The sequence below is a fragment of the Gordonia hongkongensis genome, from assembly GCF_023078355.1.
GTDB classification, from domain to species: Bacteria; Actinomycetota; Actinomycetes; order Mycobacteriales; family Mycobacteriaceae; genus Gordonia; species Gordonia hongkongensis.
Map to the genome: position 1 here is coordinate 4,545,152 of NZ_CP095552.1, position 57,671 is coordinate 4,602,822.

The window sequence follows — 57,671 nt, forward strand, 5'->3', positions numbered from 1 at the left end:
GAGGAGTTCCTCACGTAGCTGCGACTTGTTGATCTTGCCGAGGGAATTGCGTGGGATCTGAGCGATCACTTCGATCTGTTCCGGGTATCTGCGTTTGTTCAGGGTGGTCGTCGCCAGGTACTCGTGCAGCGATCCGAGGTCGGGTGGTGCGCTCGAGTCGGACGGGACCACGACGGCACACACACGCTCGCCCGTTTCCTCATCGGGCATACCGATCACCGAGAGGTCGGCGATCGCAGGATGGTCGATCAGGGCCTCCTCGACCTCGCGTGCGGAGATGTTCTCCATCTTGCGGATGATGATGTCTTTGATCCGTCCCGTCACCGCGAGACGGCCCGCCGCGTTCAGGAATCCGAGATCCCCCGTGCGGAAGTACCCCTGCTCGTCGAGCGCGGACGCGTCCAGCGCCGAATCCACATAACCCTTGAAGAGTTGTGGCCCGAGTACTCGTATCTCCCCGACCTCACCGGTCGGCAACCCCGATCCGTCCGGCCCGACGATCCGTACCCGGCCGCCCGAGCCCGGCGTGCCCTCGAAACGCGCGTGTTCGTCGGCGGTGTCGTCGGGGCTCCCCCAGGTGAGGTACGGGCATTCGGTCATCCCGTAGCCGGAGATGATGCCGACGCCCCCCAGATGTTCCGCCGCGGCCCGGCTGAGGTCGACCGGCCGGCCCGAGCCGCCTCCCAGAGTTGCCCGCGCGTTCGGGAACAGCGGCGCGGTACCGCGTTCGTGCGCGATGCGCAGATACTCCGTGGTGAAGGGCAGGCCCGAACCGATGAGCGTCGCGCGCTCGGCTATCAACTGATCCGCATTGTGCTCGGGGACGAATGCCGACGCCGTGATGAGAGTGTGCCCGACCAACAGACTGCTCAGGACGTGGGCGATGCCGCCGACATGGGTGATCGGGATGTACGCCGCACAACGCTCATCGGCCGTGACCTGGACATTCGTGACGAATGTCTTTGCCGCGGAGATCAATCCGGAGTCCGAGTGCTTGACTCCCTTGGGCGCGGCGGTCGTTCCGGACGTGTAGAAGATCCAGCTCACCGCGTCATCGTCACGGTCTGTTCGGGTCGGCAGTTGCGTGGCGTCCCCGCTGATCCATTCGTCTGTCACGACCAGGATCCGAAGCCGCTCGTTTCGACCGGCGATCGCGGACGCCATCGCGGCGTGATCGAACCCGCGGAAGTTGTCGGGCACGATGAGAAGTGAGGCGCCGACCTGCTCGGTGATGAATGCGACCTCACTCTCCCGCAACATCGGGATGATGGGATTCTGCACCGCGCCGATCCGCGCCAGGGCCAACGACAGCGCCATCGCCTCGATGCTGGTCGGCAGTTGCCACGACACCACGTCGCCTGCCTGGACACCCTGCTCGTGGAGCGCGGCCGCGGTGGACTCGGCGAGGTCCACGAGGGCTGAGAAGGTGACCCGGCGGCCGTGCTCGTCAGTTGCGAACTCACGGTTCGGACTCAGGCGAGCACGTTCGATCAGGAGATCCCAGTAGTTGGCAGCCCCCGCGACACCGACGACCGGTGTGCGCTGCGGAGTGGTCACACCGGCCCCTGCGACGTCGAGACCGTATCCTGCGACGCCACCAGGGAACCGGCGACCTCGCGCTTGAGGATCTTGCCTGCGGGCCCGAGGGGGAGTTCGGACCAGAACTCGAAACGTCGCGGCTGTTTGTAACCCGCCAGTTCGGCGCGGCACAGCGCGGTCAGTTCGGTCCTGAGGGCATCCTCGTCGATCGTCCCCTTCGGAACCACGACCGCAACCGGCGTCTCGCCCCACTCCGGATCGGAGACTCCCACCACGGCGACCATGTCCACCGCCGGGTGGTGACCGATCACCCGTTCGATCTCGGCCGGGTAGACGTTGAATCCGCCCGAGATGATCATGTCGGTCTTGCGGCCGGTGACGTGCAGGTAACGCTCGGCGTCGAGGTACCCGAGGTCGCCCGACCACAACCCGGTGCGGCGGAACGTCTGCCTGGTCTGATCCGAGCGATTCCAATAGCCGACGGCATTGGCCTCGCTCACGATCACGATCTCGCCGACCTCACCGGTCGGTAGCTCATTGCCGTCCGCGTCGACGATCCGGATCGAGCACATCGGGGTCTCCTGGCCGCACGACGTCAGGATGCTCGTCTTGCCCGCCACCATGTCGCGATGGTCCTGGGGGGTGAGGATCGTCGCCTGGCCGCCGCATTCGGTCAGGCCGTAGCGCTGCTGCAGGTCACATCCGAGCAGATCCATCGCCCTTTTCGCGAGCCCGGGCGGCACCGGTGCCGAGCCGTAGCTGATGCGGCGCAGGCTCGACATGTCGCGGGCCGCACCCTCTTCCAGTATTCGCAGAGTGCGCTGCAGCATGGTGGGGATGAACGTGGTGAACGTGACGCCACTGCGCTCGATCTCGTCGATGACCGCCTCGGGATCGAATCGCTTGTGGATGATCATGGTCTGCCCCAGATACGTCCACGTCAGGGTGCGCACCATCCCGCCGGCGGTGAAGAAGGGTGTCGTCGCCAGGAAGATGTCGCTGCGGTTGGCCTCGGTCACCAGTGTGGTGTCGACGGCCTGCGCGAGCATGCCACGATGCGTGTTGATGACGCCCTTCGACCGGCCGGTGGTGCCGCTCGTGTACAAGATGAACTGGATGTCGTCCGGGCGCAACGACTTCGGTGTCGGATCGTGGGCGGCGGCCGCCCCCAGCGCCGCCTCGTACTCGTTCCCCACCGTGTCGCCACCGATCTCGAGGACCACCGCCAGGTCGCTCAACTCGGAACCGAAGCGGTCGACCTGATCGGTGTGGACCACCGCCGCGGTGGCACCGGAATCGTCACGCACGTGCGCCAGTTCGTCCGGTGCGAGCCGGATGTTCACCGGGACGGTGACCAGGCCCGCCTTCGCGAACGCGAAGGTGATCTCCGGCCACTCGATACAGTTGCGCGCGATGACGATCACCCGATCGCCCTTGCGGAGCCCGGCGGCCAACATGTGATTGGCCAGCCGGCGGGCCCGCTCGTCCACCTCGGCCCAGGTATGGGTCCGCCCTGATTCGACGATCGCGGGCTTGTTCGGGTATCGGCGCGCGTTGTTCTTCGAGATGTCACCTACAAGCACGTTGCCTCACAGGTACTTCGGCGCGAAGGACTGAGCCTCCGCGAGACTGGGATGGGGAAATGGAGATCCGACGGCGTCAGATCAGGAAGGCGAGAGTGTCGACTGGTCCCCCGGCACTGATCAAGTGGACAGTCTTGCCCGCGAGCTTGAGTCCATCGGGGTGCCGGCGGACCTTGTGGATGACCCTCCCAGCCCACACACGCTGGGTGTGACGATATTCGAACAGGGCGAAATTCGATCCCACCGTGACCGTGTCGTCGGTGGTGTCGAGGACCTCGGAATTGGTCAGCAGACGCCGCATCACCGACGGCGGGGTCTGCGAGTGTCGATTGCCGGTGTTCAACTGTGCTACTCGGCTTTTGATCCGGCGACGGTTGTCATAGATGTACGCCAGGTTGGTTGCCGGGTCGTCGTCGGGGTGCATCGGCACCCAGTACAGCGCGTCGTCGTCCCACAGCAATTCCCACTCCGAGTAGCGTGCCTCGTCGGCCAGCCTGGCCTCGAGGGACAGGAAACTCGCGATCTCCGGGGACGGCGCCGGCAGCGGCTGCAGTGCCGAAGACAGTACGTCGGTCTCGTCGAGTGTGCTCATCGGTTGATCTCCTGTCCCACGACATCTGCCCACTGACGGTAGAAACCGCGCTGAGGTGTCTCGGCGCTCTTGTCGCTGTTGACGATGCCGGTCTCGTCGGTCACATCGGTTTCCAGGCCACGTGACAACCGCAGCCATTCCGGATCCCTGGCCGCCAGTCCCGCTTGATTGCGCATTCCGATCTCGCCGTCGTCGGCGATCAGGAATCCGGCTGGGCCCATGGCGCCCTCGGACCGGCGGAGTGTACGCAGATTGAGTTCATCCTGTCCCGGGATCAGCGCCGCGGTGGTGTACGCGATCGTCTCGTCGGGGCCGATCGGCTCGACGTACATGACGTTCATCTCGGCGAGGAACAGGTTGGGCCAGATCAGGGTGTGCGGCGGTCCGACCACCAACGAATCGTGCGCCTTCTCCTCGCCGTACTTCTTCTCCAGCGCAGCAACGTACTTCGGTAATTTGGTCCGGGGTATCCGGCCGTACCAGATGAACTCCTCGTCCAGCTTTCGATACTCCGCCGAGTAGTCGATCTCGGAATGTCCGTCACCGATGTCGCGGACCACGACGTCGGTCTTGGATGGGATGTGCGAGACCTTCGCGGGTCGAATAGCGTCATAGACCGATGCGTGGGTGAACAATGCGTGATAGCCATCGACGTTGTTCTCCACCACCATCTTCCAGTTGGCGTGGTGCAGATGCTTCATCCAGTTGGCGCGCAGGTCGATCGTCCCGGTCGGCGACAGGTTGAGCAGGCGATCGAAGGCGGCGACGGCACCCCCGAGATGTTCGGTGAGCGATGGACCGTCGGCAGCCAGGGAAGCGAAGATGAACCCGCCGTAACTGTCCACCCTGGGCGCTTCGGCCATCCCGAGCTCGGACCGGACCGCGCGGAATGCCTCGCCGTAGCCCTCTTTCATCGGAACCGCGGTCAGCGAACCCGTGTTGCTGAAGGTCCAGCCGTGGTAGGGGCACCGAAAGGCGTTGGCGTTGCCCTTCTCGGCATTGCACAGCTTGTTCGCCCGGTGCGAGCACCGGTTGAGCAGCACCCGGATCTCTCCGTCCTTGCCGTGCGCGACGACGACCGGCTCGCTGCCGATCCGGCGGGTCAGGTAGTCACCGGGCTCACTGACCTCACTGTCATGGGCAACATAGACCCATCCGGTCCGGAAGATGGTGTCCATCTCGCGCTGGAAGATCTCCGGTGACGTGTAGACAGAACCGTGTACGCGATCGTCCTGGACGATCTTCGACACGTCGAAGTCGTCAGCCGTGCCGTGTTTCGACTCAGCGGTTGTCATCTGGGGCCTCCGTATCGGTGGTGTTCCTGGGCTGCGCGGCCGGGATCGCTACTCCGGCCAAGTTTCTGAAGCCGATGTCGACCACGTCACCGATCTGCGGCGAATCGGCCTGCCAGTCGACCGTTGTCATGATGAGGCGATGTCCGCCCGTGAGTTCGATGTCGACGATCGGATAGGGACCGGTCGTTGCAACCAATCCCGGTTCGAGGCGGTGCATGGTGGTCGACGAGTGCACGACCCCGGTCGGAACTGTTTCGGCCCAGTCGATCCGGCCGGATCCGCAACGGTCGCAGACGTGTTGTTCGAGATCGAGTGGGATCGCGCACCGAGCACAGAACGGGAGCACCAGGACGCCGCGCGCGGCCCCGGCGTAGAGGGGTTCCAACGGGTCACCCGCCACCGCCGGCGCAAGGCTGTCATCGAGCAGCCAGTCATCGACGACGGTCATGCTGCACGTTCCAGGACCAGCGCGGCGTGGTGATCCAGTCGACCACCGATCCCGCCGACGAGTGCTGTTGTCGCATCGGGTACCTGGCGCGCGTCGCCGTCGCCGCGGAGCTGAACGAGTGCCTCGGCCAGCGGGGTCATCCCCTGGAGATAGAACCCGGACAACTGCCCTCCGCCGGTGTTCGTCGGCAGGTTCCCTCCGCGCCCGGTGTGGCCTTCGCGGACGAACTGTCCCGCCGGGGCTCCACGGGTGAGCGCGTACTCTTCCAGCAGAATCAACGTGACGACCGAGAACGGATCGTAGAGCTGGACGGTGTCCACATCGTCGCGCGTCATGCCGGCGGCGTTCAGTGCATCGTCGACACAGCGCCTGCCCCCGCCGAACCAAGACTCGGCCCCGGCCCGCCGATGCCGGATCGGATGGTCGCGCCCGGTTCCGCGGATGTTCACCCGCACAGCGTGTCCGACCGCCGGGTCTGCGCTGACGATGACCGCGACCGCGCCATTGACCGGGCGTGCGCAATCGAGGCGCCGCAGCGGCTCGGAGATCATCGGGCTGTCGAAGTAACCCTGGGCATCGAGGGGGGCGCGGACCACCGCATCCGGGTTGTCCACCGCCCACGCACGCGCTGTGGTCGCCACCGCACAGAGATCTTCCGGTGTACCCGCGTTGACGTGCAACCACCGCTGTGTGAGAAGGGCGTAGGTCGGAACGGACCCGAGGACGCCGCCGGCGCGCTCCAGTCCCCGAGAACCGGAGTGGCCGCCGCTGTGTGCATAGGTCGAGCCGGCGGCCTTTCCGGCGACGAGCGGCGCGTCGGCGAAGACGCACATCACCACTCGCGCGCTGCCGCTCTCCACAGCGAACTGGGCACGCTGGATCATCGCGATCGTGGTGGCCCCCTTGATCTCCACATGCTCGAGCAGGCGGAGGCCGGAGAAACCACCCGAGGACGCGAATCCGACCCCGAGTCGGTCCGGGCGTACACCCTGCGACGAACCGACGAGCAATCCGTCGATGTCGGTGATCTCGATCCCCGCGTCTGCCAACGCATTCCGGCTCGCCTGACACGCCAGCTCGAGCGGACTGTCCCCCGGGCGCAAAGACATCGGGGTCATCCCCAGGCCCACGATCGACGCGCTCACGACGACCGTTCCGGCCGTGGCCCCAGTGAACGGTCACGACGCTCGTCCCGGTAATTTCCGACGCGCAGCCAATCCTCGCGATCGTCGGGCGTCGCCAGACACAGGCTCACGAGCTCCAAGGGCGACAAGAAGATGTGGTCGTCGCTCTCGAGGTCTTCGACGAGCAACCGGTCTCCGTTGCCGGTCGAATCCAGCGACAGGCGTACCGCCGCGAACTCGTTGATCAGGGATGCGAGTTCGCGACGCCGCACGCGGCGCTCGTCGCCACCGGATTCTGCACGTTCATGTGTGGTCATAGTCATCGACGACCCGTCTCGCCCAACCTTGCTCCGCTGAATTCTCGAAGAGTTGCTGCCAACTCGACAGAACCCACTTGCCCTTGCGGTCATCCCGCCTCATAGTCATATCGTATACCGGTGTCAGAAACAATCCCATGGATCGAAGACCAAACCGCTCTGAGTTCCATGTCGGCCCAGTTCAAGACACCACAGGCACATCCATCTAATGTGGACATAGTGGAAACCTCACCCGATCACAATGGAGGCCCGAGCATGACCGAGACAACGATTTCCACCCCTGCGGCCGACACCGGCGAGTACCGGAGCATCTGGACCTACCTCCGCGAACTGGAGTTCCGTCAGGGTTTCGTCGACATCGGCGGGATACGGACCCGATACGCCGAGGCCGGTTCCCCGGACAAACCGCACGCCATCCTGCTGCACGGCACCGGCGGCCACTGGGAGACCTTCGCGCCCAATCTCGGACCGCTGTCGGAACATTTCCACTGCGTGGCGATCGACATGGTCGGCAACGGCTTTTCCGAGAAGCCCGATTACGACTACGAGATCGCGGTCTATGTCGAACAGGTCCTCGGGGTGATGACGCACTTCAACATGGCGTCGGCGCACTTCATCGGCATGTCCCTGGGCGCGTGGGTGTCGGCCGCGGTCGCAACCGAACATCCCGACCGCGTCGACAAGGTCATCCTGATGTCGCCCGCCGGCCTGATCGCGACCGCGTCGAACATGGCACGCATCCGCGCCGAGCGCACCGAGGCCGTCAACAATCCCAGCTGGGAATCACTCCACAAGGTGTTCGCACACCTCATCGCCGATGAGGCCAACCGACTCCCCGACCTGATCGCACTGCGGCAGGCGATCTACCGCCGCGAGGACACCCGCACCACGATCGATCACCTGCTGATCCTGCAGGATGCCGAAACGCGCGACCGCAATCTCATCCCCGAGGAGAAATGGGCCACGATCGCCGCGCCCACGCTCGTCGTGGCCTCCGGCAAGGACGAGGGCGAGTACCAGAGCACTGCTCACATCGTCGCCGATCTGATCCCGCGTGCCGAGGTGTTCGAGATGCCCGCGGTCCGGCACTGGCCGCACTTCGAGGACCCGGCCGCGTTCAACCCGACCGCAGTGGAGTTCCTTCGCCGATGACGACGACTCTGGGCGACACCGACGTCGCCGACCTGGCACGCCGCCTCTACGAGGCGGAGAGGACACGGGTCCCCATCCGGCAGATCTCCCTCGAGCATCCGGAGATGACCATCGAGGACTCCTACGCGGTGCAGCGCGAGCTGATCCGGCTGAAGGTCGCCGACGGCGCGGTGTCGCGCGGCCGCAAGATCGGCCTCACGTCCAAGGTCATGCAGCGCGCGGTGTCCATCACCGAACCTGACTACGGCGTATTGCTCGACGACATGTTCTTCGACGACGGTGGCATCGTGCCGGCCCGTCGATTCATCCGGCCGCGCATCGAAGTCGAACTGGCGTTCATCCTCGGCGAATCCCTCTCCGGGCCCGGGATCACCCTCTATGACGTTCTCCGGGCAGCGGAGTACGTGACCCCGGCGCTGGAGATCCTCGACGCGCGTGTGCAGATGACGGACCCGGAGTCCGGCCACCGCCGGACCATCGTCGACACCATCAGCGACAACGCCGCAGATGCCGGGGTCGTCCTGGGCGGACGCGTGGTGACGCCCATGGACGTCGACCTGCGCTGGGTTTCGGCTCTTCTCCTACGGAACGGCTCGATCGAGGACTCCGGGGTCGCCGCATCGGTGCTCGGCCATCCGGCAAACGGTGTCGCGTGGCTGGCCAATCGTCTCGCCCCCCACGGAGTCGCACTGAGCGCGGGCGAGGTGATCCTCGCGGGGTCGTTCACCGCGCCGGTCTTCGCCGAACCCGGCGACACGTTCGTGGCCGACTACGGACCGCTCGGAACGGTGTCCATCCACTTCGCCCCGGAGGCTCCCGAATGACCGGCGAACGCAACCCCTGGATCCGGCAGTTGCACGGCGAGCATCCCCGGATCGGGATGTGGATCGCGTCGGGGAATCCCTACAGCGCGGAGATCTGCGCCGGCGCGGGACTCGACTGGCTGATGCTCGACCTGGAGCACGTGCCGAACGACGTCCGCTCCACGCTTGCACAACTGCAGGCGGTCGCCGCCTACCCCGTCGAGGTGCTGGTACGTCCGGCGACCGGCGACCCGAGCGTGATCAAACAACTCCTCGACATCGGGGCCACCAATCTGATCGTCCCGATGGTCGAGACCGCCGACGAGGCCCGCGCCCTGGTCGCCGCGACCCGCTATCCGCCCGAGGGCATCCGCGGGGTGGGAAGCGCACTGGCCCGCGCCTCCCGCTGGAATCGCATTTCTGACTATCTCATCACCGCAGACGCCGCAGTGTCGCTCACCGTGCAGGTCGAGACCGCCGGCGCACTCGACCAGCTGGACGAGATCGTCGCCGTCGATGGTGTCGACGCCGTGTTCATCGGGCCCGCCGATCTCGCCGCGTCGCTCGGCTACCTGGGCAAGCCCGAGCACCCCGAGGTCGTGGCGACGATCGAGGAAGCCTTATCGCAGATCAAGGCCGCAGGAAAGGCCGCCGGAGTCAACGCCTTCAACCCGGAGGTGGCACGTCGGTACATGTCGGCCGGCGCGTCTTTCGTGTTGGTCGGCGCGGATGTGACGATCCTCGCCCGCGGCAGTGAAGCCCTCGCCAAGCAGTACGCGGCACCGCCCCACTCCGCATGACACTTGACTCTGCGTTCCCAAGATCTGACAATAGTGTCACTGCGAGTCCCGTCTCGCACGACGAGGAAAGGTCCCCACATGGATTTGGACTTCAGCACCGAACAGTTGGAGTTCCGAGACGAGGTGCGTACGTGGCTCGACGAGAACAAACCCTCCGAGCCCCGGCCCCGGGATGCCGAGGGTATTCGTGAATACGACACTGCGTGGCAGCGGACCCAGTGGGAGGGCGGCTGGGCCGGTATCGCTTGGCCGAAGGAGTACGGCGGCGGCGGACTGACACTGTTGCAGCAGCTCATCTGGTATGAGGAGTACGCCGCGCGGGGATTCCCGGGCATCGATGCCAACTTCGTCGGACTGTCGCACGCGGGGCCCACCCTCATCACCCGCGCCAACGACGCGCAGAAGAGTTCTCATCTCCGGCGGATTCTGTGTGGTGAATCGATCTGGTGTCAGGGCTTCTCCGAACCCGAAGCAGGTTCGGATCTCGCCGCCCTCCGCGCCCGGGCGGTGATCGACGGGGATGACCTCGTCGTGAACGGACAGAAGATCTGGACAAGCTTCGCGACGATTGCCGACTACCAGGAACTTCTGGTGCGAACCGACAACACCGGCTCCAAGCACCAGGGCATCACCTGGGTCATCTGCGACATGACCAGTCCGGGCATCGAGGTCCGCCCCATCGAGACGATCGAGGGCGGCGCCGAGTTCTGTGAGGTCTTCTACGACAACGTACGAATTCCGCTCTCGAACGTCGTCGGTGAGATGAACGACGGATGGAGCGTCGCGATGTCCACGCTCTCGTTCGAACGCGGGACAGCGTTCACGGCCAATCAGGTCCGTCTGGCCAAGGTCGTGGAAGACCTCATCGAGTTCGCCCGCGATCATGTCGGTCCCGACGGACGCCGTCCGGCGATCGCCGACGACGAGATCGCACGACGACTGGCGCGAGCGCGCGCCGCGGTGACCTCACTGCGAGCCATGACCTACGCCGGCATCTGCCGCAGCATGCAGACGGATACGCCCGGCCCCAAGGGGTCGATGCTGAAGCTGTTCTACGCCGACCTGGCCAAGCAGGTCGCGGAACTGGCGTTGGACATCATCGGAACCGACGCCCTGCGCAGCACCTCCCGCTGGGACGAGAACGGCTGGGTGGGCAACTATCTGTACGCGTTCTCGCAATCCATCGGCGGCGGGACGTCCGAGATCCAGCGAAACATCGTCGGCGACCGGGTCCTCGGACTCCCGCGCTGAGCAAGGAGTACACCATGAACCTCCTCCCATCCGGCGACCAGCTCGAGCTGGTCGCCGCCGCAGGGGATTTCATCACTTCGCGACCACCGGTCGAAGAGATCCGCGTTCATCGCGACGACGCGTCACCCGTCGACCCCGAGATATGGCGCGGCGGTGCCGAACTCGGTCTGCTCACTCTCGGTCTCGACGAGGATTTCGGCGGTTTCGGTCAGGGCATCGACGACGAGGTGATGGTGGTCATGGAGTTGGCCAAGCATCTCGCAGTCGGGCCCTTCCTGGCGTCGACGCTCGGCGCCAGGGTCGCCGCGGCGACCGGACACCTCGAGCTCGTCGACCAGATCGCCGCGGGGACCGCGATGGTCGGGCTCGCGGAACTCCGCGGCGACGGGGAGATCGGCGCGGACGGGTTCAAGGGGTCCTTCGACCTCCTGGATTGCACGGGCGCGAGCCATGCCCTCCTCGTCACCCGCGACGGTGCCGCGCTCATCGAACTGGTCGAGTTCGGTGACGTCACACCGGCCGAATCGGTCGACCCGGGAACGCGGTTGGCCACCGCAACGGTGACGGCGGGCGATGTCACCGCCTGGCTGCCGGCCGGCAGCGAGTGGATCTGGGGTCGCGCCCAGATCCTCGCCTCGGCCTACCTCGCCGGCCTGGCCGAGGCGATCACCGAGATCTGCGTGGAGCATGCGAAGACCCGCGAACAGTTCGGACGGCCCATCGGCGTGCACCAGGCCATCAAACATGCCGTCGTCGACATGGCAGTCCGGGCCGAGTCCGCCACGGCGCAGACGTTTTTCGCGGCGACGGCATTCAAGGCGGGCCGGTCGGACACCGAGTTCCAGATCCTGGCAGCGAAGACGGTCGCGGCACAGGCCGCTATGAGCAACGGAAGCGGGAGTATCCAGGTGCACGGCGGGATGGGTTACACGTTCGAACACAACGCCCACCTGTATCTGAAACGCGCCATCGTCTACAAGCATCTGTTCGCAGGCGCCTCCGGAGTACTCGCCGAGCTGCTCGACCTCGAGGCCGCACAGTGAATCGAAAGGTCGCCATCGCCGGTGTCGCGCTCTCCGATGTCGGCAAGGTCGACAACAAGAACGCGTATGAGCTCATGGCCCAGGCCAGCCGTCGGGCGCTGGCCGACACCGGTCTGAGCCCCGCCGACATCGACGGGCTGGGATCGACCAGTCAGGGCACGCTGCCCCCGACCGACGTCGGTGAGTATCTGGGCATCAGACCGCGATGGATCGACTCGACCTCCGTCGGCGGTGCGTCCTGGGAGGTCATGGTCTCCCATGCGACCGACGCGATCGCCGCGGGTCACGCCGACGTGGTGTTGCTGACCTACGGGTCCACCGCCCGCGCCGACATCCGGAAGGGGCTGCGGGGAGCCAACATCAACTGGGGTGCCCGCGGCCCACTGCAGTGGGACGCGCCATACGGCCACACGCTGATCTCGAAATACGCGATGGCCGCACGGCGTCACATGCATCAGTACGGTACGACGATCGAGCAGCTCGCGGAGGTCGCGGTGTCGGCCCGGTTCAACGCCGCCGACAACCCCGAGGCGATGTACCGCGACCCGATCACCGTCGATGACGTGTTGTCCGGACCGATGATCGCCGATCCATTCACCAAGCTGCACTGCTGCATCCGTTCCGACGGCGGCGCAGCGATCATCCTGGTGGCCGAGGATCGGGTGCCCGATCTCAAGTCACCACCGGTCTGGGTGCTGGGTTCTGCGGACGCCACCTCCCACATGCTCACCAGCCAGTGGGAAGACATGACCGTGGGTCCCGCCGCGGTCACCGGCCCACTTGCCTTCGAACGCGCCGGTGTGCGCCCGTCTGATGTCGACGTCGCGGAGATCTACGACGCATTCACCTACATGCTCCTGCTGAGCCTGGAAGATCTCGGGTTCTGTGGGAAAGGAGAGGGTGGCGCCTTCGTCGCCGAGCAGAACCTACGTCTCGGCGGTGCGTTGCCGACCAACACCGACGGGGTGGCCTGTCCGCGTGTCACCCCGGTCAGCGTGGACTCTTCCTACTCGTCGAAGCAGCCAGGCAGCTGCGCGGCGAGGGTGGTGCACGACAGGTCCCGGACGCGAAGATCGCCTGCGTCAGCGGTACCGGAGGCTGGTTCTGTTCCAGCGGCACGGTCTTGCTCGGATCGGAAGAACCGTGAGCGCTCGGAGTTCAGCCGTACCCGCGATCGCACCGCCCCTGCAGGACACCTTCGCCAACACCCGGGAACTGCTGGAAGCAGCTGCGGAACTCCACGGCGAACGCGACGCCTACGTCGAGCCGGGGTCGCGGGTCTCCTTCGCCCAGTGGGTGTCCCGGGCGCGTTCGGTGGCCGCACACTTCGCCGCGTTGGGCGTCGGCAGGGGTGATGTCGTCACCCTGATGCTCCCGTCCGGTGTCGACTACGCCACCTGTTACGCCGCCGCCGCGATGCTCGGCGCCGTCACCGCGGGCGTCAACGGAAGGCTCGGCCCGACAGAGACCGGAGCCATCCTGAGGGTGTCCGCGCCGGCGCTCATCGTTCATGCGTCGAACCAACCACCGGAGTGCGGGGTGCCCGTCGTCGACCTGCGGCTGCTCAGAACGTGGTACTCCGATCCAGGAGAACCCCCGGTCGTCGATGTCGATCGTAGCGACCCGGTCGCCATCATCTTCACCAGCGGGACAACCGGTTTGCCGAAAGGAGCCTGGTTCGACGCCGACAACCTCGCCGCGTCGGCACAGGCCGCTGGGATCATGAGTGCCCCCTATGACCGCCGCATGACTTCTACGCCGTTCTCGCATGCCGGCTACATGTCTAAATTGTGGGACCAACTGCTCTGGGGCACAGCCCTCATCATTCCACCGGCGCCGTGGACGGCAGCCGGTATGGCTCGTACGCTCGCCGACGAACACGTCACGGTCGGCGGCGGAGTCCCCACCCAATGGGCGAAGCTGCTCGAACTACCCGGTCTCGATCGGGGTTCGTTCCCCGATCTCCGGGTCGGCGTCGTTGCCACCGCACCGGCGTCACCCGAACTCGTCGAGCGCACGACGGAACTGATCGGGGTTCCGTTGGTCGTCCGCTACGCCATGACCGAGTCACCGACGGTCTGCGGAACCGACCCGGCTGATCCGCCCGAGGTCCAAACCCGGACCGTCGGGCGCCCACAGAACGGGATGACTGTGCAAGTCGTCGACGACGAGGGGGCGGTTCTCCCTCCCGGTCAGGTCGGACGGGTCCGCATCAAGGGTGATTGTGTGATGCGCGGGTACTGGCGCGATGCGGAGTTGACAGCTGCCGCTTTCGATTCCGAGGGCTACCTGCTCACCGGCGACCTCGGCACGTTCACGCCCGAGGGCAATCTCCGGCTGGCAGGCCGGTCCGGTGACATGTACATCCGCGGTGGCTTCAATGTGCATCCGGTCGAGGTCGAGCAGGCGATTGCGCGGCACCCTCTGGTACTCGACGCTGCTGTCGTGGGGCACGGCGCGCCGGTGATCGGTGAGATCGGCGTTGTGTTCGTCGTACCCGCGGATCCCCATCGACCACCCACACTGGACGAACTTCGCGAGTGGACGACGTCCTTGCTGGCCGACTACAAATCGCCCGACCATCTCGTGCTGGTCGACACGATCCCCCAGACGGCGATGGCCAAGACCGACCGGACTCGCCTGCGAGATCTTCTCGTCGAGAATCCACCGCCGTCACGTACCCCGCCAGCCAACGCTCGGAACACGTGATCGACCGAGACCCGGACAGCTCCGGGTCACCTGCAGCCCGCTACGACCCCTTGAGGAGTTCACGATGCGAGTCCACATCGCTCTCGACGAATGTGAGGCGCACGGGATGTGCGCGCTTCACGAACCAGACCTGTACGAACTGGATGACGACGGTTACGCGGCCAACGCCGACTTCACCGTCGGTGGCGGCATGGAATCCGCGGCGCGCAACGGCGCCAGTCGCTGTCCGATGAGCGCGATCAAGGTCATCGACGATTGATCTCCTCCGTCTGGGAGACGACTGTCCTCCGTGGTGGCGAACTCCATTCGCCATCACGGAGGACACGGAACATATCCGACCAGCCGGAATCAATCGACCGTGCGCCATGGGAAGCGACGGTGTCCCCCGCTTTCTGACCGACAGCGTGGACGTCGTCACCGACGGCCACCGGAATCCGGTTCGCCACATCGACTTCGGGGCTGCGCAGCGTGCGGCACGTGGGCGATCGCGAACCCCGAAATCGAGTCGTGCTCCAGTATCCAGCGGGGAGATCGGGGTTCTTGCGCGGGAAGCCGAGAGATCGCCGGCCGCAGTCGGTCTGATGTCCGGCACACTCCGACGCACCAGGAAGACGACCGTCGGTGCCGACTTGCGATATCGCCTGAGGCACAGCACGGGTCGATCGGTGCCGCTATCCCGGTGTCATCAGGGCCCGGAGCGCTCCTGGCGGATTCTAGGGGTCCTCGCAACACCGTTGGTTAGACTGGCACAAGTAAATCACGCAGGCGCTCGGCTGGTGTTCTCCAGTCGAGCGTTTTGCGTGGTCGGCCGTTGGGTCTTTGGGCGACGAGTTCGAGGTCCTCGGCGCTGTGTACCGACAGGTCGGTTCCCTTTGGGAAGTATTGGCGCAGTAAACCATTGGTGTTCTCGTTAGAGCCGCGCTGCCATGGTGAATGGGGGTCGCAGAAGTAGACCGACACACCGGTGGTGACGCTGACCTGCTTGTGCGCCGCCATTTCACAGCCCTGGTCCCAGGTCAACGACCCCCGCAGATGCTCGGGTAGAGCACCGATCAGCGGGATCAGCACGTCGCGAACCTCCTCGGCTGTGTGTCCGCCAGGCAGATGCCCGAGCAGGACGTAGCGAGTCGTGCATTCGACCAACGTCACGATGGCCGATTCCGAACGGGTACCGACGATCAGGTCACCCTCCCAGTGGCCCGGTACCGCCCGGTCCTCGACCTCAGCCGGCCGATCGGAGATCATCACCATCTCGTCGACAAACCGGGCTGCGCGGCGGTCTGGGGACCGGCGAGTCTTACGACGTGTACGTCCGGTCCGCAACGCGTCGGCGACTTCACGGCGCAACCCGCCGCGGGCCTGAACGTAGATCGCCTGGTAGATCGTCTCGGTACTCACTCGCATTGCCTTGTCATCGGGGAACTCGATGATCAAAGCGTGACAGATCTGTTCTGGAGACCACTGCTGGGCAAGTTTGTCGCGGACGTAATCCCGAAGCGGCCCAGCGGTGGCGAGTTTGGACTCCTTAGGACGTAAACGCGCACTCGCCCAGGCCGTTTGAGCCCGATAAGGACGGTATACCCCTGACACTGAGTAGGCATCAATCTCGCGTTTGATCGTCGACGCCGCCCGCCCCAACCGGCGTCCGATCTCGCGCAACGAGTCGCCGGCACGGTGCATGTCAGCGATCTGCTTACGCTCAGACAAGCTCAGGAACCGAGGATGCAGCTGGGCTTCGATCTTGGCCACCGACGGCCGTCGCCCCGCTGAGTCGTACGTCGTCATACCGGTCTTGTAGTCGATGCGGCGACCATCGGGATGAAGGCGCGCGTGAGCACCTTTGCGTATCCCCTGATCCCAATCCTGCGCAGTCCGGATATTGACGCCCACCTGCCGGGCGGCGTCGCGACGACGAACACCAGCCGCCCGCAACTCGTCATAACGAGCGCGCCCGGGATGCCCAGAGGTCCCCGGCTTGCCACGCCCGCGTAACCCGGCTCGACGCACCCAGCCAGACGCAGTACTGCGATTAACACCCACACAACGAGCGGCAACCGTGACACTCCCGCCTTCGCGATCCAGCGCCTCGAAGAACCGATCCTTCAACTCTGCAGAAACCACGATCCCCGCAACTCCCTGAAAGCCAGGGTGTTGCGGGGATCGCTAGAATCCGCCCCTCGGACGCGGGCCCACCGTGACAAGCGGGATGATGCGGAGGTAGCTCATCCTGGACGGGCCGGCGGAACCCGACGGCATGGACCACTCGACGGCGCCTGTCCGAGAGGGCAGGCGCGGTCGTCGCGGTGGGTGCGTGGACTATCCGCCCAGACGCAACCCCGAGGCGCGCGTGCCGAACAGGTCGACACCCAGGACAGTACCGAGTTTCTCGGCGTCCCAGCGCTTTCCGCCGTTTGACACCGCACTGACGGGGGTCCAACCCTTCAACCACTGGATGTTCTCGCCCAGTGCCTTGATGACCTGTCCACTGACGTGTCCGGCCTCCGGGCTGGCGAGCCATGCGACCACCGGCGAACCAAGAGACGGATCCTTGGGGTCGAACTCGTCCTCGGACCGCTCGTCGGGTTCGATCGGCGCCGCGGCGCCGGCGATGGTGGCCGACATGCGAGTGCGCCCACCCGGGCTGATCGCGTTGACGGTCGCGCCGGTCGATGCGAGCTCGAGGCTGAGCGTCTGCGTGAGCCCGACGATGGCCGCCTTCGCCGCACTGTAATTCGTCTGCCCGAAGTGGCCCTGGAGTCCGGCACCGGAGGTGGTGTTGATGATCCGCCCGTAGACCTTGGCGCCGGTGTCCTTGGATTCCTGACGCCACTTCCGGGCCACGGCTCGGCTTGTCAGCCAGCTGCCCCGCACGTGCACCCGCATCACCAGGTCGAAATCGTCGACACTCATGTTCCAGATCGCCTTGTCGCGGACGATACCGGCGTTGTTGACCACGATGTCGAGGCGGCCCAGCTGGGAATAGGCGCGTTCGACGAGCAGATCGACCGACTCCTCGTCACCGACATCGCTGAAATCCGAGATGGCCTTGCCGCCACGGTCTTCGATGATCTGCACGACTTCGTCGGCAACCTTGCCGGTGCCCTGACCATCCAGGGAGGTACCCAGGTCGTTGACGATGACGGTCGCGCCGTGCTTGGCGAGTTCCAGCGCGTGGCCTCGCCCGATTCCGTGTCCGGATCCCGTGACCAAAGCCACCTTGCCGTCGAGCAATCCGCTCATGGTGCTGATACTCCTCTGCGTTGTGTATGTTTCGACCGCACGAGCCCTGCCGGTCGAGAGACCTAGGCCGGACGGAAGATCGTGGCCGTGAACTCGTCGGTGATGGGACGGAAGCCGACGGTCACCCGCACCCCGACTTCGAGGTCTGCGGGCTCGCAGTCTTCCATGTTCGTCATCAGCCGCGGACCCTCGTCGAGTTCGACGATCGCTGCGACGTACGGCAGCCGCTCTTTGAACGGATGCAGGTCGTTCATGTAGACGGTCGAGTACGTATACAGCGTCCCTCGACCGCTGGCTTCGAAACTGGTCACGTTCTCGCCCCAGCAGAACGGACAGAATGGCCTCGGGTAGTGGTGGACCTTTCCGCAGTCCCCGCATCTGGCCACGAGTAGTGTGCCCTGCGCGGCGGCATCCCAATATGGTGTGGTCGCGGCTTCGACGGTGGGGATGTCGGCGCGGGGCTTCGCCGGCCGGACCCCCGCCGGCTTTTCGGTGTCGGCCATCTCACCACCCCACGAATTCCGGTGGGCGCTTCTGCACGAAGGCCGACACGCCCTCGCGGGCGTCGAGCGAGTACGACTGGATTTCCTGAGCCATGGCTTCGGTGACGAACGATCCCGCTCGGTCCACGTCGGGCGACTCGTTGAACAACCGCTTCGTCAATCCCACCGCACTCGTCGGCGCCACGGCCAGTCGTCCGACGTAGTCGTCGACGGCGGCTTCGAGATCCTCCGGCGGCACCACCCTGTTCACCAGGCCCAGGTCGAATGCCTCCTGAGCGGAGAGCTTGTCGCCGAAGAACGCCATCTCCTTGGCCTTCTGCATTCCGATCCGCCGCGGGAGGAGGTACGCGCCGCCTCCGTCCACGACCAGGCCGCGCTTGACGAAGGACTCGGCGAAGTACGCATTGTCGGTCGCCACGACCAGGTCCGAGGCGTAGGCGAGGTGAGCGCCGATTCCGGCAGCGGCCCCCTGCACCACGGTCACCACGGGTCTGCTGCAGTCGAGCACCGATGCGATCAGACGTTGGGCACCACCCATGATGGTCTTCATCGGCCCAGTGGCCCGCTTCACGTTCTTGGCATGCCCATCGGCGAGTTTCACCACATCCGCTCCGGCACAGAACTGTCTCCCGCGGGCCCGGAGGACGACGACGCGAACCTCGTGGTCGGCGTTCGCATCCAGGAACAGCTCGGTGAGCGCGTCGCGATCATCGGGCCGAAGCGCGTTTGCCGCCTGTGGACGGTTCAGATGGATCGTCAGGACACCGTCGGTCAGCCCACTCTGTACCGCGTCCTCGTCGGCACGCACGTCGGCGAGTTCCGTCACTTCGTCACCGGGGTGTACTCGGCACGAAGGTGCTTGATCCCGTTGAGGAAGTTCGACCGCAACCGCACGGGTTCGCCCACCGACCTGATGTCCGGATAGCGCTCGAACAGCATCCGGAAGGCGACGTCGAGCTCGAGCCTTGCGAGATGTGCGCCCAGGCAGAAGTGGGCACCGGCACCGCCGAAAGCCACATGTGGGTTGGGATCTCGGGTGATGTCGAAGGTATAGGGATCGTCGAACATCGTCTCGTCACGGTTCGCCGAGGTGTACCACATCACCACCTTGTCGCCCTCGGACAATTCGAGGTCACCCAGCATCACCCCGTCCCGGGCAACCGTGCGGCGGAAGTGGATGACCGGTGTCGCCCACCGGAGCATCTCCTCGATGGCCGTGGACGCGTACTCCTCGTAATCCGACAACCACAGATCCCGCTGATCCGGGTGCTGGGTCAGCACGTGCAGGCCGTGCGAGATCACGTTGCGAGTGGTCTCGTTACCCGCGCCGACCAACAGGATGAAGAACTTCGCCATCTCCTGGGGTGTCAGGTTCTCGTCGTCCGCGGCGACGAGTTTGGTGATCAGATCATCCTGCGGATCGGCTATCCGGTCCTCGGCGAGATCGTTGAGAAGCGCGATCAGTCCCTCGCTCGCGGCGGTGACCGCCTTGCCGATACCGCGGGCGGACTGGTCCTCGATGTACTCGGGGTCCGATGCGCCGAGGATCGTGTTGGTGGCCTCGAGGATGAATTTCTCGTGCTCACGCGGGATTCCGAGCAGATTGTCGATGATGCGCAGGGGCAACAACGACGCGAACTCCTCGACGAAGTCGGCCTCGCCGGTCTGCGACATCTCGTCGAGGATCTCGCTGACCGTCTCCTCGATCTCGTCGCGCAACCCGGACAGATTCCGCGCGGTGAACCCGCGCGAGACGATCTTGCGCAGCCGCGCATGCTCGGGGTTGTCCATGTCGATGATGGAACCGCGGTATTCCCGGAGTTCGGCCGGCTGATCGAAGATCTGCGTCCCACCGATGCCCGACGAGAAGTCCTCGGGCCTCCTGCTCACCTCGAGAATGTCCTCGTATGTGGTCAGGGCCCAGAACCCCTTGGGGCGTCGGCCCTCCTCGGCTGGGCCCAGCGGCACGAACATCCGAGGCCGATCGCGGCGCAGCGTCGCGAACTCCGCGTCTCGTTCGGCCGGGGACTGCTGCCACCAGGAAAGGTCATGCAACGGGGTCGACGCGATCTCGTCGGTTTCGATCATGGGCACCGCCTCTGGTAGTTATGCTGGAGCTATTCTGGCATTCGTGTCATGTTTTGGCAAATACCTTGAACTGCATCTTCACACGATTTTGATCAACCACTCCAGATCTTAACTGGCTTCAACGTCACCTGAGTCACGGAGGAAGAATGACTCCATACAGCTCCCCCGCCCTGGTCATCAGCGAGTGCCAGCAGGGGCTGCTCGACCCGCCTCCGGGGTTGTTCTCCGGGCTCGCCGAGCAGGCCTCCGTCCGCGGCCTGGTCCGGAACACGGCAGAGTTGGCCCGCGCCTTCCGAGCGCGGTCGCTGCCCGTCGTTCACTGCACCATCGCCCACCGGTCCGACCAGATGGGGATGCTGCCGAATTCCTATCTGAGCAAACTGGCCATCCGCGGTCGAATGATGGTGGAGGGAAGTCCCGACATCGTCATCCCCGCGGACCTCGGTCCCGAACCGACAGATCTGGTCAGCTCACGCGCGACCGGTCTGACGGCGTTCTATGGCACCAATCTCGATGCGATGCTGAGACTGCAGCGTGTACAGACGCTGGTGCTCGCGGGCATATCCACAGATGTCGCGCTTCCCGGCTTGGCGCTCGAGGGCGTGAACCGAGGATACGACGTCGTTCTCGCAGAGGACTGCACAGCGGGTACGAGTGCCGAGAGTCACGACTACATGGTGACGAACATGCTGGCGATGCTGACGCGGATCACCCCGGCTGCCGACGTGATCCGTCGGCTGCCGGGGTGATGGCGTCGAGCCTCAGTTGGTGGCGAACGCTGCCGCTTCCGCATCGGACACCGCGTCACCGTTGATGGAGAACCCTCCGTCGACGGTGAGCATCGAACCAGTTGCGAAGGCCGATTCATCGGAGGCGAGATAGGTTGCCGCATAGGCGATATCCATCGGATTGCCGATGCGGGTGAGCCGTCCGCCACCGGTGTGGTGACCTGAATCTCCGCGTCCGGACACCACGCGGCCGACCAGGATGCAGTTCGCCCGGATCCCATCCGCCGCACCTTCGACGGCGAGTGACCGCGTCAGGCTCGTCACCGCAGACTTCGCTGCGCCATAGGCTCCGAACCCCTTGAAACCTGCGATCGCCTGACCGGATGAGACATTCAGGATCGATGCTCCTTCGGCCGAGACCAGGTGCGGCCAGGCGTACTTCGACGCCCAGAACACATTGCCGGTGAGGGTCCCGGTCATGATCGAGTCCCACTCCGCGGTGGAGTACTCATGTAACGGCTTGACCGTCGTGGCGACCACGTCTGTCGGTGCCGCGTTGTTGACGAGCGTCGAGAGTCCACCGAAACGCGAGACGACCGCGTCTATCGTGTTCCGCACACTGTCCTCGGAGGTGACATCGAGCGGAAAGAACTCGGCGTCGCCGCCGGCGTCACGGATGAAGTTCACGACTTTCTCGCCGCGCTCCACAGTTCGGCCCGTGACGGCAACCTTCGCTCCCTCCGCCGCGAAATGCTGAGCGATCGACCGTCCGATGCCCCTGGTGGATCCGGAGACCAGAGCGACCTTGCCGCGCAACCGCGTGCCCGGTGCAGTCACAGCGAGTCCCTCAGGTTCTCCATGGCAACCAGTCTGCGCCTCGCCAATTCGACCGAATCCTCGTTACCTGGTCCGGATCGGAGCTCGTTCAGCTTGTTCCGTTCGAACTCGATCTCCTCCTCGAGACGGTCCCGGGACTCGTCCCTGGTGAGCAGATCCTGATCGACCCAGTCGGCTGCGTCGATGTCTTTGCCATGAGCCATGATCGAGTCCTCAGCGAGCCGCGGCCTCGGTGCGCGGGAAGTTGTACAACTTCCGCGCGTTGAGTTCGACGATCTTGTGGGCCTCCTCATCGGGAACCTCGGCGAGGAGCTTCTCGGTGTACCGCCGGCTGTTGGGCCAGTTGGAATCCGAATGGGGGTAATCACATTCCCAGGTGATGTTGTCGATACCGACCTGGTGGCGACGGGCAACACCTTCGTGGTCGTCGATGAAGCAGCCGTAGATGTTCGACCGGAACAGATCCGAGGGACGGACCTCTTTGTTCACGTTCTGATACCAGCGATGCTTCTCCCAGGTCAGGTCGATTCGCTCGAGCAGGTACGGCATCCAGCCGATCCCGCCCTCGGACAGAGCGATCTTCAGGTTGGGGAATTTGTAGAAGACCGGCGAGAACAGGAGGTCTGCGGTCGCATACATCGAGTTCGTGCCGAATAGCGCGATCATGACCGCCATCGGCGCCTCAGGCGACGTGATCGGGGCCCGACCCGATGAACCGAAGTGCATGCACAACGGCATGTTGGTTTCTTCGGCCGCGCGGAACACTGGGTCCCAATGGTCGGTGTAGAACGACGGAAGACCCAGCGTGACAGTGTTTTCCGGGAAAGTGATCGCCTTGGCCCCCTTGGCGGCACAGCGGTAGATCTCCTCCGCGGCGGCCTGCGGGTCCCACAGCGGGAGAATGATCAGCGGGATGATCCGGTCGGGAGCCGCCGCCGCCCACTCGTCGAGGTGGAAATCGTTCCATGCCTTCACCGACAGCAGGGCGAGTTCTTTGTCCTCGCCCTCCAGGAAGACCGTGCCGGCGAATCGCGGGAACGAGGGAAAGCACAGGGCAGCCTGCACACCATCGATGTCCATGTCGGCCACGCGGGCCTTGGCGTCGTAACAGCCGGGCAACATGTCCGAGTAGCGCGTCGGGTCCATGCCGTACTCCTGCGGCTTCTTGCCGGCCACCGCGTTCAGTCCGATGTTCGGGTAGATGCGGCCCTCGTAAGACCACACCTCCGCGATCTTCTTCTTCGCGGCCCGACCGCCCTCGCCGCGTGCGGCATTGAGCAGGGCCGCCGAGAGACCTTCGTCCCCCTGCTGCTGACTCATGTCCATCTCGATGATCCGCGGACCCTCATCGAGGAACTTCTTCGGCAACCTGGTCGACCAGACGTCTGGCGGTTCGATCAAGTGATCGTCGACCGAGATCAAGTGCATGTAATCCTGGAGCGGCACAACGCCTCCTGCTACGTATGACGGGCTACAAGGGGGGAACAGGCCACTGTGAACCTGGGCATCGTTCCCATATCTGACACTATGTCACTTTAGTGACAGGCGTCACAAGAGTCAAGTTATTCTCGGAGAAATCCGGCATTCGCGCAAAGAATCTGGAACGTCGAGGTGGTCGAACGCAGCTCAGAACTGACATTGATGTCACCCCAAGCGGTTGGTGCCGGGGAGCGATCCGGACGTCGATGCCGCCGGCGGGGTCCCACTGAGAGGGAGCAGCGGCTGATTGCGTCCAACCCCTTCGCTCTGCCCCGGCGGATCAGGCATCATGACCGGACTTCCCCGGGTTCGCAGTCGGGTACTCCTACGTCGGTCGACGGTGTCTGAGTTCGTCTCCCGCGCACAGCAACTGACGTCGTCGGTGTCCACCCGGATTGCGGGTGGACACCAACGACGTCGGATGAACCGTCCCGATCAGGTACCGAGTTTCAGCAGCATGGAACCCGCCTCCGGACCCCCGCCGATCCCCACGGCGGCCACCGACAGGTCCTTCTTGATCTGGCGATCTCCGGCCTGCCGCCACAATTGGGTACAGGCCTCGTGCAGGAACCCGTAACCATGCAGACGGCCCGCCGACAACTGCCCACCGTGGGGGTTGATCGGCAACGTGCCGTCGATCGCGTAGTACCCCTCGTCGTCGAGGAACTGCCCGACCTTGCCGTGCTCGGCGAAGCCGAGCGCTTCGATCCACTGCGAACACAGGTAGCTGAATCCGTCGTAGAGCGTTGCGAAGTCGACATCGGCCGGGGTCAGGTCGGTCCCTTCCCACATCGACGCGGCGGCGTCGTGTGAGGCCATCGTCGTGAGGTCGGTTCGCTGGTCCCAGGAGTGTCGCTCGTAGAGCGCCGAGCCTGCCGCTTCGATGGTGATCGGTGTCTGTTTCAGGCCAACCGTCTCTTCTCGCCGCGACAGGATGATCGCGGTCGCTCCGTCACACGGGACGTCACAGTCGAACAATCCCATGGGAGTCGAGATCATCCGCGCGTTCAAGTAGTCGACCATCGACATCGGCTTGCGGTAGATGGCGTTCGGATTCCGGGCCGCGTTGGTGCGTGCGTTGATGACCAACTTTCCGAGATGCTCTCTGGTCAAGCCGAACTCATACATGTAACGCTGTGCGTACATGCCGATCCAGCTGGCCGGGGAGGCGGCTCCGAATGGCATCCGGAACTCCGCATGGCCCGACGCACGCATCGCCTTGCCCGTCAGCGCGGCGGCGCGACCAGATGCCTGGGCAGTGGCCTCCCAGACCGACCGAAAGCACAGCACGTGTGTGGCGCGGCCCGAAGAGATTGCCGCAGCCGCGTCGAGCAGCGTGCCTATCTGGCCCGACGTCTCCACACCGCTGACGTGCCACCTGGTCCTCAACCCGAAGGCATCGCGGACATCGTGCGTGGTCGCACCGACGAACCCGCCCTCCGCCTGTACCGGGCCCGGATAGCTTGCGACACCGTCGATGTCATCGAACGTCAGGCCCGCGTGGGCCACAGCGCGCTCGGCGGCCTCGAGCGCCAGGTCGATACCCGAACGCCCGATCCGCCGGCCGATCTCGGACTGACCTATCCCGCTGATGACCGCCTTGTCGTCCACGAAACTCATGCTGCCAACGGCCTGAAGAAGGGCAGGGACACATCGTCGTGTGACTCGAACACGACCTCGACCGGCTGTCCGATCTCGACCGCATTCACATCGACGCCGACGATGCACGTGGTCAGGCGGACATCGGGCTGATCGTCGAGTTCGACCACCGCGATGACGTAGGGAGGAGGGAAAGCGGGAAGCCAGGGGTGGTGATTGACCGTGAAGGACGCGATTCGTGCACGCCCGGACGCGGCCTCTGGTCCGACGTTGCGACTCCGGCATCGCCAGCATGCCCCGACCGGCGGGTGAATCCAGCCTCGACAGTCTCGACATCGGTATATGCGGAGTTCACCGTCGAATCCTCCGGTCCAGAAGGCCTCCGATTCCGGGGTCACCTCCGGCAGAATCCGACCTGCCTCGTTAGACATCTGCTCGTCCTTCCGAAAATCACTGTTGTCCGGGCGGCCGGCAGCTGCGCGACGCGCGTGACGGCGGTCACCCCGGTCTCAGGTTAGCATTCATCACCACTGTGTCAGATATTGATTTGCCAACTTGGCTCAAGGATCGGGTCGCAGGGGTGGATCTCGCATCCACCTGCCAATCTAGAGTCCAACTTCGTAGTGACACGCGACACAAAACGCGGGTATTTTCGTGTACACTTAGTCAGATATAGCCCGATGGGGCACGGCGACGATCAGTCGCGGCCCATCGAGTCAGGACCGAGAGGAACAATTGACGTGGTCGGTGTGCTGAACGGAATTCGTGTTGTCGAGGTGGCGGCCTGGACGTATGTGCCGGTGGCGGGCGCGATCCTCGCCGAGTGGGGCGCGGACGTACTGAAGATCGAGCATCCCGAGTCGGGTGATCCCCAGCGCGGGCTCGTGACGTCGGGATTGATCCCGGCCGGCGGGGTCAATCACATGTTCGAACTCCCGAACCGCGGAAAACGCAGCGTTGCAATCGATCTCAAGTCAGAACAGGGACGCGCCCTGCTGATGCGGCTGATCGCCACCGCCGACGTATTCCTGACCAATTTCCGTCCCGACGCCCGCAAGAAGCTGGGCCTCGACGTCGAGGACGTTCGGGCGGTCAACGACAAGATCGTGTACGTTCGCGGTTCCTCGAGCGGCCAGCGCGGCGAGGAAGCGAACCGCGGCGGGTACGACATGACCTCGTTCTGGAGTCGCGGCGGCGCTGCCGACAACATCAGCCCGGACGAACTGGACTACCGCCTCACCATGCCGGGTCCGGCGTTCGGCGACGTTCTCGGCGGCCTGACCCTGGCCGGCGCCGTCTCCACCGCACTCCTGCATCGCGAACGCACCGGCGAAGCCCTCACCGTGGACAGTTCCCTGCTGGCGATGGGTGCATGGTCGATGGGCGCGACCATCGCGGGCGCGCACGCGTTCAACATGGAGCGGTACCCCAAGCACACTCCCGCGACGGCCGCGAACCCGCTGGTCAACACCTATAAGACCGCCGATGGTCGGTTCATCTCGCTGGTCATGCTCGAGTCGGACCGCTACTGGCCCGAACTCGTCACCGTTCTCGGAATCCCCGAGATGATCACCGACCCCCGGTTCGAGAACCACGCGAAGCGCGGTGAGAATCGGCTCGAGGTCATCGAGGTCCTGAGCAACGCATTCGGCAAACGGACGCTCGAGGAGTGGAAGCCCGAACTGGCCAAGATCGACGGGTCCTGGTCGGTGGTCCAGACACCACGTGAGGTCGTCACCGATCCGCAGGTGCTGGCGAACGGCTACATCACGGACCTCACCGACGTGAACGGCGTGGACTACAAGTTGGTGAGCACCCCGATCCAGTTCAACGAGACGCCCAGCGAGCTGACCCGTGCGCCGGCCCACGGTGAGCACACCGACGCGGTGCTCGAGGAGCTGGGACTGCCCATGGAGGAGATCATCGACTACAAGGTGAGCGGCGCGATCCTCTAGTCCGAGCCGACGAAGGGGAGGACGCCGAACGGCGTCCTCCCCTTCTGTTCGTCTGACACCGGCTGTTCGAGCGTGGAAGGAACAGCGGATCACACGCCGGCAGCAGCCTTTTCCAACGACTGATCCTCTGGCGCGTCGGCAGCCGGGTAACGCAGGATGCCACGCACGTTGTTACCCGCGCGCATGTCGTCGTAGCCGTCGTTGACGCCCTCGAGCGGGTAGCTGCGTGTGACCATCGCGTCGAGGTCGACGAACCCACCGCTCCACAATTCCAGAACCTTCGGGATGTCGGCGCGCGGATTGGCCGAACCGTACAGGCTGCCGACGATCTGCTTCTCCTGCAGGGTGAGGTCCATCAGGTTCACCGAGATCTCGCGCTCGAGCATCGGGTGGATGTTGGTGACGATGAGCCGCCCGCGCTTGGCCGTCATCGCCAGGGCCTTTGCCACCAGACGTCCCTCGCCCACGCCCATGGCGCAGATGAACTTGTCGGCTCCCCGGTGCCACGTCGCCTCCGCGACCACACCCCGGGCGTCCTCCCACGATTCGGCCACGTGTGTGGCACCCATCCGAAGTGCGATCTCCCGCTTGTACTCCGACGGATCGATGACGGTGACCGTCCGCGCCCCGGAGAGCTTCGCCCCCTGGACCGCCGCGGCTCCGATGCCCCCGACCCCGGCGACGACGACGTTCTCGCCGGGCTGGACGTCGGCGGTGTAGACCGCCGATCCCCATCCGGTGATGAATCCGCAACCGAGTAGGCATGCGCGGTCCAGGGGGTGGTGCGGTTCGATCTTGATGCAGCTCGCCTCGTTGACCACCGTGTGGTGGGCGAAAGAACCCACGCCACAGGCGAGCGCGAGGTCCTCCCCCTTGGTGTGATGGCGCGCCGTATCGTCCTGGATCTGGTTCCCGCTGTAGATCTTGGCACCCAGATCGCACAGGTTCTGATGCCCGTTGGAACACGACGGGCACCGTCCACAGGACGGGATGAATCCGAACACGACGTGGTCGCCCGGCTGTAGCCACGACACGTGGGAGCCGACCTGTTTCACCACACCCGCACCCTCATGCCCGCCGATACAGGGCAACCGGAACGGCATGTCGCCGGTCACGATGTGCTCGTCGGAGTGACACATCCCCGAGGCATGCAGCTCGACGAGCACCTCTTGTTCTTTCGGGGCATCGAGTTCGATGGTCTCGATCTGCCAAGCTGTGTTGCGCTCCCACAGAACCGCGGCCTTGGTCTCCATTTATTGTCCTTCCACACTACGTTCCGACGAGACGTCAGAGGATGATCGATTGCGATTCGAGGTATGCCGCAATGCCTTCCGGGCCACCCTCGCGTCCGATACCTGATTTCTTGAAACCACCGAAGGGACTCCCGAAGTCCAGTGGCGCCGCTGAGTTGATCGACACCGAACCGGTTCGGATACGCGCCGCCACCCGGCTTGCCCGCACCGGATCCGCCGACCAGACCGCACCCGCGAGTCCGTACTCCGAGTCGTTGGCCACGGCGACCGCGTCGTTCTCGTCGTCGTAGGCGATGACCACCGCAACCGGCCCGAACAACTCGTCACGGGCGATCGCCATGTCGTTGTCGACGTCCGCCAGCACAGTCGGGCTGACATACGAACCGCTGTCGAAACCGTCAGGGCGGGTACCGCCGGCGACCAGGCGAGCACCGGCGTCGACCGCGCCCGCCACCGCGTTCTCGATTCTGTCGCGGGACGCCGCGTTGATGACCGGTCCCACCTCGGTGTCACGTTCTGCTGGATCACCGATGCGCATCGCCGAGACTGCTGCCGCAAACGGCTCGAGGATCTCGTCGTAGCAACTGCGCGGCAGCAGGATCCGCGTCTGCGCGGCACAGATCTGCCCGTTGTTGGCCATCACGCCGGTGACCAGTCCGTTGATGAGGGTGGCGTCGACCACGACATCGTCCAGCACGACAGCGGCCGACTTGCCTCCCAATTCGAGGGTCACTCGACGGACGTCCTGCGCACACGCGGCGCCGATCTGTTTTCCGGCAGCGGTCGATCCGGTGAAGCTGATCTTGTCCACACCAGGGTGGGCGACGAGCGCCGCTCCCGTGGCCACACCACCGGAGACGATGTTGATCACCCCCGCCGGGATACCGGCTTCCTCGATGCACTCCGCCAGCATCGAGAGGGCGAGCGGTGCCTCCGGTGACGGCTTGAGGACGATCGTGCACCCGGCGGCCAGCGCCGGAGCCATCTTCAACGCGGCGGTGAACAACGGTGCGTTCCAGGGCACGATCGCTCCCACCACACCGACCGGGAGTCGACGCACCAGAACCTCGCCACCCGTCGCCGACGGGCGTCTCTCCTCGAACTCGTAGTCCTCGACGATCGCCGCACAGGCCCGGTAGACCCCGAGGGCGGTGGCCAGTTGCCCGAAGGTCGTCCACTTCCGTGGTGACCCGACCTCGGCGGAGACGACGTCGGCCAACTCTTTCGTCCGTGCTCCGATCGCATCGGCCAGGGCGGTGATCGCCTGTGCGCGGATGGCGGCGGTGCTGGACTGCCACGGGCCATGCTCGAGCGCCGTCCGGGCGGCCTCGACCGCGACGGCGACGTCGGCCGCGGTCGCCTCGCCGACCCGTCCGAGCAATTCGCCGTCGGCGGGCGAACGGACCTCGATCGGCGGCCCCGATGTCGGACTCCATTTTCCCGATACGTACATGCCTTCGAATTCGTACACGTACAACCTCTCACTGTGCTCTGCGAGCGTGGCAGCCACGATGTCGTGATCACCCATCGGCCCGTCCGTATTTCTGGCAGTAATGTCACCCTAGACCAACGACGGTACCGCGCCCTCGGCGCTGCCGAACAGCGGTCCGAGCTGATCGGGCGTACTACCGTGCAGAACCAGTTCGTCGGCGCCGGCATCGCGGTACCGATCGAATGTCCGCCAGCATTCGGTCCCCGAACCCACCGCGGACGCCGACCGGATCCATTCCTCGGGTAGCGAGGACGCCACCTCGGTGAGCTGTTCGCGTGTCCGAACCGAATCCGCCGCCCCCCGGACACCGCGCAGGTGCGGATGCGCACGGAGCGCGTCCAGATCCTCGACCGACCATCCGTTGACCTTCGCCAGCTGCTCGCCGAACCCCGGGATCTGGTAGTACGTCACCGCACGGCCACCGATCACGGCCAGTTCCTCGGCGGGGTCGAGGCCGGAGGCCACGACCACGGTGGCGTAGATCCGCACGCTGCCGGAGGCGCGTTTCGCATCCTTCTCCGCCTGACGGACGACCCGGACCGATCGGGCGACGGCCTCCGGTGTCAGGAACGGGTGCAACAGCACCCCGTCGAAGTACCGGCCCGCGATGCCGAGCCCCCGGGGGCCGATCGCGGCGAACACCAACGGCGGAACCGGCTGGTCCGGAACATCGGCCAGGCGTAGCGAGGGATATCTGCCGGCCGGTCCGTCGTATGTGACCTTCTCGCCGCGACACAGCCGTCGGAACAGTTCGGCCGAGTCGACGATCGAGGCATTCGTGGATGGGGGTAGCCCGACCGCACGCCACATCGCGTCGACCGAGCGGCCGATCCCGATGACGATCCGTCCATTCGACATCGCCTGGGCCGTCATCGCCATCGAAGCGAGCATCGCCGGATGCCTGGACTGGAAATGAGTGATCCCCGAGGCGATCTCGATCGTGTCCGTGACCTGGCCGATCGACCCGGCGATGACACCGAAATCCTTCGTGCCCCACCGCTCGCTGAGCCACAGTGTGCTCAAGCCCAGGCGCTCGGCCTCGACCGCCTGGCCGATCACCGGCCGGGGATCCGGTACGCGCCCTGGAAGCGTGTACGCACCCACCGCCGGCCGAGGCGGTCGCCCGGTCCCGAGCGCAGGATCGAACGCGATCCCCGAAAAGTTGGCTTTTTCGTCGGTCATGGGCCTATTCTGACAGTGTTGGTCACTTTATGAAAGGGCGTGGCAGTCCGAGTTTCGCGGCGGCGCCCGGGCCGGAGGAATGGAATTCGTATGGTCTACACACCGACCCGGGGTGACCTCGGCGGCGATGCACGCGAGGTTCTCGACTCCTGGCTTCCCCCGCGCATCGCACCCGACGGCACCGACTTCGAGATCTCGGATCTCTCGGCGCCGGATGCGGGCTATTCGGGCAAGACGGTATTCCTGACCGCGACGTGGACGGACCCGGCCGGAAACCGGCGACGCGCGGACCTCGTACTGCGGATGCAGGCATCGGACCACCAGTTGTTCACCACTCCGGACGCACCCCGCCAGGCCGAGATCATGAAACGGCTGGGCCGGACGGCGCGCGTCGCGGTTCCGGAGATCGTGTGCATCGAACGCGATTCCTCGATCCTCGGCGCCCCCTTCTATCTGATGCGACGTGTCCGTGGCCGCACGCCTTCGGACGTGCCGAGCTGGCACAAGCGTGGTTGGACCACCGAGCTCTCGACTCCCGAGCGAGAACTCCTCTACGACAACGCGATCGAGTCGTTGGTGGCCGTCCATCAGGTGGACGACCCGGACGTGCTGGACTTCCTGCGCGAAGCTTCCGCGACCGGGTCGACCGGGCTCGCCCGCTATCTCGACAACCTCCGACGTTGGTACGAGTGGGCTCGCCCCGATCTCGCCGTCGGCGCGGAGACCCTGGCGCGCGCGTTCGATGCCATCATGACCGGGGCGCCGACCACCGACCGCGAAGGCGTGGTGTGGGGTGATGCTCGTGTCGGGAACATGTGTTTCGCCGACGACATGTCGGTCGCCGCATTGTTCGACTGGGAGACCGCAACCACCGGACCCCCCGAGATCGATCTGGGTTGGTGGCTGATGTTCGAGGAATTCCTCTGTGAAGCACTCGGTTTCATCCGCCCCGCCGGTATCCTCGACAGCGAAGCGACTCTCCGTCGATACGTCGAACTCGGCGGACGAGTCGACGGCGACATCGGCTACTACAAACTGCTGGCAGCGTTTGTGCTGTCGCTCATCAACAACCGTCTCGCCATCCTGCTGGCCAGAGACGGTCTCGACATGGAGATCGCCCGCAGGTATCCCACCACCGTCGTCGGACTCGTGGACCGATATCTCACCGAACTGAGCACTGGAGAACCAGATGACCAACAGCGAACCGCCTGAACCGTCGCCGGTCGGCACCACCGGCCAACCCTGGGAGATGGTGATCGAACAGGGCAAGATCCGCGAGTTCGCCGCCGCGATGCAGTCGGACAACCCCGCTTATCAGGGACCCGACGCGATCATCCCACCGACATTTCTCGTCAACGCCGCGCAGTGGGCACCGGCGGGAGTACGGATCAACGTCGGTTTCGACCGCAGACGACTGCTACACGGCGAGCAGGAGTACACGTTCGTCGGCCCTCCCCCAGGGTCGGCGACGTCCTGATCGCGCAGGAGCGCATCGTCGACCGATACGAGAAGCCCGGCAAGCGGGGAGGTCAGATGCGATTCGCCGTCGTGAGAACCGAGTTCCGGGACCGAACCGGTGATCTGGTCGCCCAGGCCACCGCAACTTTCATCGAACGCGCTGCCCGAGGAGCAACCCGATGACCGCCCTCACCGTCGGAAGCACCGCCACGCCTCGACAGTTCGGACCGCTGACCCGTCAGATGTTCGTCCGGTACTCGGGAGCCTCTGGGGACCTGAACCCGATGCACTACGACGACACCATGGCACGCAGCGCCGGGAACCCGTCCGTGTTCTCGCAGGGAATGCACCAGTCCGCGTTGCTCGCGACCTTTGCGACCGACTGGCTCGGGGCCGAGAACGTACGCCGTTACGGTGTGCGGTTCCGTGAACAGGTATGGCCGGACGATGTCCTGACCTGCACCGGCGCGGTCACCGCGATCACCGAGAACGCCCGCGGCGAGACCATTGCCGCCGTCGAGTTGACGTGCACCCGGCAGAATGGCGCGGTCGCCATCGCCGGATCGGCCGATTTCGTCGTACCACATGTGGCAGCGTGACGAAGACGATCGTGCCGTTTCGGGACGGTCGGTCGTCCGCTGTGGCGATCAGCGGTTAGGCTGAACTCCCATGTCAGATGCAACGCCGATAACGCGCAGGGCCAGCTATGGCCCGTCGAGCCCCGAGGTGGGCAGCCGGGGCGCGAACACACGCACCAAGATCGTCGAGGTCTCCCTGGATCTGTTCGGCCGGCTGGGCTTCTTCAACACCTCCGTGGACGCCATCGCCAAAGAGGCCGACATCTCGAGGGCCACGCTCTACCAGTACTTTCCCGGCAAGGACGAGATTTTCCTCGAACTCCTGGATGTGTGCGGGCGGGCTCTGTTCCGGGTCGCGCGGCGTATCGGCCCGCTGGGCCCGACCAAGGTCGGATTCGACAACCTCAACTGGTGGCTCGGCGAGTGGAGCTGGGTCTTCGACCGATACTCCACGATGTTCGTGCAGTGGACGAGTGTGGCCATGTCCGACACCTCCGTCCGGCCGCAGATCGACACTTTCATGTCGGCCTACACAAAGCTGGTCACCGACAGGCTCGAGCGTTCGGACCTGCAGGGAATCGAACCGCGGGTGGCCGCGATGGCGATGATCGCGATCGTGCACCGCATCAACCTGTTCCTCGCCACTGATCGCACCTACGGTCGAGACACCCAGGCGGTGGTCGACTCGCTGTCTGTCTACCTGCAGTTGTTGCTGTTCCCCGAGACCCCGTCGTCCGTCCTCAACAGCATTCCTCTGGAGACGCCGCCCGAGGACGTGGTCATCGAGGTGCCTCCGCTGCCTTCGACCGTCGGCCTGTCCGTCGAGGACCGGACCGCGAATCTGAGCAAGCGTGCGATCAACACCGTGCGCACTCTGGTGGATGCCGGCGCGAAGCAGTTCCAGCTCAAGGGATATCACCGTACGAGCGTCGACGACATCGTAGAAGAGGCCGGACTCGCCCGCGGGACGTTCTACAAGTACTTCAGCGAGAAGCAGGACCTCCTGGTCGCCATCAGCATCGAAGCCGCCGATCTGGCGATAGATCACGCCGAGCGCCTGAGCAAGATCAATCTCACCGACCCGGACACCACAGAGCTCCGTGCCTGGATCCGCAGCCTGGACGATTTCATGAGGCGCTACTCGGGTTCGATCGGGGCGTGGAACGAGCAGACCACGGACAACGACATCGTGGGTCAACTCGGCGTCTGCGGGCAGGCGGCCATGGATGCGGCGATGGTGGCCGACCTCGTCGCGACGCGACGTGACTATCCGTTCGACCCCGTGGTCGCGGCCATCATCTTCCGCTCACTGGTCGCCAGAATTCCGCAGGCCGCGCGGGAACAGTCACCTCCGCTGTCGGAGGACGAGACCGCCGATCTCCTGATCGCGTGCATCCGGCGCGGATTCTTCAGCCATCTGGCCTGACCCCTGAGACCGGACTCGTCGGTGCTCTTCTGACCCATGGTCGGAAAGTTGCTTCGCCAGAAGCGTTGCTTTACACGACATCTGAAGCCTGGGACCCGTCCGTCATTGACTACTTCTGACGACTATGTCATCTTTGAGGGAACTCATTACGGGTGGTCTGATCGGCATTCGACCGAATGCCGCAGCAGGAGAGGAAGCTTCAGATGGATATCAGTCGCGCATCCGCGCTCGTCACCGGTGGCGCCGGCGGTCTCGGAGAGGCCACGGTTCGCACCCTGGCCGCCGCGGGTACGTCCGTGGTCATCGCCGACCTGAACGATGAGAAAGGCAAGGCCCTCGAAGTCGAACTCGGTGACCACGTGCGCTACGTCAGCACCGACGTGCTCGACGAGAGCAGTGTCAACGCGGCCCTCGCGGTCGCCAACGAGCTTGCGCCCCTTCGGATAGTCGTCAACGCGCACGGCGGGTCCGCTGGCGCGTCACGCGTGGTCGGTCGCGACGGTGAGCCGGCCTCGTTCGAACAGTTCCAGTGGTACGTCAATCTGTTCCTCAACGGGACCTTCAACGTCCTGCGACTCGGCGCCGCCTCGATGGCCAAGAACGAGCCCGACGAGGTCGGCAACCGTGGTGTCATCGTCAACACCGCGAGCATCGCCGCGTTCGAAGGTCAGATCGGACAGACCGCCTACTCCGCGGCCAAGGGCGGCGTCGTCGGTCTGACGCTGCCTGCCGCGCGCGACCTCACCAAGCAGGGCATCCGCGTGATGGCCATCGCACCGGGCACCTTCTTCACACCGGCCTTCAAGATGGAACGGGAGGAGGCCGAAAAGTACTGGGGTTCAACGGTTCCTTACCCATCTCGGATGGGTAGCCCGTCAGAGTACGCCGCCCTGGTGGAGCACATCGCGAAGAACGACTACCTCAACGGCGAGGTCATTCGCATCGACGGAGCGCTGCGGTTCCAGCCCAAATAGGACCCTGACGACCACACAACAAACGGATCGAGTCGCTCACCGGCGAGCGACTCGATCCGTTGTTGTCTGCGATGGGGTAGGGCGCGCCGGGAGGCAACCGCCACAGCTCACCGCTGCCTCACACGATGTTCGCGTGCCGCCACTGATCGATCGTCGCCGCGTCCACGCCCAGTTCCCCCAAGATCTTCTCGCTGTGTTCGCCCAGTGCCGGAACAGGATCCATCCGGGGATCGACCCCCTCAGATCAGCCGGCGGTAACAACGCACCGATCTGTCCGCCGGGTGTGCGCACGGTGCGCCACCGCTTGCGTTCGGCCAGCACCGGATGGTCCCACACTTGCACCATGGTGTTCGTCCGGGCGTTGGCGATACCCGCGGCCTCGAGCTTGTCTTCCAGCTCGTCCGCCGTGAGGGATTGGATCGCGGCGGTGATGATCGCCTCCAGTTCCTCCCGGTTGAGCACGCGCAGGGGGTTCTTGGTGAACCTGGGATCATCCGCCAACTCCGGCAGGCCGAGGACCTCCGCACAAAGTCGTTGCCACTCGGGCTGATTCTGGACGGCGAGCAGGACGATACCGCCATCACCGGCGGTGAACGGACCATACGGCGCGATCGTCGCATGCCTGGCTCCGGTCCGACGCGGAGCGGTGCCTCCATACCGGGAGTAGTACATCGGGGAACCCATCCACTCCGCGAGGGCCTCGAAGAGCGACACCGAAACGGCGGGCGCGCGGCCCGTCGTCGCCCTCGTGTACAGCGAGGCGAGGATACCCGAATAGGCAAAGGTCCCGGCCGCGATGTCGGCCACGGAGATCCCCGCCTTGGCGGCCTCGTCCTCGGTCCCGCTCACCGCGATCAGACCGGCCTCGGCCTGGACGAGCAGATCGTAGGCCTTCCGCGACTGCCACGGCCCCTCTCCGTAACCGGTGATCTCACAGACGATCAGACCGGGATGCGAGGCTTCGAGGTCGTCGGCACCCAAACCCATCCGGCGCACTGCCCCCGGACCGAGATTCTGGATGAACACGTCCGCATCTGCGAGCAGTTCGCGCAGAATCCGCTGCCCGACCTCGCTCTTGAGGTCGAGCGTCAACGATTCCTTGGACCGGTTGAGCCAGACGAAGTAGCTCGAATCCCCGTGCACCGTCTCGTCGTAACCCCGGGCGAAGTCCCCGACCCCGGGGCGCTCGATCTTGATGACCCGCGCGCCGAGGTCGGCCAGCTGACGAGTGGCATACGGCGCAGCCACCGCCTGCTCGAGACTGATGACCGTGATACCGACGAGCGGCAAGGAGGGGGTCATCGAACCGATGGTTCGCGCGGCAGGCCCAGCAGACGTTCGGCGATGGTGTTGCGCATGATCTCAGACGTGCCGCCGGCAATGGTCAGGCAACGCGCGAACAGGTAGGCGTACGTGAGGCCGGGAGTGTTTCCGGTGACCGCGGCGGTACCGGCCAGGTCGATGCCCAGCTCGGTGATTCGTTGCGAGTGTTCGGCTTTGATCAGCTTGGTGACGTTCGCCTCGGGTCCTGGTCCGGCACCGATGACCGCTCGGGCGGCCTGGCGGAGATTGAGGAGACGCAGTGTGTGGGCTTCGGCGATCATCTCGCCGACCCGATGCTCCGCGTCACGGGCGCCGGTCCCGTCCAGCAACTTGACCAGTTCCGCGACGCCGAAGTCGATGGAACCGCTGCCGCCGCCGATGGAAACCCGCTCGTTGCCCAAAGTGGCCCGGGCGACCTTCCATCCTTCGCCCACCTCCCCGACCACATCGGAATCGGGAACGAACACGTCGTCGAAGAAGACCTCGTTGAACAGCGCCTCACCGGTGATCTCGCGGAGCGGACGAATCTGGACTCCCTCGGACGAGAGGTCGATCGCCATCATCGACACACCCGCATGTTTCGAGGCGTCCGGATCGGTGCGGACGGTCGCGAGGCCCCACTGACATTCGAGAGCGACACTGGTCCAGACCTTTTGGCCGGTCACGCGCCAACCGCCGTCGACCTTCTTGCCGACGGTCCGGACAGCAGCAGCATCCGAACCCGCGCCGGGCTCGCTGAACAGCTGGCACCACTGGTCGCGACCGCGAAGTACCGGTTCGATCCACCGCTCTCGCTGATCATCCGAACCCACCTGCGCGATGGTGAGATTGACCCAACCCGTGATCCCGAGATCGGGCAGGTCGATACCCTCGAACTCTTCCTCGATGACCAGTTGTTCGATCGCTCCGGCCTCGCGTCCCCAGGGCCTACGCCAGTGCGGCACGAGGTATCCGCTGTCGACCAGGTGGTCACGGCGCTGCCCCTCGGGCAGGGATCGTACGGCCTGCGCCTCGGCGCGTGCAGCCGCGCGGAACTCCTCGGCCTCTGGTGGCAGGTCGAACGACGCGCCCTGCGCCTGCCCCGCACGATACGCATCGACGATGTCGGCGAGCGGATCGACGCCGTCGGTCAGAATCGCGGCCACGGTGGTCGCCCTGCGTAAGTACAAGTGGGCGTCGTGTTCCCAGGTGAACCCGATGCCCCCGTGCAGCTGGATGTTCATCCGGGCATTGCCCAGTTGGGCCGGGCCCGCGTACGCGGCAGCGACCGCCGAGGCGAACCAGATGCCGTCGATGTCACTCGCACGCGCCGCGTCCCAGGTGGCCGCGATCGACGCCTCGGTGGCGATGAGCATGTTGGCGCAGTGGTGTTTGACCGCTTGGAATGACCCGATGGACCGTCCGAACTGTTCGCGGACCTTCGCATAATCGGTGGCCATCTCGAGGCACGCGAGCGCGCCGCCGATCGCCTCTGCGGCGGCCAGGACGCGAAGGACACTGCGGCCCGCCCGACTCGCGCTGCGCAGAACACGGTTGGTCGGGACCGCGACTGCGGTCAGCGACACCGTGCCGATACCGCGAGTGGTGTCGAGGGCCTCGGCCGCCGCGACCTCGACGCCGGCTGTGGCCTTGTCGAGCACGACGAGGTCGTCGCCGAGGGAAAGCACGAGGAGGTCTGCCTCAGGTGCCGACAACACCGCGCGCACCTGGCCGCTGATCAGACCGTCGGCGTCGCGGGACAATCCATTGGCGAGCCCCACAGCGCCTGTCGTGGAACCGTCGGCGAGACCCGGGAGGAGTTCGGCGCGGAGATCCTCGTCGCCCGCGTGAGCGATCACGGCCGACGCGACCACGGTCGACAGGAACGGGCCGGGAGCCAACTCGTGCCCCATCGCCTCGAGGACAACGGCCAATTCGGCGATGCCGTAGCCTGAGCCCCCGTACTCTTCCGGTAGGTGCAAGCCGAGCCAACCGAGGTCTGCAGTGCTCGACCAGAAGGTCTCGAGTTCGACAGCCCCGTCCAGAGAGGCCCGCGCAGCCGCACGCACACCGTGCCGCGCGAGATGGCCGACGGCGGCGTCGGCCAGGTCAATGTGTTCGGAGGATATGGCAAGCGCCATCTCGGCCACCTTTCGATTGCGAACTCGTCGGGCCTGTCGACGTTCGAAACTGACCCTAGATGTCAGATCACCGATATTCAAGACTCGCTCGATCGCGGCCGGACCGAGCAGGCTTCGGCACCCCCATCTTGCGATGATGGATTCTGAACTGGGCAAATATTCGCCGCATCCGCGTCAGGGACTCGGCTCGGCCATTGCATGGACAGGGTGTCAGATGATCTACTATGGTTCCGTGCAGGAGTGACCCACGTCATTCACACGAGAGATTTGGAAGTCTTGAATGAGCATCTCGCTGATCTTGGACATGGCCTTGTCGGGCAACCCCGACAAGACGGCCATCACCGTCGACGGAGCCTCCCTGACCTACGCCGAATTCGGTGAACTGGTCACCGGCGCAGCGACCGTCATCACGCAGGCAGGCGCCGAGAACGTCGTCTTCCTCGGGGAATCCGGACTCGAACTCCCGGTGCTGCTGTTCGCCGCGGCCCATGCCGATGTCCCGTTCGTCCCGGTGAACTACCGCCTGGCCGCCGCGCAACTCGAGCAATTGATCGCGCGCACCCGCTCTCCATTGGTCGTGGCAGACCCGAGATACGTGTCCGAACTGTCGTCGGATCACAACGTGACGACCACCGAGGAGTTCGCGACGGCCGCGCGGGCCGCTGCCGCCGACCCCCTGCCGGCCGCGAACGTCGACCCCGACGATCCGGCCATCGTCCTGTTCACCAGCGGGACCACCTCCGCCCCCAAAGGTGTGATCCTGCGACACAGCCATCTGCTGAGCTACGTCATGAGCACAGTGGAATACGGCTCCGCAGCGGACAACGAGGGCGCGCTGATCAGCGTTCCGCCTTATCACATCGCCGGGATGGGCACGATCCTGACGAACGTCTACGCGGGCCGGCGGATGATCTATCTTCCCCAGTTCGACGCACACGGGTGGGTGGAACTCGCCCGCCGCGAGGGCGCCACCTCGGCGATGGTCGTGCCGACGATGCTGGACCGTATCGTCGATGCCCTCGCGGGTGCGCCGGCCGACCTTCCCGCTCTCGCATCGTTGTCCTACGGTGGGGCACGGATGCCGCGCCCCACCCTCGAAGCAGCGCTACGCGCGTTCCCCCAGGCGGGCTTCGTCAATGCGTACGGACTGACCGAGACGAGTTCGACCATTGCCCTTCTCGGTCCCGACGACCATCGCGCGGCCATGGAGAGCGACGATCGCGACGTCCAGGCACGCCTGGGCTCCGTCGGCCGGCCGGTGCCCGGGATCGAGATCCAGTTGCGTGGCCCCGACGGCCTCCCGGTGGCCGACGGCGAGCAAGGCGAGCTGTGGGTACGTGGACCGCAGGTCTCCGGTGAGTACATGGGGGCCGGGTCGGTCCTCGACGCCGAAGGTTGGTTTCCCACAAAGGACCTCGCATACACCGATTCCGCCGGGTATCTGTTCATCGTGGGGCGCAACGACGACACCATCATCCGTGGCGGCGAGAACATTGCACCCGCCGAGATCGAAGACGTACTCGTACAGCATCCCGCGGTCCATTCGGTGGTGGTTGTCGGTGTGCCCGATGCTCATTGGGGTGAGGCCATCGTGGCCGCCGTGGTCGTCGAGGCGGGCTCCTCGCCCGACCACGACGAACTGCGCACCTACGTACGCGAGCGCCTCCGTGGTTCCCGGACACCGGACAGGGTGGTCTTCCTCGACGACCTCCCGGCAACCGCGACCGGAAAGATACTGCGCAAGAAAGTCGTCGAGGACATCGTCGATCGTCCTGCGACCGCACACGCGTAGCGCGTGCACACCACCTGATCCGATCAGCAAGAGAACGGAGACACCGTGTTCAAGACCGGAAGTCGTCTACAAAGCCAGGTTTGTGGCACCCAGGTCATCATCATCAAGGCGCCGGCAGGCGAGGCAGCACTCGATTGCGGGGGTCAGCCGATGATCGATGTGACGCAGTCACCGGTGGCCGGGCTCAGCCCCGCCGCGGGCCTCGACGGCGGCACCCAGATCGGCAAACGCTACGTCGACGCCGACGACACCGTCGAGATCCTGGTGACCAAGCCCGGCACCGGAAGCCTGTCGCTGGACGGGAAGCTGCTGGACGTCAAGAGCGCCAAGCCACTCCCCTCGAGTGACTGACGGCGCAACTTCGGCGCGCGGACCGCTCGGCGGGATTCGCGTACTCGAACTAGCAGGTGTCGGACCGGCGCCGCACGCCGCGATGTTGCTCGGCGATCTGGGCGCGGACGTCGTCCGCGTCCAGCGTCGTGGCTCGCTGGCCCCGGATCGCCCCGCCGCGGCCGGACTTCGAGGTCGGACGATCGTCGAGGCCGACCTGAAGGACGCGGCGGACCTGCGTGACATCCGGGGGCTCGTTCAGCGAGCCGACATCCTGATCGAGGGGTTCCGTCCGGGCGTGGCGGAGCGGATGGGCCTCGGACCCGACGACGTCGCCGAGCTCAATCCGCGACTGATCTACGGCCGGATGACCGGATGGGGACAGACTGGTCCGCGTGCCGCCGAAGCCGGGCACGACCTGAATTACATCGCCATGACCGGGCTGCTCCACGCCGTGGGCCGGCCGGGTGAACGCCCGGTGCCGCCGCTGAACCTGTTCGGCGATTTCGGCGGCGGCTCGATGTTTCTGGTGATCGGGCTGGTCGCGGCCCTGGTCGAGCGACAGTCGTCGGGTCGAGGCCAGGTCGTCGATGCCGCGATCGTGAACGGCGCCCCCATGCTCGGGCACCTCTTGTGGGCCATGCGTGGCGCGGGTCGGTGGTCAGACGATCGCGGCGTCAACGTCTTCGACGGGTCCGCGCCGTTCTACGACACCTACGAGTGTGCTGACGGGAAGTACGTCGCGGTCGCCGCCTTGGAGCCGCAGTTCTTCTCGGAGCTCCTCGCCGTACTCGGTATCGATCCGCTCGAGGTGGGCGAGCAGCGAGACCCGGCCGGTTTCCCGCGGATGCGCACGATTTTCACCGAACGCTTCGGTTCGCGGACACGGGACGAGTGGGCCGCGATGTTCGCCGGGACCGACGCGTGTGTCACCCCGGTGCTGACGTTCGCCGAAGCCGAGACCGATGCGCACATGGTCGGTCGCGGTGTGTTCACCGCGATCGGCGGGGTCACCCAACCCGCACCGGCACCGGCGTTCTCACGGACGTCGCCTGCACTACCGACGCCACCGCCTCGCCGTCCGGCCGAGACCGCGGACGTCTGGGCCTGATCGTCAACCGTTGTCCGTACTACCGATCCTGGAGGAATTGATCATGACCGTGACTGCCGAAGCCCCCGCGCTGATCGAGCGCCGCGGCCACGTCTTGCTCATCACGCTGAACCGCCCGCAGGCGCGTAACGCCGTGAACGCCGAGATGTGCATTCTGGTGGGGGATGCCCTGGCAGAAGCAGACAAGGATCCCGACGTTCGCGCAGTCGTGCTCACCGGAGCCGGCGACAAGGCGTTCTGTGCCGGCGCCGACTTGAAGGCGATCATGCGCGGGGAAGCTGTGATCCCGCCCGGACGCGAGAAGTGGGGCCTGGCCGGATACGTCGGACAGGCGATCAGCAAGCCCACGATCGCGGCTGTCAACGGACCGGCGCTCGGCGGCGGCACCGAACTGGTACTCGCCAGCGATCTGGTCGTTGCGGCCGACACCGCGGTGTTCGGGTTGCCGGAGGTGACCCGCGGGCTGATCGCCGGAGCAGGCGGCGCGTTCCGTCTCGCCGCGAAACTCCCGCCGGCGGTCGCCATGGAACTACTGTTGACGGGCGAGTCGATCACCGCGGCCCAGGCACTCGACCTGCATCTGGTCAACCGGGTGGTGCCCGCGGCCGACGTTCTCGACACCGCGCTGGCGCTCGCTGCGACGATCGCCGGCAACGCGCCGCTCGCGGTTGCCGCCACCAAGCGAATCGCCCTGGCGCAGAACGAGAGTGGCGATCGTCCTCAGGAAGCAGTCGGCTGGGAGATGACGAACGCGGCACTGCCCGCAGTCGCCGGCTCCGAGGATGCCAAGGAGGGCCCGCGCGCATTCGCGGAGAGGCGCGCCCCGGTCTGGCAGGGCCGCTGACCGGTCGCGTCCTCCGGGCGGACGGACCACCTGTCCGGACGGCCGAACTGAGGCTGTCGCGAGAGACCCCTGGTAGCGATGCGCCAGGGGCTCCACCCCCTCATCGTGTCGGTCGCCGGGCGCAGGTCAACGCGATACGACGAGACCCATGCCGGTGATCCATTCTTCGACCGGCTGGTAGGCGACGGTGTGCAGCGGCTTCCCGCCGCCGGCGGCGCCCGCTGCGAGCCAGGTTCGCACCTCGTTGGCGCCGACGCCGGCCTGCGCACGCGCGTCGTCGGTGAGTGCGGCGAGTTCGGCACCATCCCACTCGGCCAGCGCATCCAGGAAGGCCCTGTCCCACTCGGGCTTGATCTTCTTCCGCGCGGCCGCGGCGCCCTCGGTGATCACGCGCCGCCGCTCCTCGTCGCTGATGTCGAAGGCATCGAGTTCCAGGCTCGGCGGCGAGTGCGACAGTCCGCCGGTCCCGACGACGAGCACGCGCGCGTCGATCGTGTCGAGAAACCGTCCGACCGCGTCGCCGAACGACAGGACCCGCGCAGCCGACGGCAGCGGCCCGGTCGCACAGTTGATGGGTAGCGGGATGACCGGGTACGCATTCAGGTCTCCGGTCAGATCTCGTAGCGGTTGCGCGAACGCGTGGTCGAGGCCGACCTCCCGACAGATCGAGATGTCGAACTCCGAGTCGAGCAGATGGGCGCCGAGCTCGGCGGCGATGTCAGCCGGAACGTCCAGGCGACCCTCCGCGTGGCCGCCTTCGGGAAGTATCGAGGCCGACAGCGCGACGGCAAAGGTCGGGACGATGTGGCGGAAAGCCCGCCGGTGGTCGCCACCGAACAACACCACGAAGTCGGGGTCGAACTCGGTTACCACGGCGCGTGCCTCGGCCAGACCCGCCCGGAACTCCGTTCCGAAGACCAGATCGGTGTCGCGCTCCATGCCGGGGCTGTGGCTCGCGCACACCACCAAGCGGTTCTGTTCGGTCATGTCACTCCTCGTCCGTACGCGGTGGGTGGCCCGCCCGCGCGCCGCCCACCGATCAATAGTGACACAGACGTTAGATCAAATACCGAACCCAGTCGAGAGCGGCTCGGTCATCCCTTGACAGAGGCACACACTCACGATCAAACTAGACGTAACTGTCAGATATTGGAGGTTGACTCACGTGGCTTTTGTGATCCTGCAAGCTTGTTGCAACGACGCATCGTGCGTCGATGTCTGCCCGGTCAACTGCATCCACCCAACGCCTGACGAACCGGACTTCATGCGGACCGAGATGCTGCACATCGACCCGCAGACATGCATCGACTGCGGCGCATGTGTGGAGGCCTGCCCCGTCGACGCGATCAAGGCCGAGGACGAACTGGACGACCCGGAGCTCCCGTTCATCGAGCTCAATGCCGATTACTTCGAACAGCACCCCCTGCAGTCCGGACAACTCGACGTCCCGAAACCGTTGTGGCGCAAAGCGGATTTCTCGGATATGCGCGTGGCCATCGTCGGTTCGGGACCGGCCGCGTTCTACGCGGCCGCCGAGCTGATCTCGCTGAAGGGCGTTCAGGTCGACATGTTCGAGCGCCTGCTCACGCCGTACGGACTGGTGCGCTCAGGGGTCGCCCCCGACCATCCCGGCACGAAGGCGGTCACCGACATCTTCCGGACACTGGAGCGCCGCAAGAACTTCAGGCTGCACCTCGGAGTCGAGATCGGCGTCGATCTGACGCACGAGGAGCTGCTCGCCCACAACCACGCGGTCATCTACGCGGTGGGAGCGTCGTCGGACCGTCGCCTGGGCATCCCCGGCGAGGACCTCCCGGGCAGTCATACCGCCACCGAGTTCGTCGGCTGGTACAACGGCCACCCCGACTACGCGGACCGGACCTATGACCTGAGCGGCGAGCGCGCCGTCATCGTGGGCAACGGCAACGTCGCCCTCGACGTCGCTCGGATTCTGCTCACCGATCCTGATGACCTCGACCGCACCGACATAGCCGATCACGCACTCGAGGTGCTGCGCACGAGCAACATCCGCGAGGTCGTGGTCCTCGGCCGCCGCGGTGTCGCACAAGCCGGCTACACCAACCCCGAGATGATGGCACTGCGCCATCTTCCGGGCGTCGACCTCGTGATAGACCCGGATGACGTCGAGATCGACCCGGTCACGCAGGGCATCCTCGACGCCGCCGACACCGAGTCGTCGGTGAAGGCGAAGATCTCCCTGGCCCGCAGGGTTGCCGCGGACGGCGACACAGGCGCGGCGAAACGTCTGGTCCTGCGATACCTCTCCTCCCCCACCGAGATCTCCGGGACAGACCACGTCGAGTCGATCAGCATCACACGCAACGAACTGCAACTGACCGAGTCCGGCGGAGTCGTCGCCGTTCCCACCGACGTCACCGACGCCATCGAGACGACCCTGGTGCTGCGCGCGGTCGGCTACCGCGGCGTTCCGGTCCCCGGAGTGCCGTTCGACGACGCTCGCGGGGTCATCTCCAACGTCGAGGGCCGGGTCGTCACTCTGCACGGCGGCGAGCCCGTTCAGGGCGTCTACGCCACCGGCTGGGTGAAGCGTGGTCCGTCCGGTGTCATCGGAACCAACAAGAAATGTGCAGCCGACACCGTGGATCTCCTCCTCCAGGATTACGTCGCCGAAGCTCTTGCCGATCCGCCGCAGGACGCGGACTCGTTCGCGGAACTCCTGGCCGAGAGAGCACCCGAAGTCGTCGACTTCGCCGGCTGGACCCTGATCGACAAGGCGGAGAAGGCCGCGGGCAAGCCGCGTAAGCGACCGCGGGTGAAGTTCGTCGACGTCGATTCGATGAGGGCGGTGGTCCGCGGGGACTGAGGTACCTCGCGACACGCCTGTCGTAGCTCCGACGCATCGCTACTCACGATCGTCACATATTTCTGACGAAGTGATCATTACTCCGTCAGACGCCGACCATGCTCAAGCGGGCTCACCATCCTCGCTTGACAATGGCTTTTCTGGGTTCTAGCTCGCTTTATTCCAGACTCTACGGTAACGATTAGGTAACATACGGCGGGAATGCTGGGAGTGACCCGCGCCATAGTCCAGTATCAAGGTGTCTCATCTGACAGTCCGTACTTTTTATGACTCACCCTCCATCGACGCGGAGTCCGGTACGACGCTCAGTCGAGAAACCCATCTGCGGGCGGAATCCCTCGTCCCGAACTCAGGAGCACAGCATGACGAAATCAAGGACCGGCCGGCGGTTCATCACCACGACCCTCCTGTCGGTCATCCTCACCGCGGGCATGGTCGCCTGTGGCGGCTCGGATGACGGTGGCGACTCCGCCGCGGAGCCCTCAGCCAATGAGTCGGTGCTGGGCACCCCGAACAAGGCCACCGGTACACCGATCACCATCGGGTTCATCAGCGACGGGAAGTCGCAGGCCATCGACGTCAGCGACGAGATCCGTGGCGCCGTCGCCGCGGCCGATTACGCCAACGAGTACCTCGGCGGAATCGGTGGTCATCCCATCGAGGTCAAGTCGTGCGAAGCGTTGGCTCAACCCGCCGCCGCCGCCGACTGCGCCAACCAGATGGTGCAGGCCGGTGCCGCCGCCGTGGTCGGTCCCACTCCAGGTGAACTGGACCACCTCATCGACGTCCTGTCGCCAGCCAAGATCCCGCTGGTGGTTCACAGTGGCACCACCCAGAAGGGCCTCAGCGCGCCGGGCGTGTACTTGCTGACGAACGGCACCGCCTACTTCGCGAGCTCGGCGACGGCGGCAAAGGACGAGGGGCTGAAGAACACCGTCGGCATCGCCATCGGCGTCCCCGGCGCCGAGGGACCCACCCGCCAGATCGGATCGCTGATCTGGGGCAACGCCGGCCTCGACTTCAGTGTGGTCGGCATCCCGCCGGGCACCGCAGACATGACACCGCAGATCAGCGCGGCCGGCGGTGACGCCGACAACTTCTTCGTGATCGGTAACGACAGCTTCTGCACCAGCGCCTTCAAGGCGATCAAGACAACCAAGCCGAATGCTCCGATCTTCGCGATCGATCGGTGCCTGACGATCGGTGGGGGGAGCTCGATCCCCAACGGCTACGAGGGCATCAACGTCGCCACCACACTCGATCTGAGCCCGGATGCCCCCGACTCGCAACTCTATTCAGCAGTTCTCGCCAAGTACGGTGACGGCGCGAAGTTCGGGAATCTCTCGTCGGTCGGTTACGCTCCGATGCTCGGCATGATCAAGGCACTCAACGCGGCAAAGGTCACCGACCCGACGGCGGAGACCGTCATGGCAGCCATGAAGACGGCACCGCCGACCGAGTATCCGCTGACCAACGGACTCATGTTCCAGTGCAACGGAGAACAGCTCCCCATCTCCCCCAACATCTGCAGCGCCGACGGCCTCCTCGCCAAGGCGACCAAGAACGGCGAACTCACCGATTATCAGAAGGTGACCGTCGATCCCTCGCTCTACGACACACCCGGCGCCTGAGCCCTGACCGACCAGTACGACCCGGCGTCGGCCGTCATCCTCGCAAGGGATGGCGGCCGACGCATTTCACCATTCGTCTCCCGTCGTCCGGGCTGCGCCGGTAGGCCACCGTGATCTACCCGGTGCCGATCGATCCAGCCAAGCCGGAGTCGCGTGGTTGCCAGGGTCCACCAGCAGGTGAGGTCAGCCACCCCCACTGATCCGGCCTGGCCGGCGATGGCCGCTCCCGCTCTACCAGATCGGGGTGCCGCGGCGCGCGATCATCGCGCCGGGTCGTGATCGTGCGATGTTTTCGCGGGTGACTCCGACGGTCTGCACACCGTGCTCGGTGAGGCGGTCGTGATACATCCTGCCAGCCCGCTCACGCGTCTCTGGATCACAGTTCCTCGGTGCACCATACCGGCATTCTCCCGATGGGATCACGGCCTCCACCAGCCCCAGGACGGTTCACCGGCCCGGACTCGCTCACCGCACCAGCCGCGGACACGACGATGCCAGTCACCCCCCACACGGCGGAAGTGACCGGCAGAGCGGGGTCAGATCAGACGGCCTCGCCCAGGTACGCCTGCTCGAGAAGTGCCGGATTCTTGGCCATCTCACTTGCCCGGCCGCGCAGACGGACACCGCCATGCACGATCACGAGCGCCTCGTCGGCCACCTCGAGAGCCAGCTGCACATGCTGCTCCACCAGCACCACGACAGCATTCGTCTCATCGGCGATACGACGGACGACCGGGAGCAGCTCTTCGACGATGACCGGGGCCAGACCCATGCTCATCTCATCGATCAGCAGCGCCCGCGGATTCTGGGTCAGCGCACGGGCCACAGCGAGCATCTGCTGCTCGCCACCCGACAGAGACCCCGCGCTGACCTTGATGCGTTTGCCCAGGGCCGGGAACAGCTCTATGGCCTCGTCCACACCGAATCCACCGGACCGTTTGGCGATCGCCAGGTTCTCGCGCACGGTCAGCGAGGTGAACAGAGCCCGGTCGTCCGGAACCAGCACCAGGCCATGCCGATTGGCCTCCGCGGGACGACCACTGCGCAGCTCTTTGCCCTCCACGATGACCTCCCCTCCCTTGCGTGGCAACAGGCCGGCCAGCGTGTTCATCAGAGTGGATTTCCCCGCCCCGTTCGGGCCGAGGATCGCGAGCACCGAACCCTCCTGGAGCGAGAAGCCGACATCGCGCACCACCCGGACCGAGCCGTAGCCGGCCGTCACCTCCCGGCACTCCAGGATCGGGACTCCCGTGGGCACGGCGGCGTCGGAGTCGTTGACGGTGTCGACCGTATTCACGTCAGCCATGGACCTGAGCCTCTTTTCCTAGGTATGCGGTGGCAACGGTTCGATTCGCCCGAATCTCCGCCGGAGTACCGGAGGCGATGAGTTCGCCGAAGTTGAGGACATGCACTTCGTCGCAGACGTTCAACACGAGATCCATGTCGTGGTCGACCATCAGGATGGTGATCCCGCTGTCCTGTATCTTGCGGAGTCGCTCTCCGAGCCAACGACTCTCGGTACTGTCGAGACCACCCGCCGGCTCGTCGAGCAGCAGCAGGTTGGGTGAGCCCGCCAGCGCGCGAGCGATTGAGACCAGCTGCCGCTGTCCCTGCGACAGTTCGCCTGCCGGCCGCTCGGCGATGTCGCTGATGCCGAGGAGGTCGAAGACCTCCGACAGATGACCGAGGTCGCCGTGTTCGGCCTTGGCGTCGGGACGGTGGACCGCGGCGGTGCGACCGACCTTGACGTTCTCGGTCACGCTCAGGTCGTCGTACAGCTCGATGGCCTGGAAGGTACGGCCGAGGCCGGCGCGAATCCGGTTGTGCGGCGCGAGTTCACTCAACGACGCGCCCGCCAGTGTCACGTCGCCGGTGTACTCGGCGAATCCGGTGATCGCGTCCATCAGCGTGGTCTTGCCGGCACCGTTCGGACCGATCAGGCCCACCAGAGCGCCCTTCGGGATCGCGAGCGAGACCTCTGACAGAGCCACCGCACCACCGTATTTCACCGAGACGTCGGCCAGGACGAGTTCAGGCTCCGCCGACCGATCGACGACCCGCGCTCGTGTCGACGGCCCCACTGCCGGGGCATCGGACCCTGCGTCCGCGTCCGCTGCCGGCTCGCTCGTATCCGGGATAGCCGCTGCGCGGCGCGTGGCCAACAAGGTGTGGGCCGGTCCGACGATTCCCTCGGGATTCAGGATCACGGTGAAGATCAGCAACACACTGGAGATCACCACATACCAGCCGCTGACCGACCACAGCTCGTCGACGACGATGAACAGCAGACCGTTGGCGGCCGTGAGGCCGGCCAGCACACCGCCGGACACCGAGGTGATTCCGGTCAGATAGACAGTCGCGAACAGGGCGACACCACCCATCGCGGCATAGGAGTTGAACGTCACGGTCTGCTGCTGGTAAGCCAGGAGCGACCCGCCGATGCCGGCGATGAACGCACCGATCGCGAAGGCCAGGATCTTCACGCGGACGACACTGACACCGGCAGCCGCAGCGGATCTCTCATTCGCACGGACCGCCAGCATCTCGGCGCCGAGCCGACTCCGCCGGAGCAGGGCGACGAATACGGCGACCCCCACGAGCACGAGCAGCACCAGGACGCCGAATGTGACCCGCGGGTAGTCCAGACCTTGTCCGATACCCAGATCCCAACCGAACAGGCTGGGTTCGGGCGCCCTGACCCCCGAGGCTCCGACGATGTCGACGTTACGGAACCAGATCGCTTCGACTGCGAACGCCATCGCAAGGGTCACCACGGCCACGGTGAGTCCTCGAATCCGTAGCGCGGGCAACCCGATCAGTACGCCGAGCGCAGCCGCACACAACGCGGCCACGACAGGGGCGATCGGGAACGGTAGATGGAACGTGTTGGCGATCGGCCCGAGTAGGAAGCCCGCGACACCGGCGATAGTCAGCTGGGCGAGGGAGACCTGACCCGCGTAGCCGGTGACGACCACCGAGGACAACGCGATGATGGCCATGACTAAGCTGACTATCAGCCCCGTGCGCAGCCGTTCGTCGAGCAACACGAGCGCCAGGACCCCGATGATCGTCATCACCACCGCGGTGGACGCCACATGGTTCGGTCTCGGCGCCCTGCCGAGGGTCTGCAGGATGATCGCACCGCGGGTCGGCAGCGGCTTCGCACGGATCAGAAGGACGGCCAGGATCAGGATCAGCGGCACAAGATCCGGCAGGCCCACGGACGGCAGCCAGTCGAATTGGGTTGCCAGATACTGCGCTTCGGACTGAAGCATACCCACGGCCAGACCAGCCAGTACCGCGACCACGACGAGATCGAAGCGAGCCAGGATCGCGGCGGCCAGAGCCGGGACGATGAACAGCGTGTAAGCAACCGGCACCAACGGGACGATGGGTGCAATCAGGATTCCGGCCAGACCCGCCACCGCCGAACTAAGCATCCAGTTGTAGGCAGCGATCCGGTCGGGCGAGATGCCGCTGACATAAGCACCTCGCTCGGTCTCGGCCGACGCACGAGTGGCCAGGCCGAACTTCGTGTAGCGGAAGGCCAGAGCCAGCACGATCGCCAGCACCACGATCGTCAGCGCGAAGAAGAACCGATCAGCAGACAGCTGGAGCTCGCCGGACTGCCAGACGTCAGTCGGGAAGATCGGTTCCACCGAAACCGGATCGGTACCCAGCTTCTGCGCCACCAGTCCCGCGATCAAGAGGGAGATACCAAGAGCGGCGACTGCGCGGGCCACCAGGGGTGAGGTCCGCAATGGCCGGAAGACGAGCAGGTACAGGACGAGCCCCAGGGCAGCTGCGATCACGAGCGAGATCGCGATCGCGGGCCACATCCCGATCGGCCCGCCGAGGTCGATCGTGTTGGGGAGCCCCGGGATCAGGATGAGCAACTCACCCTCGCGCAGGAACGCGTATGTGTACGCGGTGTACAACGCGATGGCGCCCGTCGCGAAGTTGACGACGCCGGAACTGCGGTAGGTGAGGACGACCGCCAGCGCCAGTGCGCCGAAAACCGCTCCGTTACCTAACCCCAGTAACAAGAACACCAGATGTTGCATAGAGACGCCAATCCTCACGGCTGTGCGGTCAAAGGTGACAGTGATGTTAGATCAAACTGCGATGTACGTCACCCCCTCTGCCCGAATTGACGCATCTCACATTGCGGGGCGGGTCACGCGGGGCGAATTGCGCGACGCAGCGAGCAGCTATGCTCGCTGCCACAAGAACCCGAATGGAGCAAGTCATGTCACGTCTGTTCACCAAGCCGGCCTCGGACCTCACTCCGGTCCAACTCCTTCTCCGAGGTGCCATCGGGGGCACGATGATCGCTCACGGAACCAAACACGGCCGCAGCATCGAAGGCACCGCGGGCTGGTTCCGGTCGATCGGTTTCCGGCAACCCACGCTCCAGGCGAAGGCCTCTGCGGTGGTGGAGGTCGGTGCGGGAGCCGCCATCGTCGCCGGCGCGGCCACCCCGGTAGCGGCCGCCGCGGTCGTCGGGACCATGGCCGTCGCCGCACGTTCGGTCCACCTGCCCAACGGCTTCTTCATCACATCCGAGGGCTGGGAGTACGTCGCCAATCTGTCGGTCGCAGCAATTGCGTTGGCCGCCTTGGGGCCTGGCCACTACAGCGTGGACCGGGCCATAGGCCTGGACTCGAGACTCAGCTCGGGACGAGCTGCCGCTCTCGCGGCGGGCGTCGGGCTCGCGGCAGCGGCAGCGCAACTCGCGGTGTTCCACCGGCCACCGCAGGCGACAGGGGCTGACCCACAGACGCCGACCCCCTCGTCGAACTGACCACAGCCGGTCCCGGCGGACCGCGGGCAGCGGAGGGAAAAAGCGCCGACATGGGGACACACGCGCAGCGATGGGCCAGCAGCGGTATGGCCTACCTGACCGGCGAACCGGAAGCTCCTGACTACTCCCGCGCGCCGATCATGGCGCGGGCCGACATGCTCGCCGACGTGTTCGGCGCTGATGTCGGCGAACTGCTGACCGGCCGGGCGGCCTTGATGGGCAGCTCCCGCGCCGGACAACAGTCCGCGGGCGGCAGCTCCCGTCTCATGCGGTGTCGCGATGGATGGATCGCGATGACGCTCTCGCGGGCGAGCGACATCGACTCACTGCAAGCGCTTTTCGCGCGGGACGATCCGATCGACAGTCCGTGGCAGGCACTGGCCGAGGCGTTGCCGCATCTTCACGTCGACGACGTCGTCGATCGTGCGCAGTTGCTCGAGATACCCGCCGCCGCATTGGGATCGGTGAGTTCGTCCCCCGTCGACATCGTCAGGGCATGGCCCGCTCAGCAGGCCACCCGCCCGCCGTCGCTGCTGGTGGTGGACCTGTCCGCGATGTGGGCGGGACCGTTGTGCGGTCACCTTCTGCAACAGCTCGGTGCGACCGTGATCAAGGTGGAGAGCCCCGAACGTCCCGATGGGTCGCGAGCCGGAAACCCCGACTTCTTCGCCTGGATGAACAGCGGAAAGCAGTTCTACACCACACAATTGAGCCACCGGGCGGTTGGGCTCGCGGGGTTGCTCGATGTCGCGGACGTGGTCATCGAGGCCTCCCGCCCGCGCGCTCTCGAACACGCCGGGCTGGACGCGTCCACCAGGTCGCCGCGCGCCGGGCGGGTATGGGTGCGGATCACCGGTTACGGTCGCGCTACCGGGATGGTGAACCGCGTCGCGTTCGGCGACGATGCCGCAGTTGCCGGCGGACTCGTCGGCCGGGGCACTCGTGGGCCGGTGTTCTGCGGGGACGCGATCGCCGACCCCTTGACCGGACTGGAAGCAGCGACTGCGGTGGTGCAGTCGCTCGCCCGCGGTGGCGGGGAGATAATCGACGTGTCGATGGCCGGCGTCGCCGCCAAGTACGCCGGGTGCCCCGTACTCGAGGACACCGAGCGGGTGACCGTCGCCGTGACGCCGCCCACCGCTCCCCGAATCGGTTCCGGTTTCGAGACGATCGGCGACAACGAGGTTCTGCGTCTCGTCGATGAACGTCGAGGTCCCAGATGCTGATCACCGGGGCGCAGCGACTCTCGGGTGAGCCGGTCGCGGTACGCATCACCGACCGACGCCTGACCGACGTCGCGGTCCACCTCGAGCCGGGGGACGACGAGCCGGTCCTCGATCTCCGGGGCGGCACTCTGCTTCCCGGATTACATGATCACCATCTACACCTCCGGGCGGCGGTGGCTGCGCTGCAGTCGGTGTCCGTCGGCCCACAACAGGTGGCCACACCGCAACAACTCGCCGAGGCTCTCGGCCGTTCTCGACCCCGCGACGACGGCTGGATCCGCGCTGTTGGTTATCACGACAGCGTTGCAGGGGAATTGGACCGTCATCGCCTCGACGAACTGTTCGCCCGCGCACCGGTCCGAATCCAGCATCGCAGCGGTGCGATGTGGATCGTCAACACGCCAGGCCTCATCGCCCTCGGGTGGCCGGATCATCCCACCGGCCGATTCTTTCGCCAGGACAACACCTTTGCTGCCGTGACCGCAGACGGTCCGACGGATTTCACACCACTGGGAGTCCGGCTCGCCAGGTTCGGCGTCACCGGGATCACCGAAGCGACCCCGGATCTCGGTGCCGCCGACCTCGACGCACTCGACACCGCCGTACGTGAGGAACGACTCCCCCAGCGGGTGATGGTCATGTCGCAGCACGGTGGACGACACTACTCACGGTTGGAGTTCGGTCCGGTCAAACGGATTCTCGACGACAGCACACTCGATCTCGACGAGTTGACGTCCTGGGTCGCGGAGCGACATGAGCACGGTTACGCGGTGGCCCTGCACTGCGTGACTGTCGTGCAACTCGTCGTCACGCTGTCGGCATTCCGGAGCGCGGGTGTGCGCGCGGGCGACCGAATCGAACACGCGGCGATGGTGCCCGACGATGTGATCGACGACCTCGCGGATCTCGGGGTGACCGTGGTGACGCAGCCGAATTTCGTGGCCGAACGCGGAGATGAGTACCTCCGCGAGGTACCCCGGCGGAGCATCACGAGTTGTGGAGGGTGGCCGGCCTTCGTCGGTCGGGGGTGCCGATCGCCGGTAGCACGGATGCGCCCTTCGGGGACCTCGACCCGTGGGCCGCCATGCGTGCTGCCAGAGATCGGCGGACCAGATCGGGAAAACTCCTGTGCCCAGATGAACGTGTCGGTGCAGCTGCCGCCCTGGCGATGTTCCTCGGCGACCTGCACACGCCGGCGAATACGCGGGATCTTCGTACGGGGGATCGGGCAGACCTGTGCCTCATGTCCGCCGGACCCGACGACGTGCTCGCCGAACTGTCGGCAGATCTGGTCGCAGCCACCGTCGTCGACGGACACCTTCGGTACGCGGCCTCATGAAGCCGGCGACGGGGCCGGCAGTTCGTCCACGTGGTCGACCAATCCCCATTGGAGAGCGGTCGTCGCGTCGATACGACGTCCGGTCATGAGCAGGTAGGCCGTCCGCCATCGGCCGATACGGCGTTGAACGCTCAGCGTTCCCCCGGCACCGGGAACCAGGCCGAGCTCGAGTTCCGGTAGTCCAAACCGCGCGTCCGGTCGAGCCGTGATGAACCCGCAGTACGCTGCCATCTCCAACCCGCTGCCGAGCACGGCACCATGAACATCGGCTCGGCAGGCGGTGCCCAGCCGGCTGGTCAGTGCGTCGAGGAGAAGCGCGGGACTGTGCCGAGTACGCGCCAGGTGCGAATTGGCCGGATCCGCGAACAACCCGAACTCGGCGAGGTCACCGCCGCTGCAGAACGACCGGCCCCGGCCGCTCAACCTCACGGACTCGATCGAGGTGTCCGCGAGCGCCACGGTCAAGCCGTCGATCAGGCCCGCCCGCAACACGTCGCTGAACGCGTTGTGCCGGTCCCCCCGATTGAAGACGATGTCGAGGTGCGAGTCCTCGCGCGTGAGGACCACGGCGTCGTCCTGCTGGTGACGCCGACGGCTGCCCTGAGACGCCAGCCAATCCGTGAATTCGGTCCCGGCCTGCAGCGCCGAATAGGCCAGCGACTCGGTGATCAACCCGCTGACGGTACTGCCGGCATCCGACACTGCACGTAACACGTCGTCGCCCACAGACGCCGCCACCGGATGCGCCGAGATCCTGTCGGTGAGCACGGCGATGGTGCCCTCGATGTCGGCGGTGTACACCAGCCGTCGATCGTCGGACGGTGTGTCGGTGAGGGTGAAGGTCGCCCGGTCCACCACCCTGTCTGCGCGGTCGGAGCCGATGACGCCGCTTCTGCACACGCCGACGGTGGGTCCGGAAAGCCGCCAGTGCTCAGTCGGAACATCCGCATCGGTGAGATCCAAGATCGTCAGGACATGTGTCACGGCAGAATCCTAGACCGAACGCGGTCGGAGATGCGCACCCGGTCAGAGCCCGCTGCGGCGGAGCGTCACCCGATAGGTGTAGTGCTCGGGGAGGAAGTAACTGACCGCGAGTTCGACTGCGCGGCCGCGTGAATCGGTGTACAACCGGTCGACGCGCAGCACCGTGTGCCCCACGGGGCAGCCGAGGCGGGCAGCGGTCTCGGCGTCGGCGACGGTGGCGGTGATCGATTGCGCGCACTCCTCGATCGGGTGCGCCAGATGCGGTTCGAGCAGGCCGATCATCGTGTGGTCACTGCGCGCTCCGGCCTCGACCTCGGGGGCGTCGATCACCAGGCGTGCGACCGACTCCGGCCACCACACGGTGGTCACGACGAAAGGGACACCGTCGTGGAATCGCTGGAAGACGATGCGGTACACCACGTCGGTGTCCAGTCGCAGGCGACCCGCTGCCTCGAGATCCACGCGGCGCGAGGGTGATTCGAGCACCTGCATCTCGGTGTCCGTCGACAGGTTCATGAGGTCCTCGATCGAACCCAGCTGGCGCAGGTACTGACCCGCGGTCTCGGTCGCGAACGTTCCCCGGCCGGGCACGCGGTACACCGAGCCCTCGCTCACCAATTCGAGGAACGCGCGGCGGACGGTCTGCCGGCTGAGCCCGTACTCCTGGGAGAGCTCGGATTCGGTCGGCAGCCGCACACCGCCGGCGTATCTGCCCGCGACGATGTGCTCGCGCAGTTCCGCGGCCAACGTCTTGTACGCAGGTGCGGACTGCTCGGACTCGCGCATGAAACCCACTCTCCCGCCGGACGACGGCGTGCCGCTCAGATCCCGCCGCGCGACACGAGTTGTGCCGCAATGACATTGCGTTGGATCTCGTTGGTGCCCTCGCCGACGATCATCAGGGGCGCGTCCCGGAAGTATCGCTCGACGTCGAACTCGGTGGAGTACCCGTAACCACCGTGGATGCGGACGGCGTTCAGGGCGATTTCCATCGCCACCTCGGAGGCGTAGAGCTTGGCCATCCCCGCCTCCATGTCGCAGCGCTCACCCCGGTCGTACTGTTCGGCCGCGTGCCAGGTCAGCTGGCGCGCTGCGGTGAGCTTGGTCGCCATGTCGGCGAGATAGTTGCCGATCGACTGATGCTTCCAGATCGGCTGTCCGAAGGATTCCCGCTGCTGCGCGTAGGCGAGCGAGTCCTCGAGTGCCGCGGTCGCGACGCCCAGCGCTCGGCAGGCGACCTGGATTCGACCGGTCTCCAAGCCCTTCATCATCTGACCGAATCCCTTGCCGGGCACCTCGCCCAGGATCGCCGTCTGCGGGATGCGGTAACCGTCGAAGGACAGCTCGCAGCTCTCGACACCCTTGTAGCCGAGCTTGGGCAGGTCGCGTGACACGGTCAGCCCGGGTCCGTGTTCGACGAGCACGATCGAGATGCCCTTGTGGCGCGGCTGCGCGCCGGGATCGGTCTTGCACATCAGCGCGATCAGCCCGGAACGCCGGGCGTTGCTGATCCAGGTCTTCGCACCGTTGATGACCAGCTCGTCGCCATCGGTCTTCGCCACGGTCGACATCGCCTGCAGATCCGACCCGCCGCCCGGTTCGGTGAGCGCCATGGTGGCGCGCAGTTCACCGGTCGCCATCCGCGGCAGGTACTCGAGCTTCTGCTCGTCGGTGCCGAACAGCGTCAACAACTTCGCGACAACCGTGTGCCCACCCATCGCGCCGGCCAGACTCATCCAGCCGCGCGCGAGTTCCTGGGTGACCTGCGCATAGCACGGCATCGACACCGGCGAACCGCCGAACTCCTCGGGCACCGCCAGCCCGTAGATGCCGATCTGCTTCATCTGCTCGATCCACTTCTCGGGATATTCGTT

Annotated in this window: 48 protein-coding genes and 5 pseudogenes (2 of these 53 running past the window's edge); 24 read left to right on the top strand and 29 right to left on the bottom strand. The window is 65.6% G+C overall.

The window, feature by feature from the left end; translation table 11 throughout:
* The 7 genes from MVF96_RS20495 to MVF96_RS20525 form a co-directional block, all read right to left on the bottom strand.
* A protein-coding gene (locus MVF96_RS20495) for a class I adenylate-forming enzyme family protein (protein ID WP_065632552.1) crosses the window boundary here: on the bottom strand, positions 1–1,557 show its 5' portion. Its footprint begins 39 nt before the window's first position; the window shows 1,557 of its 1,596 coding nt (coding positions 1–1,557); the start codon lies at positions 1,555–1,557; its stop codon lies off the left edge, out of view.
* Positions 1,554–3,122, bottom strand: a complete 1,569-nt coding sequence (locus MVF96_RS20500; protein WP_065632551.1) for a class I adenylate-forming enzyme family protein — start codon at positions 3,120–3,122, stop codon at positions 1,554–1,556. The genes MVF96_RS20495 and MVF96_RS20500 overlap by 4 nt, the downstream gene beginning before the upstream one ends.
* A 76-nt stretch (positions 3,123–3,198) precedes the next feature.
* Complete coding sequence (locus MVF96_RS20505; protein WP_065632550.1) at positions 3,199–3,714, bottom strand: aromatic-ring-hydroxylating dioxygenase subunit beta; 516 nt, start codon at positions 3,712–3,714, stop codon at positions 3,199–3,201.
* A complete protein-coding gene (locus MVF96_RS20510) occupies positions 3,711–5,009 on the bottom strand; it encodes an aromatic ring-hydroxylating oxygenase subunit alpha (RefSeq protein ID WP_065632549.1) in 1,299 nt (432 codons plus the stop codon). Before MVF96_RS20510 ends, MVF96_RS20505 begins: the two co-directional genes overlap by 4 nt.
* Complete coding sequence (locus tag MVF96_RS20515; RefSeq protein ID WP_065632548.1) at positions 4,996–5,457, bottom strand: Zn-ribbon domain-containing OB-fold protein; 462 nt, start codon at positions 5,455–5,457, stop codon at positions 4,996–4,998. Before MVF96_RS20515 ends, MVF96_RS20510 begins: the two co-directional genes overlap by 14 nt.
* A complete protein-coding gene (locus MVF96_RS20520; protein ID WP_065632611.1) occupies positions 5,454–6,575 on the bottom strand; it encodes a thiolase family protein in 1,122 nt (373 codons plus the stop codon). The genes MVF96_RS20515 and MVF96_RS20520 overlap by 4 nt, the downstream gene beginning before the upstream one ends.
* Positions 6,576–6,598: 23 nt before the next feature.
* The gene (locus tag MVF96_RS20525; protein WP_396266473.1) at positions 6,599–6,904 is read right to left on the bottom strand and encodes a hypothetical protein; all 306 of its coding nucleotides are present in this window, start codon (positions 6,902–6,904) and stop codon (positions 6,599–6,601) included.
* Between the two features lie 249 nt (positions 6,905–7,153).
* On the opposite strand from MVF96_RS20525, the gene MVF96_RS20530 reads away from it, so the two are divergent.
* The 8 genes and pseudogenes from MVF96_RS20530 (at position 7,154) to MVF96_RS20565 (ending at position 14,915) form a co-directional block, all read left to right on the top strand.
* On the top strand, positions 7,154–8,050 hold the full coding sequence (locus MVF96_RS20530; RefSeq protein WP_065632546.1) for an alpha/beta fold hydrolase: 897 nt from the start codon (positions 7,154–7,156) through the stop codon (positions 8,048–8,050).
* The gene (gene hpaH, locus MVF96_RS20535; protein ID WP_065632545.1) at positions 8,047–8,874 is read left to right on the top strand and encodes a 2-oxo-hept-4-ene-1,7-dioate hydratase; all 828 of its coding nucleotides are present in this window, start codon (positions 8,047–8,049) and stop codon (positions 8,872–8,874) included. The genes MVF96_RS20530 and hpaH overlap by 4 nt, the downstream gene beginning before the upstream one ends.
* Positions 8,871–9,653: an aldolase/citrate lyase family protein gene (locus MVF96_RS20540; RefSeq protein ID WP_065632544.1), complete on the top strand. Its 783-nt coding sequence runs from the start codon at positions 8,871–8,873 to the stop codon at positions 9,651–9,653. Before hpaH ends, MVF96_RS20540 begins: the two co-directional genes overlap by 4 nt.
* A gap of 78 nt (positions 9,654–9,731) precedes the next feature.
* Positions 9,732–10,904 carry an acyl-CoA dehydrogenase family protein gene (locus tag MVF96_RS20545; RefSeq protein ID WP_247450255.1) on the top strand — a complete coding sequence of 391 codons (1,173 nt, stop codon included), beginning with the start codon at positions 9,732–9,734 and terminating at the stop codon, positions 10,902–10,904.
* 14 nt (positions 10,905–10,918) lie between these two features.
* A complete protein-coding gene (locus tag MVF96_RS20550) occupies positions 10,919–11,947 on the top strand; it encodes an acyl-CoA dehydrogenase family protein (RefSeq protein ID WP_065632542.1) in 1,029 nt (342 codons plus the stop codon).
* A pseudogene (locus MVF96_RS20555) lies at positions 11,944–13,094 on the top strand (acetyl-CoA acetyltransferase). The gene MVF96_RS20550 and the pseudogene MVF96_RS20555 overlap by 4 nt, the downstream one beginning before the upstream one ends.
* Positions 13,091–14,656 carry a class I adenylate-forming enzyme family protein gene (locus MVF96_RS20560; protein ID WP_247450257.1) on the top strand — a complete coding sequence of 522 codons (1,566 nt, stop codon included), beginning with the start codon at positions 13,091–13,093 and terminating at the stop codon, positions 14,654–14,656. Before MVF96_RS20555 ends, MVF96_RS20560 begins: the two are co-directional and overlap by 4 nt.
* Positions 14,657–14,720: 64 nt before the next feature.
* Complete coding sequence (locus tag MVF96_RS20565) at positions 14,721–14,915, top strand: ferredoxin (RefSeq protein ID WP_065632540.1); 195 nt, start codon at positions 14,721–14,723, stop codon at positions 14,913–14,915.
* A gap of 479 nt (positions 14,916–15,394) precedes the next feature.
* Here MVF96_RS20565 and MVF96_RS20570 read toward each other — a convergent pair whose 3' ends face one another.
* The 5 genes from MVF96_RS20570 to MVF96_RS20590 form a co-directional block, all read right to left on the bottom strand.
* Complete coding sequence (locus MVF96_RS20570; protein ID WP_139104728.1) at positions 15,395–16,588, bottom strand: IS30 family transposase; 1,194 nt, start codon at positions 16,586–16,588, stop codon at positions 15,395–15,397.
* 384 nt (positions 16,589–16,972) lie between these two features.
* Entirely contained in the window at positions 16,973–17,896 is a 924-nt protein-coding gene (locus tag MVF96_RS20575) for an SDR family NAD(P)-dependent oxidoreductase (RefSeq protein ID WP_065632538.1), read from the bottom strand.
* A 62-nt stretch (positions 17,897–17,958) separates the two neighbouring features.
* A complete protein-coding gene (locus tag MVF96_RS20580) occupies positions 17,959–18,399 on the bottom strand; it encodes a Zn-ribbon domain-containing OB-fold protein (RefSeq protein WP_065632537.1) in 441 nt (146 codons plus the stop codon).
* A 1-nt stretch (position 18,400) separates the two neighbouring features.
* Entirely contained in the window at positions 18,401–19,225 is an 825-nt protein-coding gene (locus MVF96_RS20585; RefSeq protein ID WP_247450258.1) for an enoyl-CoA hydratase/isomerase family protein, read from the bottom strand.
* Positions 19,222–20,487, bottom strand: a complete 1,266-nt coding sequence (locus MVF96_RS20590; protein ID WP_065632608.1) for a cytochrome P450 — start codon at positions 20,485–20,487, stop codon at positions 19,222–19,224. Before MVF96_RS20590 ends, MVF96_RS20585 begins: the two co-directional genes overlap by 4 nt.
* A gap of 146 nt (positions 20,488–20,633) precedes the next feature.
* On the opposite strand from MVF96_RS20590, the gene MVF96_RS20595 reads away from it, so the two are divergent.
* Positions 20,634–21,236 carry a cysteine hydrolase family protein gene (locus tag MVF96_RS20595; RefSeq protein ID WP_065632536.1) on the top strand — a complete coding sequence of 201 codons (603 nt, stop codon included), beginning with the start codon at positions 20,634–20,636 and terminating at the stop codon, positions 21,234–21,236.
* A gap of 12 nt (positions 21,237–21,248) precedes the next feature.
* Here the strand turns inward: MVF96_RS20595 and MVF96_RS20600 are convergent, their stop codons facing one another.
* From MVF96_RS20600 to MVF96_RS20620, 5 genes are all read right to left on the bottom strand, one after another.
* Entirely contained in the window at positions 21,249–22,052 is an 804-nt protein-coding gene (locus MVF96_RS20600; protein ID WP_065632535.1) for an SDR family NAD(P)-dependent oxidoreductase, read from the bottom strand.
* Positions 22,049–22,255, bottom strand: coding sequence for a hypothetical protein (locus tag MVF96_RS20605; RefSeq protein WP_065632534.1), 207 nt, complete (start codon positions 22,253–22,255; stop codon positions 22,049–22,051). The genes MVF96_RS20600 and MVF96_RS20605 overlap by 4 nt, the downstream gene beginning before the upstream one ends.
* 10 nt (positions 22,256–22,265) lie before the next feature.
* Positions 22,266–23,498, bottom strand: coding sequence for an amidohydrolase family protein (locus tag MVF96_RS20610; protein ID WP_247450260.1), 1,233 nt, complete (start codon positions 23,496–23,498; stop codon positions 22,266–22,268).
* Between the two features lie 468 nt (positions 23,499–23,966).
* The gene (locus tag MVF96_RS20615; protein ID WP_065632533.1) at positions 23,967–25,151 is read right to left on the bottom strand and encodes a thiolase family protein; all 1,185 of its coding nucleotides are present in this window, start codon (positions 25,149–25,151) and stop codon (positions 23,967–23,969) included.
* Positions 25,148–25,561, bottom strand: a complete 414-nt coding sequence (locus tag MVF96_RS20620; protein ID WP_065632532.1) for a Zn-ribbon domain-containing OB-fold protein — start codon at positions 25,559–25,561, stop codon at positions 25,148–25,150. The genes MVF96_RS20615 and MVF96_RS20620 overlap by 4 nt, the downstream gene beginning before the upstream one ends.
* 309 nt (positions 25,562–25,870) lie before the next feature.
* Here MVF96_RS20620 and MVF96_RS20625 point away from each other — a divergent pair, with 309 nt between their 5' ends.
* Positions 25,871–27,085 (top strand): CaiB/BaiF CoA transferase family protein, encoded by a 1,215-nt coding sequence (locus MVF96_RS20625; RefSeq protein ID WP_175401199.1) that lies wholly within the window; start codon positions 25,871–25,873, stop codon positions 27,083–27,085.
* Positions 27,086–27,174: 89 nt separating this feature from the next.
* On the opposite strand, the gene MVF96_RS20630 is transcribed toward MVF96_RS20625, so the two are convergent.
* The 3 genes from MVF96_RS20630 to MVF96_RS20640 form a co-directional block, all read right to left on the bottom strand.
* Positions 27,175–28,338 (bottom strand): NDMA-dependent alcohol dehydrogenase, encoded by a 1,164-nt coding sequence (locus tag MVF96_RS20630; RefSeq protein WP_065632531.1) that lies wholly within the window; start codon positions 28,336–28,338, stop codon positions 27,175–27,177.
* A 34-nt stretch (positions 28,339–28,372) separates the two neighbouring features.
* Positions 28,373–29,791, bottom strand: a complete 1,419-nt coding sequence (locus MVF96_RS20635; protein ID WP_396266476.1) for an aldehyde dehydrogenase — start codon at positions 29,789–29,791, stop codon at positions 28,373–28,375.
* Positions 29,792–29,899: 108 nt separating this feature from the next.
* Complete coding sequence (locus MVF96_RS20640) at positions 29,900–31,012, bottom strand: TIGR03857 family LLM class F420-dependent oxidoreductase (protein WP_083207503.1); 1,113 nt, start codon at positions 31,010–31,012, stop codon at positions 29,900–29,902.
* 90 nt (positions 31,013–31,102) lie between these two features.
* On the opposite strand from MVF96_RS20640, the gene MVF96_RS20645 reads away from it, so the two are divergent.
* The 5 genes and pseudogenes from MVF96_RS20645 to MVF96_RS20665 all read left to right on the top strand — a co-directional run bounded on the left by MVF96_RS20645 (position 31,103) and on the right by MVF96_RS20665 (position 35,448).
* Positions 31,103–32,224: a phosphotransferase family protein gene (locus MVF96_RS20645; protein ID WP_065632530.1), complete on the top strand. Its 1,122-nt coding sequence runs from the start codon at positions 31,103–31,105 to the stop codon at positions 32,222–32,224.
* A pseudogene (locus MVF96_RS20650) lies at positions 32,202–32,653 on the top strand (FAS1-like dehydratase domain-containing protein). Before MVF96_RS20645 ends, MVF96_RS20650 begins: the two are co-directional and overlap by 23 nt.
* On the top strand, positions 32,650–33,069 hold the full coding sequence (locus MVF96_RS20655; RefSeq protein ID WP_065632529.1) for a MaoC/PaaZ C-terminal domain-containing protein: 420 nt from the start codon (positions 32,650–32,652) through the stop codon (positions 33,067–33,069). Before MVF96_RS20650 ends, MVF96_RS20655 begins: the two are co-directional and overlap by 4 nt.
* A gap of 70 nt (positions 33,070–33,139) precedes the next feature.
* Entirely contained in the window at positions 33,140–34,474 is a 1,335-nt protein-coding gene (locus MVF96_RS20660; protein ID WP_247450262.1) for a TetR/AcrR family transcriptional regulator, read from the top strand.
* A gap of 203 nt (positions 34,475–34,677) precedes the next feature.
* On the top strand, positions 34,678–35,448 hold the full coding sequence (locus MVF96_RS20665; protein ID WP_065632527.1) for an SDR family NAD(P)-dependent oxidoreductase: 771 nt from the start codon (positions 34,678–34,680) through the stop codon (positions 35,446–35,448).
* Positions 35,449–35,566: 118 nt separating this feature from the next.
* Here the strand turns inward: MVF96_RS20665 and MVF96_RS20670 are convergent.
* Both MVF96_RS20670 and MVF96_RS20675 read right to left on the bottom strand, forming a co-directional pair.
* Positions 35,567–36,750: pseudogene (locus tag MVF96_RS20670) on the bottom strand (CaiB/BaiF CoA transferase family protein).
* On the bottom strand, positions 36,747–38,891 hold the full coding sequence (locus MVF96_RS20675; RefSeq protein WP_083207507.1) for an acyl-CoA dehydrogenase family protein: 2,145 nt from the start codon (positions 38,889–38,891) through the stop codon (positions 36,747–36,749). Before MVF96_RS20675 ends, MVF96_RS20670 begins: the two are co-directional and overlap by 4 nt.
* Before the next feature lie 280 nt (positions 38,892–39,171).
* Here MVF96_RS20675 and MVF96_RS20680 point away from each other — a divergent pair, with 280 nt between their 5' ends.
* The 4 genes from MVF96_RS20680 to MVF96_RS20695 are packed head-to-tail and all read left to right on the top strand — an operon-like array spanning position 39,172 to position 42,968.
* A complete protein-coding gene (locus MVF96_RS20680; protein ID WP_065632524.1) occupies positions 39,172–40,683 on the top strand; it encodes a class I adenylate-forming enzyme family protein in 1,512 nt (503 codons plus the stop codon).
* Positions 40,684–40,728: 45 nt separating this feature from the next.
* Positions 40,729–41,034: a hypothetical protein gene (locus MVF96_RS20685; RefSeq protein WP_065632523.1), complete on the top strand. Its 306-nt coding sequence runs from the start codon at positions 40,729–40,731 to the stop codon at positions 41,032–41,034.
* Positions 41,027–42,124, top strand: a complete 1,098-nt coding sequence (locus MVF96_RS20690; RefSeq protein WP_065632522.1) for a CaiB/BaiF CoA transferase family protein — start codon at positions 41,027–41,029, stop codon at positions 42,122–42,124. The genes MVF96_RS20685 and MVF96_RS20690 overlap by 8 nt, the downstream gene beginning before the upstream one ends.
* A 43-nt stretch (positions 42,125–42,167) precedes the next feature.
* On the top strand, positions 42,168–42,968 hold the full coding sequence (locus tag MVF96_RS20695) for an enoyl-CoA hydratase-related protein (RefSeq protein ID WP_065632521.1): 801 nt from the start codon (positions 42,168–42,170) through the stop codon (positions 42,966–42,968).
* A gap of 126 nt (positions 42,969–43,094) precedes the next feature.
* Here MVF96_RS20695 and MVF96_RS20700 read toward each other — a convergent pair whose 3' ends face one another.
* Complete coding sequence (locus MVF96_RS20700; RefSeq protein WP_175401198.1) at positions 43,095–43,955, bottom strand: 3-carboxyethylcatechol 2,3-dioxygenase; 861 nt, start codon at positions 43,953–43,955, stop codon at positions 43,095–43,097.
* Between the two features lie 178 nt (positions 43,956–44,133).
* On the opposite strand from MVF96_RS20700, the gene MVF96_RS20705 reads away from it, so the two are divergent.
* Both MVF96_RS20705 and MVF96_RS20710 read left to right on the top strand, forming a co-directional pair.
* On the top strand, positions 44,134–45,813 hold the full coding sequence (locus tag MVF96_RS20705) for an FAD-dependent oxidoreductase (protein WP_065632520.1): 1,680 nt from the start codon (positions 44,134–44,136) through the stop codon (positions 45,811–45,813).
* A 362-nt stretch (positions 45,814–46,175) separates the two neighbouring features.
* Positions 46,176–47,444 (top strand): ABC transporter substrate-binding protein, encoded by a 1,269-nt coding sequence (locus MVF96_RS20710; RefSeq protein WP_065632519.1) that lies wholly within the window; start codon positions 46,176–46,178, stop codon positions 47,442–47,444.
* A gap of 158 nt (positions 47,445–47,602) precedes the next feature.
* Here the strand turns inward: MVF96_RS20710 and MVF96_RS20715 are convergent.
* The 3 genes and pseudogenes from MVF96_RS20715 to MVF96_RS20725 form a co-directional block, all read right to left on the bottom strand.
* Positions 47,603–47,736: pseudogene (locus MVF96_RS20715) on the bottom strand (IS3 family transposase); the annotation flags it as partial.
* A 249-nt stretch (positions 47,737–47,985) separates the two neighbouring features.
* Positions 47,986–48,750, bottom strand: a complete 765-nt coding sequence (locus MVF96_RS20720; RefSeq protein ID WP_065632518.1) for an ABC transporter ATP-binding protein — start codon at positions 48,748–48,750, stop codon at positions 47,986–47,988.
* Positions 48,743–51,508, bottom strand: coding sequence for a branched-chain amino acid ABC transporter permease/ATP-binding protein (locus MVF96_RS20725; RefSeq protein ID WP_247450264.1), 2,766 nt, complete (start codon positions 51,506–51,508; stop codon positions 48,743–48,745). The genes MVF96_RS20720 and MVF96_RS20725 overlap by 8 nt, the downstream gene beginning before the upstream one ends.
* 185 nt (positions 51,509–51,693) lie before the next feature.
* On the opposite strand from MVF96_RS20725, the gene MVF96_RS20730 reads away from it, so the two are divergent.
* The 3 genes and pseudogenes from MVF96_RS20730 (at position 51,694) to MVF96_RS20740 (ending at position 54,813) form a co-directional block, all read left to right on the top strand.
* Complete coding sequence (locus MVF96_RS20730) at positions 51,694–52,248, top strand: DoxX family protein (protein WP_065632516.1); 555 nt, start codon at positions 51,694–51,696, stop codon at positions 52,246–52,248.
* A 50-nt stretch (positions 52,249–52,298) separates the two neighbouring features.
* Entirely contained in the window at positions 52,299–53,474 is a 1,176-nt protein-coding gene (locus tag MVF96_RS20735) for a CoA transferase (RefSeq protein ID WP_065632515.1), read from the top strand.
* A pseudogene (locus tag MVF96_RS20740) lies at positions 53,468–54,813 on the top strand (amidohydrolase family protein). The gene MVF96_RS20735 and the pseudogene MVF96_RS20740 overlap by 7 nt, the downstream one beginning before the upstream one ends.
* Here the strand turns inward: MVF96_RS20740 and MVF96_RS20745 are convergent.
* The 3 genes in view from MVF96_RS20745 to MVF96_RS20755 are tightly spaced (at most 42 nt apart) and all read right to left on the bottom strand, a layout consistent with a single transcriptional unit that may run on beyond the window.
* On the bottom strand, positions 54,808–55,797 hold the full coding sequence (locus tag MVF96_RS20745; RefSeq protein WP_396266471.1) for an enoyl-CoA hydratase/isomerase family protein: 990 nt from the start codon (positions 55,795–55,797) through the stop codon (positions 54,808–54,810). The pseudogene MVF96_RS20740 and the gene MVF96_RS20745 sit on opposite strands and share 6 nt — an antisense overlap.
* A 42-nt stretch (positions 55,798–55,839) precedes the next feature.
* Entirely contained in the window at positions 55,840–56,583 is a 744-nt protein-coding gene (locus MVF96_RS20750) for a GntR family transcriptional regulator (protein ID WP_065632600.1), read from the bottom strand.
* Positions 56,584–56,618: 35 nt separating this feature from the next.
* Positions 56,619–57,671, bottom strand: the 3' portion of a protein-coding gene (locus MVF96_RS20755) for an acyl-CoA dehydrogenase family protein (RefSeq protein ID WP_065632513.1). 99 nt of this gene lie beyond the right edge of the window; only the last 1,053 of its 1,152 coding nucleotides appear in the window; its start codon lies off the right edge, out of view; the stop codon is at positions 56,619–56,621.

Excerpts from the sequence above, each read along its gene's own strand:
- MVF96_RS20505 (WP_065632550.1), bottom strand. The coding sequence starts at position 3,714 with ATGAGCACACTCGACGAGACCGACGTACTGTCTTCGGCACTGCAGCCG.
- MVF96_RS20510 (WP_065632549.1), bottom strand. The coding sequence starts at position 5,009 with ATGACAACCGCTGAGTCGAAACACGGCACGGCTGACGACTTCGACGTG.
- MVF96_RS20515 (WP_065632548.1), bottom strand. The coding sequence starts at position 5,457 with ATGACCGTCGTCGATGACTGGCTGCTCGATGACAGCCTTGCGCCGGCG.
- MVF96_RS20520 (WP_065632611.1), bottom strand. The coding sequence starts at position 6,575 with ATGACCCCGATGTCTTTGCGCCCGGGGGACAGTCCGCTCGAGCTGGCG.
- MVF96_RS20525 (WP_396266473.1), bottom strand. The coding sequence starts at position 6,904 with ATGACTATGACCACACATGAACGTGCAGAATCCGGTGGCGACGAGCGC.
- MVF96_RS20530 (WP_065632546.1), top strand. The coding sequence starts at position 7,154 with ATGACCGAGACAACGATTTCCACCCCTGCGGCCGACACCGGCGAGTAC.
- hpaH (WP_065632545.1), top strand. The coding sequence starts at position 8,047 with ATGACGACGACTCTGGGCGACACCGACGTCGCCGACCTGGCACGCCGC.
- MVF96_RS20540 (WP_065632544.1), top strand. The coding sequence starts at position 8,871 with ATGACCGGCGAACGCAACCCCTGGATCCGGCAGTTGCACGGCGAGCAT.
- MVF96_RS20545 (WP_247450255.1), top strand. The coding sequence starts at position 9,732 with ATGGATTTGGACTTCAGCACCGAACAGTTGGAGTTCCGAGACGAGGTG.
- MVF96_RS20550 (WP_065632542.1), top strand. The coding sequence starts at position 10,919 with ATGAACCTCCTCCCATCCGGCGACCAGCTCGAGCTGGTCGCCGCCGCA.
- MVF96_RS20565 (WP_065632540.1), top strand. The coding sequence starts at position 14,721 with ATGCGAGTCCACATCGCTCTCGACGAATGTGAGGCGCACGGGATGTGC.
- MVF96_RS20575 (WP_065632538.1), bottom strand. The coding sequence starts at position 17,896 with ATGAGCGGATTGCTCGACGGCAAGGTGGCTTTGGTCACGGGATCCGGA.
- MVF96_RS20580 (WP_065632537.1), bottom strand. The coding sequence starts at position 18,399 with ATGGCCGACACCGAAAAGCCGGCGGGGGTCCGGCCGGCGAAGCCCCGC.
- MVF96_RS20590 (WP_065632608.1), bottom strand. The coding sequence starts at position 20,487 with ATGATCGAAACCGACGAGATCGCGTCGACCCCGTTGCATGACCTTTCC.
- MVF96_RS20595 (WP_065632536.1), top strand. The coding sequence starts at position 20,634 with ATGACTCCATACAGCTCCCCCGCCCTGGTCATCAGCGAGTGCCAGCAG.
- MVF96_RS20605 (WP_065632534.1), bottom strand. The coding sequence starts at position 22,255 with ATGGCTCATGGCAAAGACATCGACGCAGCCGACTGGGTCGATCAGGAT.
- MVF96_RS20615 (WP_065632533.1), bottom strand. The coding sequence starts at position 25,151 with ATGAGTTTCGTGGACGACAAGGCGGTCATCAGCGGGATAGGTCAGTCC.
- MVF96_RS20620 (WP_065632532.1), bottom strand. The coding sequence starts at position 25,561 with ATGTCTAACGAGGCAGGTCGGATTCTGCCGGAGGTGACCCCGGAATCG.
- MVF96_RS20630 (WP_065632531.1), bottom strand. The coding sequence starts at position 28,338 with ATGGAGACCAAGGCCGCGGTTCTGTGGGAGCGCAACACAGCTTGGCAG.
- MVF96_RS20635 (WP_396266476.1), bottom strand. The coding sequence starts at position 29,791 with ATGTACGTATCGGGAAAATGGAGTCCGACATCGGGGCCGCCGATCGAG.
- MVF96_RS20640 (WP_083207503.1), bottom strand. The coding sequence starts at position 31,012 with ATGACCGACGAAAAAGCCAACTTTTCGGGGATCGCGTTCGATCCTGCG.
- MVF96_RS20645 (WP_065632530.1), top strand. The coding sequence starts at position 31,103 with ATGGTCTACACACCGACCCGGGGTGACCTCGGCGGCGATGCACGCGAG.
- MVF96_RS20655 (WP_065632529.1), top strand. The coding sequence starts at position 32,650 with ATGACCGCCCTCACCGTCGGAAGCACCGCCACGCCTCGACAGTTCGGA.
- MVF96_RS20660 (WP_247450262.1), top strand. The coding sequence starts at position 33,140 with ATGTCAGATGCAACGCCGATAACGCGCAGGGCCAGCTATGGCCCGTCG.
- MVF96_RS20665 (WP_065632527.1), top strand. The coding sequence starts at position 34,678 with ATGGATATCAGTCGCGCATCCGCGCTCGTCACCGGTGGCGCCGGCGGT.
- MVF96_RS20675 (WP_083207507.1), bottom strand. The coding sequence starts at position 38,891 with ATGGCGCTTGCCATATCCTCCGAACACATTGACCTGGCCGACGCCGCC.
- MVF96_RS20680 (WP_065632524.1), top strand. The coding sequence starts at position 39,172 with ATGAGCATCTCGCTGATCTTGGACATGGCCTTGTCGGGCAACCCCGAC.
- MVF96_RS20695 (WP_065632521.1), top strand. The coding sequence starts at position 42,168 with ATGACCGTGACTGCCGAAGCCCCCGCGCTGATCGAGCGCCGCGGCCAC.
- MVF96_RS20700 (WP_175401198.1), bottom strand. The coding sequence starts at position 43,955 with ATGACCGAACAGAACCGCTTGGTGGTGTGCGCGAGCCACAGCCCCGGC.
- MVF96_RS20710 (WP_065632519.1), top strand. The coding sequence starts at position 46,176 with ATGACGAAATCAAGGACCGGCCGGCGGTTCATCACCACGACCCTCCTG.
- MVF96_RS20720 (WP_065632518.1), bottom strand. The coding sequence starts at position 48,750 with ATGGCTGACGTGAATACGGTCGACACCGTCAACGACTCCGACGCCGCC.
- MVF96_RS20725 (WP_247450264.1), bottom strand. The coding sequence starts at position 51,508 with ATGCAACATCTGGTGTTCTTGTTACTGGGGTTAGGTAACGGAGCGGTT.
- MVF96_RS20730 (WP_065632516.1), top strand. The coding sequence starts at position 51,694 with ATGTCACGTCTGTTCACCAAGCCGGCCTCGGACCTCACTCCGGTCCAA.
- MVF96_RS20735 (WP_065632515.1), top strand. The coding sequence starts at position 52,299 with ATGGGGACACACGCGCAGCGATGGGCCAGCAGCGGTATGGCCTACCTG.
- MVF96_RS20750 (WP_065632600.1), bottom strand. The coding sequence starts at position 56,583 with ATGCGCGAGTCCGAGCAGTCCGCACCTGCGTACAAGACGTTGGCCGCG.